Origin of the sequence: Sphingomonas sp., assembly GCF_031372575.1 — a bacterium.
Taxonomy (GTDB): domain Bacteria; phylum Pseudomonadota; class Alphaproteobacteria; order Sphingomonadales; family Sphingomonadaceae; genus Sphingomicrobium.
Window position 1 is genome coordinate 1 of the sequence record NZ_JANMLM010000037.1, and the last position, 56,286, is coordinate 56,286.

At 62.8% G+C, this 56,286-nt stretch carries 56 protein-coding genes and 1 riboswitch (1 of these 57 only partly in view); of the genes, 25 read left to right on the forward strand and 31 right to left on the reverse strand.

Annotated elements, in window-relative coordinates:
- From RMN73_RS02635 to RMN73_RS02645, 3 genes are all read right to left on the reverse strand, one after another.
- Window positions 1-3,308, reverse strand: a 3,308-nt coding sequence (locus tag RMN73_RS02635) for a calcium-binding protein (protein ID WP_309601765.1), incomplete at its 3' end; no start/stop codon positions are given.
- Window positions 3,309-3,506: 198 nt separating this feature from the next.
- The gene (gene parE / locus RMN73_RS02640; RefSeq protein WP_309601766.1) at window positions 3,507-5,492 is read right to left on the reverse strand and encodes a DNA topoisomerase IV subunit B; all 1,986 of its coding nucleotides are present in this window, start codon (window positions 5,490-5,492) and stop codon (window positions 3,507-3,509) included.
- Window positions 5,493-5,590: 98 nt separating this feature from the next.
- Window positions 5,591-6,298: a GcrA family cell cycle regulator gene (locus tag RMN73_RS02645; RefSeq protein ID WP_309601767.1), complete on the reverse strand. Its 708-nt coding sequence runs from the start codon at window positions 6,296-6,298 to the stop codon at window positions 5,591-5,593.
- Between the two features lie 76 nt (window positions 6,299-6,374).
- Between RMN73_RS02645 and RMN73_RS02650 the strand changes: the two genes are divergently transcribed.
- From RMN73_RS02650 to queE, 8 genes are all read left to right on the forward strand, one after another.
- The gene (locus RMN73_RS02650; protein ID WP_309601768.1) at window positions 6,375-7,202 is read left to right on the forward strand and encodes an ABC transporter permease; all 828 of its coding nucleotides are present in this window, start codon (window positions 6,375-6,377) and stop codon (window positions 7,200-7,202) included.
- Between the two features lie 219 nt (window positions 7,203-7,421).
- Complete coding sequence (locus tag RMN73_RS02655; protein WP_309601769.1) at window positions 7,422-7,958, forward strand: hypothetical protein; 537 nt, start codon at window positions 7,422-7,424, stop codon at window positions 7,956-7,958.
- A gap of 155 nt (window positions 7,959-8,113) precedes the next feature.
- Complete coding sequence (locus RMN73_RS02660; protein WP_309601770.1) at window positions 8,114-9,301, forward strand: aspartate aminotransferase family protein; 1,188 nt, start codon at window positions 8,114-8,116, stop codon at window positions 9,299-9,301.
- The gene (gene argF / locus RMN73_RS02665; RefSeq protein ID WP_309601771.1) at window positions 9,298-10,227 is read left to right on the forward strand and encodes an ornithine carbamoyltransferase; all 930 of its coding nucleotides are present in this window, start codon (window positions 9,298-9,300) and stop codon (window positions 10,225-10,227) included. Before RMN73_RS02660 ends, argF begins: the two co-directional genes overlap by 4 nt.
- Before the next feature lie 31 nt (window positions 10,228-10,258).
- Window positions 10,259-11,176, forward strand: coding sequence for an Hsp33 family molecular chaperone HslO (locus RMN73_RS02670; protein ID WP_309601772.1), 918 nt, complete (start codon window positions 10,259-10,261; stop codon window positions 11,174-11,176).
- 33 nt (window positions 11,177-11,209) lie between these two features.
- Entirely contained in the window at window positions 11,210-11,602 is a 393-nt protein-coding gene (locus RMN73_RS02675) for a hypothetical protein (protein WP_309601773.1), read from the forward strand.
- A 142-nt stretch (window positions 11,603-11,744) separates the two neighbouring features.
- Window positions 11,745-12,425 carry a 7-cyano-7-deazaguanine synthase QueC gene (gene queC, locus RMN73_RS02680; protein ID WP_309601774.1) on the forward strand — a complete coding sequence of 227 codons (681 nt, stop codon included), beginning with the start codon at window positions 11,745-11,747 and terminating at the stop codon, window positions 12,423-12,425.
- A complete protein-coding gene (gene queE / locus RMN73_RS02685) occupies window positions 12,422-13,054 on the forward strand; it encodes a 7-carboxy-7-deazaguanine synthase (protein WP_309601775.1) in 633 nt (210 codons plus the stop codon). The genes queC and queE overlap by 4 nt, the downstream gene beginning before the upstream one ends.
- 86 nt (window positions 13,055-13,140) lie before the next feature.
- On the opposite strand, the gene RMN73_RS02690 is transcribed toward queE, so the two are convergent.
- Both RMN73_RS02690 and lipB read right to left on the reverse strand, forming a co-directional pair.
- Window positions 13,141-13,383 carry a hypothetical protein gene (locus RMN73_RS02690; RefSeq protein WP_309601776.1) on the reverse strand — a complete coding sequence of 81 codons (243 nt, stop codon included), beginning with the start codon at window positions 13,381-13,383 and terminating at the stop codon, window positions 13,141-13,143.
- An 88-nt stretch (window positions 13,384-13,471) separates the two neighbouring features.
- Window positions 13,472-14,128, reverse strand: a complete 657-nt coding sequence (gene lipB, locus RMN73_RS02695) for a lipoyl(octanoyl) transferase LipB (RefSeq protein ID WP_309601851.1) — start codon at window positions 14,126-14,128, stop codon at window positions 13,472-13,474.
- Window positions 14,129-14,223: 95 nt separating this feature from the next.
- Between lipB and RMN73_RS02700 the strand changes: the two genes are divergently transcribed.
- Complete coding sequence (locus RMN73_RS02700; protein ID WP_309601777.1) at window positions 14,224-15,021, forward strand: hypothetical protein; 798 nt, start codon at window positions 14,224-14,226, stop codon at window positions 15,019-15,021.
- On the opposite strand, the gene hemF is transcribed toward RMN73_RS02700, so the two are convergent.
- The gene (gene hemF / locus RMN73_RS02705) at window positions 15,018-15,860 is read right to left on the reverse strand and encodes an oxygen-dependent coproporphyrinogen oxidase (protein ID WP_309601778.1); all 843 of its coding nucleotides are present in this window, start codon (window positions 15,858-15,860) and stop codon (window positions 15,018-15,020) included. The two genes, RMN73_RS02700 and hemF, sit on opposite strands and share 4 nt — an antisense overlap.
- Window positions 15,857-16,306: a TrmH family RNA methyltransferase gene (locus tag RMN73_RS02710; RefSeq protein WP_309601779.1), complete on the reverse strand. Its 450-nt coding sequence runs from the start codon at window positions 16,304-16,306 to the stop codon at window positions 15,857-15,859. Before RMN73_RS02710 ends, hemF begins: the two co-directional genes overlap by 4 nt.
- Window positions 16,307-16,482: 176 nt before the next feature.
- Here RMN73_RS02710 and petA point away from each other — a divergent pair, with 176 nt between their 5' ends.
- Genes petA through RMN73_RS02730 form a run of 4 tightly spaced genes read left to right on the forward strand, consistent with a single transcriptional unit; the run spans window position 16,483 to window position 19,848 of the window.
- Window positions 16,483-17,046, forward strand: coding sequence for a ubiquinol-cytochrome c reductase iron-sulfur subunit (gene petA / locus RMN73_RS02715; RefSeq protein WP_309601780.1), 564 nt, complete (start codon window positions 16,483-16,485; stop codon window positions 17,044-17,046).
- A 12-nt stretch (window positions 17,047-17,058) separates the two neighbouring features.
- Window positions 17,059-18,351 carry a cytochrome b/b6 gene (locus RMN73_RS02720; RefSeq protein WP_309601781.1) on the forward strand — a complete coding sequence of 431 codons (1,293 nt, stop codon included), beginning with the start codon at window positions 17,059-17,061 and terminating at the stop codon, window positions 18,349-18,351.
- Between the two features lie 14 nt (window positions 18,352-18,365).
- Window positions 18,366-19,301, forward strand: coding sequence for a cytochrome c1 (locus RMN73_RS02725; protein WP_309601782.1), 936 nt, complete (start codon window positions 18,366-18,368; stop codon window positions 19,299-19,301).
- 10 nt (window positions 19,302-19,311) lie between these two features.
- A complete protein-coding gene (locus tag RMN73_RS02730) occupies window positions 19,312-19,848 on the forward strand; it encodes an adenine phosphoribosyltransferase (RefSeq protein WP_309601783.1) in 537 nt (178 codons plus the stop codon).
- Here RMN73_RS02730 and RMN73_RS02735 read toward each other — a convergent pair.
- The 6 genes from RMN73_RS02735 to ychF form a co-directional block, all read right to left on the reverse strand.
- Window positions 19,845-20,297, reverse strand: coding sequence for a MaoC family dehydratase (locus RMN73_RS02735; protein ID WP_309601784.1), 453 nt, complete (start codon window positions 20,295-20,297; stop codon window positions 19,845-19,847). The genes RMN73_RS02730 and RMN73_RS02735 overlap by 4 nt on opposite strands.
- Window positions 20,297-21,718, reverse strand: a complete 1,422-nt coding sequence (locus tag RMN73_RS02740; RefSeq protein ID WP_309601785.1) for a sulfotransferase — start codon at window positions 21,716-21,718, stop codon at window positions 20,297-20,299. Before RMN73_RS02740 ends, RMN73_RS02735 begins: the two co-directional genes overlap by 1 nt.
- Window positions 21,715-23,511, reverse strand: coding sequence for a sulfotransferase (locus RMN73_RS02745; RefSeq protein WP_309601786.1), 1,797 nt, complete (start codon window positions 23,509-23,511; stop codon window positions 21,715-21,717). Before RMN73_RS02745 ends, RMN73_RS02740 begins: the two co-directional genes overlap by 4 nt.
- A gap of 65 nt (window positions 23,512-23,576) precedes the next feature.
- On the reverse strand, window positions 23,577-25,994 hold the full coding sequence (locus RMN73_RS02750) for a TonB-dependent receptor domain-containing protein (RefSeq protein ID WP_309601787.1): 2,418 nt from the start codon (window positions 25,992-25,994) through the stop codon (window positions 23,577-23,579).
- Between the two features lie 89 nt (window positions 25,995-26,083).
- Complete coding sequence (locus RMN73_RS02755) at window positions 26,084-27,706, reverse strand: sulfotransferase (protein WP_309601788.1); 1,623 nt, start codon at window positions 27,704-27,706, stop codon at window positions 26,084-26,086.
- Between the two features lie 7 nt (window positions 27,707-27,713).
- Window positions 27,714-28,814 carry a redox-regulated ATPase YchF gene (gene ychF / locus RMN73_RS02760; protein WP_309601789.1) on the reverse strand — a complete coding sequence of 367 codons (1,101 nt, stop codon included), beginning with the start codon at window positions 28,812-28,814 and terminating at the stop codon, window positions 27,714-27,716.
- Window positions 28,815-29,108: 294 nt separating this feature from the next.
- On the opposite strand from ychF, the gene RMN73_RS02765 reads away from it, so the two are divergent.
- Window positions 29,109-30,857, forward strand: coding sequence for a diguanylate cyclase (locus RMN73_RS02765; RefSeq protein WP_309601790.1), 1,749 nt, complete (start codon window positions 29,109-29,111; stop codon window positions 30,855-30,857).
- Between the two features lie 3 nt (window positions 30,858-30,860).
- Here the strand turns inward: RMN73_RS02765 and RMN73_RS02770 are convergent, their stop codons facing one another.
- From RMN73_RS02770 to RMN73_RS02805, 8 genes are all read right to left on the reverse strand, one after another.
- Entirely contained in the window at window positions 30,861-31,460 is a 600-nt protein-coding gene (locus RMN73_RS02770) for a TIGR02466 family protein (RefSeq protein ID WP_309601791.1), read from the reverse strand.
- On the reverse strand, window positions 31,457-31,969 hold the full coding sequence (locus RMN73_RS02775) for an AAA family ATPase (protein ID WP_309601792.1): 513 nt from the start codon (window positions 31,967-31,969) through the stop codon (window positions 31,457-31,459). The genes RMN73_RS02770 and RMN73_RS02775 overlap by 4 nt, the downstream gene beginning before the upstream one ends.
- Window positions 31,970-31,973: 4 nt before the next feature.
- The gene (gene pth / locus RMN73_RS02780; RefSeq protein WP_309601793.1) at window positions 31,974-32,546 is read right to left on the reverse strand and encodes an aminoacyl-tRNA hydrolase; all 573 of its coding nucleotides are present in this window, start codon (window positions 32,544-32,546) and stop codon (window positions 31,974-31,976) included.
- Between the two features lie 78 nt (window positions 32,547-32,624).
- A complete protein-coding gene (locus RMN73_RS02785; RefSeq protein WP_309601794.1) occupies window positions 32,625-33,302 on the reverse strand; it encodes a 50S ribosomal protein L25/general stress protein Ctc in 678 nt (225 codons plus the stop codon).
- Between the two features lie 106 nt (window positions 33,303-33,408).
- Window positions 33,409-34,170, reverse strand: a complete 762-nt coding sequence (locus RMN73_RS02790; RefSeq protein WP_309601795.1) for a TraB/GumN family protein — start codon at window positions 34,168-34,170, stop codon at window positions 33,409-33,411.
- A gap of 208 nt (window positions 34,171-34,378) precedes the next feature.
- A complete protein-coding gene (locus RMN73_RS02795) occupies window positions 34,379-35,269 on the reverse strand; it encodes a TraB/GumN family protein (protein ID WP_309601796.1) in 891 nt (296 codons plus the stop codon).
- Between the two features lie 24 nt (window positions 35,270-35,293).
- Window positions 35,294-35,962, reverse strand: a complete 669-nt coding sequence (locus tag RMN73_RS02800; RefSeq protein WP_309601797.1) for a hypothetical protein — start codon at window positions 35,960-35,962, stop codon at window positions 35,294-35,296.
- Window positions 35,962-36,159, reverse strand: coding sequence for a helix-turn-helix transcriptional regulator (locus RMN73_RS02805; protein ID WP_309601798.1), 198 nt, complete (start codon window positions 36,157-36,159; stop codon window positions 35,962-35,964). Before RMN73_RS02805 ends, RMN73_RS02800 begins: the two co-directional genes overlap by 1 nt.
- 127 nt (window positions 36,160-36,286) lie before the next feature.
- Here RMN73_RS02805 and RMN73_RS02810 point away from each other — a divergent pair, with 127 nt between their 5' ends.
- Both RMN73_RS02810 and glyS read left to right on the forward strand, forming a co-directional pair.
- On the forward strand, window positions 36,287-37,153 hold the full coding sequence (locus tag RMN73_RS02810; RefSeq protein ID WP_309601799.1) for a glycine--tRNA ligase subunit alpha: 867 nt from the start codon (window positions 36,287-36,289) through the stop codon (window positions 37,151-37,153).
- Complete coding sequence (gene glyS, locus RMN73_RS02815; RefSeq protein ID WP_309601800.1) at window positions 37,150-39,240, forward strand: glycine--tRNA ligase subunit beta; 2,091 nt, start codon at window positions 37,150-37,152, stop codon at window positions 39,238-39,240. The genes RMN73_RS02810 and glyS overlap by 4 nt, the downstream gene beginning before the upstream one ends.
- Here glyS and RMN73_RS02820 read toward each other — a convergent pair whose 3' ends face one another.
- From RMN73_RS02820 to RMN73_RS02855, 8 genes are all read right to left on the reverse strand, one after another.
- The gene (locus tag RMN73_RS02820) at window positions 39,241-39,711 is read right to left on the reverse strand and encodes a hypothetical protein (protein ID WP_309601801.1); all 471 of its coding nucleotides are present in this window, start codon (window positions 39,709-39,711) and stop codon (window positions 39,241-39,243) included.
- 125 nt (window positions 39,712-39,836) lie between these two features.
- Window positions 39,837-40,823 (reverse strand): type II secretion system F family protein, encoded by a 987-nt coding sequence (locus RMN73_RS02825; protein ID WP_309601802.1) that lies wholly within the window; start codon window positions 40,821-40,823, stop codon window positions 39,837-39,839.
- Window positions 40,824-40,833: 10 nt separating this feature from the next.
- On the reverse strand, window positions 40,834-41,802 hold the full coding sequence (locus RMN73_RS02830; protein ID WP_309601803.1) for a type II secretion system F family protein: 969 nt from the start codon (window positions 41,800-41,802) through the stop codon (window positions 40,834-40,836).
- Window positions 41,803-41,865: 63 nt separating this feature from the next.
- Window positions 41,866-43,122, reverse strand: a complete 1,257-nt coding sequence (locus RMN73_RS02835; RefSeq protein WP_309601804.1) for a pilus assembly protein CpaE — start codon at window positions 43,120-43,122, stop codon at window positions 41,866-41,868.
- Window positions 43,122-43,760: a CpaD family pilus assembly lipoprotein gene (locus tag RMN73_RS02840; protein ID WP_309601805.1), complete on the reverse strand. Its 639-nt coding sequence runs from the start codon at window positions 43,758-43,760 to the stop codon at window positions 43,122-43,124. Before RMN73_RS02840 ends, RMN73_RS02835 begins: the two co-directional genes overlap by 1 nt.
- A gap of 22 nt (window positions 43,761-43,782) precedes the next feature.
- Window positions 43,783-45,213 carry a type II and III secretion system protein family protein gene (locus tag RMN73_RS02845; protein WP_309601806.1) on the reverse strand — a complete coding sequence of 477 codons (1,431 nt, stop codon included), beginning with the start codon at window positions 45,211-45,213 and terminating at the stop codon, window positions 43,783-43,785.
- Window position 45,214: 1 nt separating this feature from the next.
- On the reverse strand, window positions 45,215-46,243 hold the full coding sequence (gene cpaB / locus RMN73_RS02850; protein WP_309601807.1) for a Flp pilus assembly protein CpaB: 1,029 nt from the start codon (window positions 46,241-46,243) through the stop codon (window positions 45,215-45,217).
- A gap of 45 nt (window positions 46,244-46,288) precedes the next feature.
- Window positions 46,289-46,789, reverse strand: a complete 501-nt coding sequence (locus tag RMN73_RS02855; RefSeq protein ID WP_309601808.1) for a prepilin peptidase — start codon at window positions 46,787-46,789, stop codon at window positions 46,289-46,291.
- Window positions 46,790-46,808: 19 nt separating this feature from the next.
- On the opposite strand from RMN73_RS02855, the gene RMN73_RS02860 reads away from it, so the two are divergent.
- Entirely contained in the window at window positions 46,809-47,942 is a 1,134-nt protein-coding gene (locus RMN73_RS02860; protein WP_309601809.1) for an FAD-binding oxidoreductase, read from the forward strand.
- Here the strand turns inward: RMN73_RS02860 and rnhA are convergent.
- Both rnhA and ispH read right to left on the reverse strand, forming a co-directional pair.
- Window positions 47,939-48,394: a ribonuclease HI gene (gene rnhA, locus RMN73_RS02865; RefSeq protein WP_309601810.1), complete on the reverse strand. Its 456-nt coding sequence runs from the start codon at window positions 48,392-48,394 to the stop codon at window positions 47,939-47,941. The genes RMN73_RS02860 and rnhA overlap by 4 nt on opposite strands.
- The gene (ispH, locus tag RMN73_RS02870) at window positions 48,394-49,341 is read right to left on the reverse strand and encodes a 4-hydroxy-3-methylbut-2-enyl diphosphate reductase (RefSeq protein ID WP_309601811.1); all 948 of its coding nucleotides are present in this window, start codon (window positions 49,339-49,341) and stop codon (window positions 48,394-48,396) included. The genes rnhA and ispH overlap by 1 nt, the downstream gene beginning before the upstream one ends.
- A gap of 85 nt (window positions 49,342-49,426) precedes the next feature.
- Here ispH and RMN73_RS02875 point away from each other — a divergent pair, with 85 nt between their 5' ends.
- The 8 genes from RMN73_RS02875 to RMN73_RS02910 all read left to right on the forward strand — a co-directional run.
- Window positions 49,427-50,059, forward strand: a complete 633-nt coding sequence (locus RMN73_RS02875) for a hypothetical protein (protein WP_309601812.1) — start codon at window positions 49,427-49,429, stop codon at window positions 50,057-50,059.
- Window positions 50,060-50,133: 74 nt separating this feature from the next.
- A riboswitch (glycine riboswitch) is annotated at window positions 50,134-50,221 on the forward strand.
- 166 nt (window positions 50,222-50,387) lie between these two features.
- On the forward strand, window positions 50,388-51,509 hold the full coding sequence (gene gcvT, locus RMN73_RS02880; protein WP_309601813.1) for a glycine cleavage system aminomethyltransferase GcvT: 1,122 nt from the start codon (window positions 50,388-50,390) through the stop codon (window positions 51,507-51,509).
- A 4-nt stretch (window positions 51,510-51,513) separates the two neighbouring features.
- On the forward strand, window positions 51,514-51,885 hold the full coding sequence (gene gcvH, locus RMN73_RS02885) for a glycine cleavage system protein GcvH (protein WP_309601814.1): 372 nt from the start codon (window positions 51,514-51,516) through the stop codon (window positions 51,883-51,885).
- Window positions 51,867-52,631, forward strand: coding sequence for a class I SAM-dependent methyltransferase (locus RMN73_RS02890; protein WP_309601815.1), 765 nt, complete (start codon window positions 51,867-51,869; stop codon window positions 52,629-52,631). Before gcvH ends, RMN73_RS02890 begins: the two co-directional genes overlap by 19 nt.
- The gene (gcvPA, locus tag RMN73_RS02895; RefSeq protein WP_309601816.1) at window positions 52,631-53,989 is read left to right on the forward strand and encodes an aminomethyl-transferring glycine dehydrogenase subunit GcvPA; all 1,359 of its coding nucleotides are present in this window, start codon (window positions 52,631-52,633) and stop codon (window positions 53,987-53,989) included. Before RMN73_RS02890 ends, gcvPA begins: the two co-directional genes overlap by 1 nt.
- A complete protein-coding gene (gene gcvPB / locus RMN73_RS02900; protein WP_309601817.1) occupies window positions 53,986-55,578 on the forward strand; it encodes an aminomethyl-transferring glycine dehydrogenase subunit GcvPB in 1,593 nt (530 codons plus the stop codon). The genes gcvPA and gcvPB overlap by 4 nt, the downstream gene beginning before the upstream one ends.
- Before the next feature lie 4 nt (window positions 55,579-55,582).
- Window positions 55,583-56,050, forward strand: coding sequence for an ABA4-like family protein (locus RMN73_RS02905; protein WP_309601818.1), 468 nt, complete (start codon window positions 55,583-55,585; stop codon window positions 56,048-56,050).
- Window positions 56,043-56,286 carry the start of a DUF938 domain-containing protein gene (locus RMN73_RS02910; RefSeq protein WP_309601819.1) on the forward strand. It continues 383 nt past the right edge of the window, so only the first 244 of its 627 coding nucleotides appear in the window; the start codon lies at window positions 56,043-56,045; its stop codon lies beyond the right edge, outside the window. The genes RMN73_RS02905 and RMN73_RS02910 overlap by 8 nt, the downstream gene beginning before the upstream one ends.

The following is a 56,286-nucleotide window of genomic DNA, read 5'->3' on the forward strand; positions in this document are numbered from 1 at the left end:
GCCAAGGTGGCATCGGTCAGCACGATCCGGTCGGCGCTGGTGAAATCGGTGATCGTGTCGCCGTTGAGGCCGGAGACAGTGTCGGAGAATGCGTCCGCGCCGGTTCCGCCGGTTAGCGTGTCGGCACCAAGGCGACCGGTCAGCGTGTCATTGCCCCCCGCACCCGAAAGCGCGTTAGCGGCATAATTGCCGGTGATCACATTATCGAGATCATTGCCCGATCCGGCGACTGCGGCACCACCGGTGAGAACCAGATTCTGTTCGCTGCCCGCGAGCGCATAGGTGGAAGCGCTGTCGACAATGATCGGACGTGGCGAGCCGATGAGGAAATTGGCCGCCGTGACCGTCGTCCCGATGGCCAGCGTTGCAAACACGATTGCGAGCCCAGCGCCGCTGCCGTCGGCATCGTAGGACAATTGGCGGGTCGTGCTGTTGTAGAGAATGCGGTGCGCCGTTGTGGTGGCTGCCGTTCCGATCCTGAACGCCGTGGTGCTGAGCGCGCCCGCCGGGAGAACCGAGAAAATCGCGCTGTCGAGATAGATGATATCGGTCGAACCAAGGTCGGCGATGGTGTCGATATCGCTGCCGATGGCGGTACCGAGGTAAAAGGTGTCGGCATCCGCGCCGCCGGTCAGCGTGTCACTGCCCAGTCCGCCAGCGATCCAATCGACCCCCGCGCCGCCGAACATAGTGTCGTTGCCCTCGTCACCACGGAGATAATCGTCGCCTGTTCCTCCGTCGATATAATCGTTGCCAAGCCCACCGTAGAGCGAATCATTGCCGCCGAAGCCGAGCAGGAAGTTGGAGCCGACATTGCCGCGAATGATATTGGCCTGATCATTGCCGTTGCCGGCCGAATCGTAAGTGCCGACCAATGTCAGTTCCTCGACATTGGCGCCGATCGTGAAATCGAATGCGGTGATGACCTGGTCAAAGCCCCCACCGGCCGCCTCGATAACCCGGTCATTGCCGTCGTCGACGAAGTAGAGATCGTCGCCGCCGCCGCCCTGCATCGTATCAGCACCGCCAGCGCCGTCGATGATGTTGGACGCCGAATTACCGATGATCAGATTGTCGAACGCGCCGCCGGTGCCATTGAGCGCAGCGGTACCCGTCAACGTCAGATTCTCGGTAAATACGCTCAGCGTGAAGTCGACCGAACTATAGACGGTATCGATCCCGGTCTGCCCGTTCTCGTCGACGACATCGCCGATATTGTCGACGTAATAGGTGTCATTGCCATTGCCGCCAGCCATCACGTCCGCGCCGCCTGCACCATCAAGGACGTTATTGCCGCCATTGCCGCCGAGACGGTTGGCGAGATCATTGCCGGTCACGTTGACCGATGCCTCGCCATACAAGGACAGGTTTTCGACGTTGGCGGGAAGGACGTAGCCGATCGCACTGTAAATGAAGTCAATCCCTTCGCCCGCCAATTCGACCACCACGTCACCGGCATCATCGACGTCATACCAATCGTCGCCAGTACCGCCGATCATCGTGTCGGCACCCGCCTGGCCAATGATGAAGTCACCGCCGCCGCCGCCGGTCAGTATGTCATTGCCGGCGCCGCCGAGCAGGCGGTCGGAAAGGGCTGTGCCGATGATCGAATCGCTGCCCGTGCCGCCTTGAACCTCGTAGAAACTGGTGGTCCCGAGCGTAACGTTGTTGCCGGCATCGCTCAGGTAAAGATAAGAGCCGCTGATTAGTTGCCCGGTGAGGTCGAGCGACCCCCCGTTGGCGATGTGCAACTGGTTGAGGCTGATCGACTGGAAATTGTCGATCTGCCCAATGGTTAAGCGAACGCGCCCGCCCTGGAGGCTTTCAAGGTCAGAGTCGATCACGGCCAGCGACAAGTCAGTCAGCACGCTCGCGTAGGGATCGAACGCGACCACCAGCCGGTCGTCACCAGTACCGCCGGTGAACCGATCGCCGGCCGATACAGCCTCACCGATGGCGACGCTGAGCGTGTCATCGCCGCTGCCGCCATTGAGCCAGTCGGCGCCCGCACCGCCGGACAGTGTATCACTGCCGCCGCTGCCATTGATGATGTCGTCGCCCCCGCCCCCGGCGAGGTCATCATAGTATAGCGAGCCGGTGATATTGTCATTGCCGGCACCGCCGATCACCCGGGTGCCATTCATGTTGGCGGACAGGTCAAGGCCGTTGCCAAGGCCGCTCAGCACGAAGTCATTCACCCTGATCGCCGATCCGACGGTCAGGTTGCCGGCGGTCGATAATTGGAGCGTGCCGAGTTCAAGCAGGTCGAACTGAGTCGCCTCGGCAACAGTCATGATGAAGCGCGCATTGCCACCGCTGAGCCGTTCGATGCCGCTGATCTGGGCCAGCGTGAGCCAGTCGGTTATAGCACCCGACGATGCGATGTAGAGGGTGTCATAGCCCGTTCCGCCAATGATTTGGTCAGCAGACGAAAAGCCAGCTTGCGGATCGACGAAGAAGGTGTCGTTCCCGGTGCCGCCGTCCAATATGTCATCGCCGAAACTGTCAGTAAGAGTGTCGTCGCCGTCACCACCGAGCAAAATATCGTTGCCGGCACCGCCGGACAGCGAATCGCCGCCGCCGCGACCTTCCAACCGGTCATTGCCATCGCCGCCATCCAGAGAATTGGCGGAATCGTTCGCAATGATCTGATCATCGCCGCCGCCGCCGTATAGATTGACGTAACCGGTCGAAGTGCCGGTGCCCATGCTAACGATGTCGTTACCCGAGCCGAGATAGAGCGCGCCACTGGCAAAGCGATTGTTGCTGAGATCGATCGTGCCGCTGCCGACGACCCGGATTATACCCTGCAAGGTGGAGAATTGGGCCAGTTGGGCAATGGTCAGGAACACCGGCAGATCGGCGATCAATATCTCGATCCCGCTGACCGAGCTTCCCGTGAGGTCGAAGCCGACGAAACCATAGGTAAAATCGCCGTTGAAGACGATGGTGTCAGACCCGGTGCCGCCGATGAATTGGTCGCCGCTCGACAGATCGGAGCCGGCAAATTGGTCGTTGCGGACGGTTAGCGTATCGTTTCCGGCACCGCCATCGACGATGTCGTTGCCAACACCCCCGCTCAGGATGTCGTTGCCGTCATCGCCATTGACGATGTCGTCCCCTTCGGCAGCGATCACATAATCATCGCCGCCGCCGCCGCTAATCGTGTCGTTGCCGGTGCTCGCAAAGATAGTGTCGTTGCCGTCCAGCGCATTGACGATGTCGTCCCCGGCAAGCGCGCCGATGACGTCATCGCCAGCGGTGCCGGTGAGCGTGTCGTTTCCAGTCGTTCCGTTGATTGTCGGCATGATACGCAACCTCAAACTATAGCGGGCAGGGCGAGGCGAAGGCCGAAACGCTTCCCCCATAGTCATTCAATCGCGCGCGAACAGGTCCGCAAGCCGGTTGAGAATAAAGGCTAAACACCGCCGCGCAAGTCGAAAACGAGCGCCACCGTCCCTCAACGGGAGGGGCGATCATTGCCTAATTAAGGTCGGGGTGGCCGCTCAGGCATCAATCTCGTCTTCGCTCAGGTTTGCGGCGTTGGCCTGGATGAAATTGAAGCGATGCTCGGGGTTCTTGCCCATCAGGCGGTCGACCAAATCCTTTACCGGCTGGCGGTCCTGATATTCGGAGGGCAAGGTGATGCGGATCAGCGAGCGCGACGCCGGGTCCATCGTGGTTTCCTTCAGCTGGCCCGGGTTCATCTCGCCGAGGCCCTTGAAGCGGCCGACATCGACCTTCTTGCCCTTGAATTCCTTGGCTTCGATCTCGGCGCGGTGGGCGTCGTCGCGGGCGTAGAGTGACTTGGCGCCGCTGGTCAGCCGATAGAGCGGCGGCTGGGCGAGGAATAGATGGCCGCGGCGGACGAGCTCGGGCATTTCCTGGAAGAAGAAGGTCATCAACAGGGTCGCGATATGCGCGCCGTCGACGTCGGCGTCGGTCATGATGATGATGCGTTCGTAGCGCAAAGCGCCTTCGTCGAACTTGTCGCGGATGCCGCAACCGAGCGCGAGCTGGAGATCGGCGATTTCGGCATTGGCGCGGATCTTGTCGGCGGTGGCACTGGCGACGTTGAGAATCTTGCCGCGGATCGGCAGGATCGCCTGGTTCTTGCGGTTGCGCGCCTGCTTGGCCGAGCCGCCGGCGGAGTCGCCTTCGACGATGAACAATTCGGTCCCCGACGGGTCGTTGGCCGAGCAATCGGTGAGCTTGCCGGGGAGGCGAAGCTTGCGCGCGCTGGTGGCGGTCTTGCGCTTGACCTCACGTTCGGCGCGGCGCTTGAGGCGTTCGTCCATCCGTTCGATAATGGCGCCGAGAAGCGCGCGACCGCGATCCATATTGTCGGCCAGATAATGGTCGAAATGATCGCGCACTGCGGCTTCGACGAAGCGCGCTGCCTCGAGGCTGGTGAGCCGGTCCTTGGTCTGGCTCTGGACATGCGGGTTGCGGATGAACACCGACAGCATCAGCTCGATGCCATTAAAGGCGTCATCGGCGGTGATTTCTTTGGCGCGCTTGTTGCCGATCAGGTCGCCGAAGGCGCGGACGCCCTTGGTCAGCGCGGCGCGCAAGCCCGCTTCGTGGGTGCCGCCGTCGGGGGTCGGGATGGTGTTGCAATAATAGGATTCGTTACTGCCCTCGCTCCACAACGGCCAGGCAACCGCCCACTCGGCCGAGCCTTGCGCATCGGGGAAATCCTGCCGCCCGGCGAAGGCGGGGGTGGTAACGCAATCGCGGTCGGCGAGCTGTTCGGCGAGGTGATCGGCGAGGCCGCCGGGGAATTGGAAGGTCGCGGTTTCGGGGACGGCTTCGGAGGCGAGGGCGGGGTCGCAGCGCCAGCGGATCTCGACCCCGGCGAAGAGGTAAGCCTTGGACCGGGCGAGCTTATACAGCCGCGCCGGATCGAACCGCATGTCGCTGCCGAAAATGTCGGTATCGGGGGTGAAGGTGAGCGTGGTGCCGCGACGGTTGGGCGCGGCGCCGACTTCCTCCAGCTTCGAGGTGGCGAGACCGCGCGCGAAGGACTGGCGATACAATTTCTTGTCGCGCGCCACCTCGACGATGGTTTCGGTCGACAGCGCGTTGACCACCGAGACCCCGACGCCGTGGAGGCCGCCGCTGGTGGAGTAAGCCTTGCCCTCGAACTTGCCGCCCGAATGGAGCGTGGTCATGATCACTTCGAGCGCCGACTGGCCGGGATATTTGGGATGCGGATCGACCGGGATGCCGCGACCATTGTCGCTGACAGTCAGGCGATTGCCGGGTTCGAGGGTGACTTCGATGCGGCTGGCATGGCCGGCGACCGCTTCGTCCATGCTATTGTCGATGACCTCGGCGGCGAGGTGATGCAGCGCGCGCTCGTCGGTCCCGCCGATATACATTCCCGGCCGCCGCCGGACCGGCTCGAGCCCTTCAAGGACCTCGATCGCGGAAGCGTCGTAACTGTCGGGCGAAGCGGCGGTGGAACCGGAGGCGAAAAGATCGGACATATTGCGAACGCTATAGGGGGGTGCGGGGCGGGGTGCCAAGCGGCACCGAGGTCACAGCGGACAAGAAAAAGCCCCGGCGGTGAGGCCGGGGCTCATGCTTACCTGACCCGCGGGCCGCCGAATGGCAGCGGCGGGGGTGGGCGGCGGTCGCGGCGGGGGAGTTGGGCTTGATACGCGACTCCGCAATGCTGGACGCAGTACGGGAAGCCGGGGTTCGAGGCTTGACCGCAGAAGTGGAAGTCGGGCTCGCCCGGATGACCCATCGGCCAGCGGCAGATGCGGTCGTTCAATTCGAGCAGGCTGGTCTTGTCGGCAACCTCGGGGCTCGGCTTGGCGGGGACCAGGCGGCGCGGCGGGGCAGGCGGGATCGGCGCCTGCGTATCGCCCGGACCCTGGCGGATGAAGCCGCCGGGACCGACCGAGCGATATTGCATCTGGGTTTCACCGGGCGTCGGGACGCGCTGCGGGGCGGGCGGAAATTTGGGACCCGATCCGCGCGGCGCATCGCCGGGGGCGACATCGGCGGCGGCTGCAGCCGCAGCGGGCGCTTCGGCCTTGGGCGCTGTTGGCGCAGGCTTGGCAGTGGCTGCGGCGGCGGCCGACTTGGGCGCGACAGCCTTCTTGACCTTGTTTTTCTCTTCACCCGCCTTGACCGGCGAGGGACGCGATTCGAGCCCGAGGCGATGCGCCTTGCCGATCACCGCATTGCGGCTGACCCCGCCGAGGTCTTCGGCGATCTGGCTTGCGGTCGACCCATTGGTCCACATCGATTTGAGGCGCTCGATGCGCTCGTCGGTCCAGCTCATGAAAATTCTAACTCCGTCGCATGTTGCGTGCCGCCCCGCTTGTGCAGGCACGCTGGTGCCGATAGGCGATTGAATCGTGAACGACCAGACTCAACCACGGGTTCTTAGCGAACCGGGCAAGCCAATCCTCGAAGGGGTCAATTGGGGCGGCCTCAAGACTCTCTATATCAAGGAGGTCAGGCGGTTCTTCAAGGTCCACATGCAAACCGTGTGGGCGCCGGCGATCACCACCTTGCTGTATCTGGTGATTTTCACGGTCGCGCTGGGGCGTAGCGGCAAGACCGTGATGGGGGTGCCGTTCGCCGATTTCATCGCACCGGGGCTGATTATGATGGGGATGCTGCAGAACAGCTTCGCCAACGCGTCCTTCAGCCTGATGGTCGGCAAGATGCAGGGGACGATCGTCGATTATCTGATGCCGCCGCTGTCGACTGGCGAATTGATCGCGGCGCTTGTGTCGGCCGCGGTGACCCGCGCGTTCCTGGTTGGCGGGGCGGTTTGGCTGGTGATGTCCTTATGGCCCGGGGTGCATGTCAGCATGGCCCATCCGCTGACCGCTTTATGGTTCGGCCTGATGGGCTCGCTGATGCTCGCTTTCCTCGGCGTGATCACCTCGATCTGGGCCGACAAGTTCGATCAGGCGGCGATGGTCACCAATTTCGTCGTGACACCCCTGTCGTTGCTGTCGGGCACGTTCTACGCGGTCGACCAATTGTCGCCCGCCTTCCGCGCGGTGAGCCACGCCAACCCGTTTTTCTATGTCATCTCGGGCTTTCGCTACGGCTTCCTTGGCGTGACCGATTCGCCGGTGCTGTTTGGTGCGATCCTTCTGTTGGCGATCAACGCCGTGCTGTTCGTGATCTGCTATGCGCTGTTGCGCAGCGGTTGGAAGATCAAGAATTAGCGATTTGCGACTCGGCGTTATGTGCGCCGGCAGATCCTGAACGTCCGGCCGCAATCCAGCCTCGGTTCGTCGCCGCGCAGATTAACCTCACATAACGCCCAGAACAAATCTCTCCGCGCGCCGTTGGGCTAGCTGAATGGCGAATAACGCCCCCGTTCAGCGTCGCCTCAACCACGGTGGCCTAAACCAGCTTCATCAACCGCTCGAAGGAGAGCCAAAATGCGTAAGGTACTAATTTCTGCAATTCTCGCCGCCAGCACGTTGGCAATCGCGGCCCCGGCCGCTGCTGCTCAGCTGACCGTTTCCGTCGGCACCCAATATGGGAGCCCGTATGGCAATTATTATGGCAGCCAGTATGGCAACCAATATGGCAATGCCTATGGCTACGACAATCGTGGCCAGGTGCGCAGCCTGATGGTGCGGATCAACCAGATCGAGCGTCAGATCGAACAGCTCGATCGCCGCAACATCCTGTCGAACCGCGAGGCGCGTCAGCTTGGCTACCAGGCCAACATGCTTGAGCGCCAGCTGCGTCAGGCGTCGTACAATGGCCTGAACGGCTATGAGCGTCGCAACTTCGAAGTGCAGATTGCGCGCCTCGAGCAAAACATTCGCTATCAGGCGAATGACGGCAACCGCTGGGGCAGCAACCGCGACGATCGCGGCAGCTGGAACGATCAGCGCAACTGGCAGGATCGCGATCGCGACGGACGCAATGACCGTTACGAAGATGATCGCGGTTACGACCACGACTAAGCTTTCGGGCTTGTAGCCCCGGTAAGCGTAGAGGAGGGGCGGGATCCGAAAGGGTTCCGCCCCTTTCTTTTTGCCTTGTGGGGGCCGCAGTCCTATAGCCGAACATGTGGCGGCCGGGGGGTCGCCATTTGCCGTTCAAAAGGATCACAGCTCAAATGGCCATTACGCCGCTCATGCCCGTCTATCCGCGTTGCGATGTCCGCCCGGTGCGCGGCGAGGGGGTGTATCTGTACGGTGAAGGCGGCGAGCAGTATCTCGATTTCGCCAGCGGGATCGCGGTCAATCTGCTCGGCCACGGCCACCCGCATCTGACCAAGGCCATCCAGAAGCAGGCCGAGACCCTGGTCCACGTCTCAAACCTCTACGGATCGCCGCAGGGCGAGAAACTGGCGCAAAGGCTGGTCGATTTGACCTTCGCTGACACGGTGTTCTTCACCAATTCGGGCGCCGAAGCGGTCGAATGCGCGATCAAGACCGCGCGGCGCTACCATTTCGCCAAAGGCAATCCGCACAAGCATGTGCTAATAACTTTCTCCAACGCGTTCCACGGACGGACATTGGGCACGATCAGCGCGACCGACCAGCCCAAGATGCGCGAAGGCTTCGAGCCATTGCTGCCGGGCTTTGTAGTGGTGCCATTCGACGATCTGGATGCGGCGCTCGCTGCGGTGAACGAGAATACGGCGGGTTTCCTGCTCGAGCCCGTGCAGGGCGAGGGCGGCATTCGCCCGGCGTCGAAGGAATTCCTGACCGGGCTGCGCAAGGCGTGCGACGAGCATGATCTGATGCTGGTGTTGGACGAGGTGCAGTGCGGCATGGCGCGGACCGGCAAGCTGTATGCGCATGAGCATTATGGCATCACTCCCGACATTATGGCCTCGGCCAAGGGCATTGGCGGGGGTTTTCCATTGGGGGCGTGCCTGGCGACCGAGAAGGCCGCAGCGGGAATGGTGATCGGCACCCACGGGTCGACCTATGGCGGCAACCCGTTGGCGATGGCGGCTGGCGAAGCAGTGCTTGATGTTGTCGCCAATGATGAATTCCTGGCGCAGGTGACTGAAACCGGCGAGCGGCTTCGCGCGGCGCTGACGCAGATGATCCCCAACCACGATAATCTGTTCGAGGGCGTTCGCGGGCTTGGGCTGATGCTTGGCATCAAGATGAAGACCGACAGCCGCGCGTTCGTTGCCTATCTGCGGACCAAGGGAATTTTGACCGTTGCGGCCGCGGACAATGTCGTGCGCGTGCTGCCGCCGCTGACGATCGAGGAACGCCACATCCGCGAATTCGTTGACGGATTGTCGGCCGCGGCGGGTGATTATCAGGTGCCGGCGGCGGCGTGAGCCCTCGCCACTTCATCGATCTGAAGGATGCCGGGGGCGACGCGATCGCCGCGATCCTGGGCGATGCGATGGACCGCAAGGGCGCGCGCGCCGGCTGGCCCAAAGGTCAGGTCGATGGCCATTCGCCGCTGGCCGGGCATGTACTGGCGATGATCTTCGAGAAGAATTCGACGCGGACGCGGGTCAGCTTCGACATGGCGATGCGGCAATTGGGCGGATCGGCCTTGGTGCTTGACGGGGCGTCATCGCAGATCGGTCGCGGGGAGAGCATCGCAGATACCGCGCGGGTGCTGTCGCGCTATGTCGATGCGATCATGATCCGCACCGACGATCATGCCAAAGTCGTCGAGATGGCCAACCATGCGACCGTGCCGGTGATTAACGGGCTGACCGATGCGTCGCACCCGTGCCAGATTCTGGCCGACATGCTGACCTTGCTCGAGCGCAAGTCGAAGCTGGCGGGGAGCAAGTGGGTGTGGCTCGGCGATGGCAATAATGTCTGCAATTCGCTGATCGAGGCCGCAGGGCTGATGCACTTCGACGTGACCGTGGCGTGCCCCGAGGGGTTCGAGCCCGATGCGGGCGTACTGGCGGAGGCGGCGGCGCGTGGGCGAACGATCCCGATCGTTCGCGATGCGGCGACGGCAGCGAAGGGTGCCGATGTCGTCGCCACCGATACCTGGACATCGATGGGCCACAGCGACAGCGATAATCGCGGGCAGGCACTGGCACCGTTTGCAGTCGATGATGCGCTGATGGCTGGGGCGGGGGCGCAGGCGATGTTCATGCACTGCCTGCCGGCCCATCGCGGCGAGGAAGTGACCGATGCTGTGATCGATGGGCCGCAGTCGGCGGTGTGGGACGAGGCCGAAAACCGGCTGCACGCGCAAAAGTCGCTATTGCTATGGTGCCTGGGCAAGCTTTGAATCGCCGCGTTGCGTCCCTATCTCGGCTCAGATGACCGACGTTCCCCTCAATCTCGACGTCTCGCTTGGCGTGACCATCCCGGCGCGGGCGGCGCGGGGGCGGGCGGTCAGGCTGGGCGAGTCGATCGATGCGATCCTGGCCAATCATTCGTACCCGCCGGTGATCGAGACCATGCTCGCCGAAGCGCTGGTGCTGACCGCATTGTTGGGATCTTTGCTCAAGGATGCCAGCGGGCAGATGACGCTGCAGGCGCAGACCGAGAATGGCATCGTCGAACTTCTAGTGTGCGATTATAAGGGCGGAGAGTTGCGCGGCTATGTTCGCCATGACGCCGAGCGATTGGTCGAGGCGGGGCCGAACCCGAGCCTGTTCGCCTTGTTTGGCAAGGGCTATCTGGCGATCACCTTCGACCAGGCGGCGACCAAGGAACGCTATCAGGGGATTGTCCCGCTGGAGGGCGACAGCCTGGGCAAGGCGGCCGAAAGTTATTTCACCCAGTCCGAGCAAATCCCCTCGATCGTCCGGCTCACCGCCGCAAAGGGCGAGGCGGGTTGGACTGCGGGCGGGATCCTGTTCCAGCATCTGCCCGAGGGCGAGGAAGGGCGCGAGCGGCTGCACACGCGTCTCGATCATCCTGATTGGCCGCACGTCGCGGTGCTGGCCGGATCGGTCAAGGACGAGGAATTGCTCGACCGGGCGCTGCCGCTCGACGAATTGGTGTGGCGGCTGTTCCATGAGGAAGAAGAAGTGCGCGTCCTCCCGCCGGTGGCGCTGGCCAAAGGCTGCCGCTGCGATCCCGATTATGTGCGGTCGGTGATTGCGCGATTCCCCGTGGAGGAGCGCGCGGCGATGGTCGGAGAGGATGGGTTTATCCGCGTCGATTGCGCTTTCTGCGCGACCGATTTTCCGATCTCGCTCGACGAGGTTGAAAGTCTCACTTCACCCTAGATTTCATTTACTAATGTCTGTTATTTTAAGGTCATGGATTCGCTTCCCCGCCTGTCACGCTTTGGAGCTTGCATTGCGATCGCTTTGGCGGTCGGCGCGGCGGGTTTGCCATTGCCGATGGTCGCGCCGGGCGAGTGGCAAGTCAGCGCCTCCGTCGGCGGCAAAGCCGAGCGAATTTGCCTCAGCGACCCGGGTTTGCTGATGCAGTGGGAACATCGCACCAAGAAGTGTGAGCGGGTGATCCTGTCGTCAACCGCCGATCGCGCCGAAGTGAGTTACACCTGCGCCAGCGGCGGCTTTGGAACGTCGAAGGTCGAAGTTCTCACCCCTCGCTCGATCAAGGTTGATTCGCAGGGGATTTCGGATGGCTACCCATATGCGCGGACGGTGTTTGCAAATCGCGTCGGCGCCTGCCCATCTCGTTAAGCATTTGTTTAACCAACTTCGTTTAGGACGTTGATGGTGTCCTCGATGAGGGTGCGCTTTCCTCCTTACGAGCTTGATCGCTCGAACTGGGGCCGCTTCGGCGGCCCTTCTTTTTTGCGGACACGCGCCCTAGATCGCGTCGATGAAAGACGGATATTCCAAAACGGCCGTGGTGCTATTGTCGGGCGGGCTCGATTCGATGGTCTGCGCAGGCTTGGCGCGCGAGGCGGGTTACCAGGTGATTGCGCTGACGATCGACTATCAGCAGCGCCACCGGGTCGAGCTTGAGGCGGCCAGGACGATCGCGGCGATGCTGGCTGACCGGCACATTGTCCTGCCGATCGACCTGACGGCGTTCGGGGGATCATCGCTGACCAGCGCAGCGCCGGTGCCGAAGGGCGGCGTGGAAGAGGGGATTCCCTCGACCTACGTCCCCGCGCGCAACACGGTGTTCCTCAGCCTGGCACTGGCGTGTGCGGAGGCGAGCGGGTCGAGCGACTTGTTCGTCGGGGTCAATGCGCTCGATTATTCGGGCTATCCCGATTGCCGCCCCGATTTCATCGCCGCGTTCGAAGCGCTTGCCAATCTGGGCACCAAGGCCGGGGTCGAGGGCGTGCCATTCACCATTCACGCCCCGCTGCAGCACATGACCAAAGCGGATATTGCGCGGGAGGCGGTGCGGCTCGGGCTCGACGCGGGGATTAGCCATAGCTGCTACGACCCGGCACCGGACGGCGGCGCGTGCGGATTGTGCGATGCCTGCCGCTTGCGCGCCAAGGGCTTTGCCGATGCCGGCCTGCTCGACCCGACGCGGTATCAATGACCTACGCGGTCAAGGAAGCGTTCCTGACGCTGCAGGGCGAAGGGGTGCAGACTGGCAGCCGGGCGGTGTTCCTGCGCTTTGCCGGGTGCAATCTGTGGTCCGGGCGCGAGGCGGATCGGGCGGCAGCAGTGTGCAACTTCTGCGATACCGATTTTGTCGGGACCGACGGGATAGGCGGGGGCAAGTTTGCCGATGCTGATCAGCTTGCGGGCCATGTCGCGGCGCTGTGGGGCGAGGGAGGCGATCAACGGCTGGTGGTGATCACCGGCGGAGAGCCGATGCTCCAGCTCGATTCGCCGCTGGTCGATGCGCTCCACGCGCAATATTTCCGGATTGCGGTCGAAAGCAACGGGACGATTGCAGCTGTGCCGGGGATCGACTGGCTGTGCATCAGCCCCAAGGCGGGCAGCGAAGTGGTGCAGCGGTCGGGCAACGAGTTGAAGCTGGTTTGGCCACAGGCTGGGATCGATCCGGCGGCGCTGGAGCAGTGGGCGTTCGACCATTGGCTGGTCCAGCCAATGGACTGTGTTGATGGCGAGGCAGCGCGGGCGGCGGCGATTGCGCTGGCGATGGAGCGTCCGCGGTGGCGGCTATCGCTGCAGGCGCACAAGATCGTCGGCTTGGCCTGAGCGCAACCAAAAGGGGCTGGCGGATCGCTCCGCCAGCCCCGATTTCGGTATAAATGACAACGCCCCCGAATGGGGGCGCCAGTCAATTACATCGCGTTGTTGGTCATCATGTTGTTCGACATGTTCATGTCGCCATTCATGGTCATGTTGGCGTCAGTCGCCATGTTCGCGTCGGCGTTCATCGTTCCATCGACAGCAGTCGTGTCGTTGGTGACAACGTTCTCGGCGTTCATGGTCTCATCGACGTTCATGGTATTCTCGGCAGCATCATTCTTGCTGCAAGCAGCAACCGCCAGGGCCGCACCAGCGACCAGGATAAGAGCACGCATTCAAAACTCCCTTGATTTTTTTACGACCTGGAGCAGGTTTGCCCCACTTTCCAAATCGTGGCGACAATAGTCGCTGGAGGCCAAAGCCTCAAGGGTCATTCGTGATTCGACTTAAATTTCCCAGAAAATCGGGAAAAGCGGAGTGGATTGAGGCGTCCAGATCGGCCATGTCCGCGCCTTTACCAAGGGCGTTCAGGCTGGTGACGCCATAGTCCGCGATGCCGCACGGGACGATGCCCGAGAAATGCGTGAGGTCAGGCGCAACGTTGATCGAGAAGCCGTGGAGCGTGACCCAGCGTTTGACGCGCACGCCGATCGCGCCGATCTTGGCCTCTTCCGTGCCACGCCCGGTCCAGATGCCGATGCGGCCGGGCTCGCGCCGTGCCTCGACCCCGAGTCTTGCGAGCGCGTCAATCATCAGCCCTTCGAGCGAGTGGACGAAGCGGCGAAGATCGCGTCCGCGCTTGTCCAGATCGAGCATGATGTAACCAACCCGCTGGCCGGGGCCGTGATAGGTGTAGCGACCGCCACGACCCGCTTCGAATACGTCGAACCCAAGCGGATTGAACAATTCGGCGGGGTCGGCGCTGGTCCCGGCGGTAAAGAGCGGGGGATGCTCGACCAGCCAGACGAGTTCGCTCGCCGTCCCGGCGCGGATCGCGGCGGCGCGCTCCTCCATCGTGGCAAGCGCTGCCCGATATTCGGTCAGGCCGGGACTGACCCTCCATTCGACGCCGTCGATCATCGCGTCGGCATGGCGGCGGAGAGGGGCGAACACAAGGCCGTTTGCACATCGCAAAGTGGCGGCTAGGGTGGCGAAAATCAGGGGGGAATTTCACTGTGGCAAGGGTTTCAGTAAGCAAGGCGTGGGACGAGACCAAAGACTTCATTGTCCGCGAGCGACGGCTGGTGAGTCCGGTGGCGCTGGCGCTGGTGTTCCTGCCGACCCTGTTGTTCCGGGTATTCGCACCGCAGCCTTCGATGGCCGAGATGATGGCCGGCAATTATCCGGCGTGGCTGCCGTGGCTGTCCTATGGCTTGCTGTTCGTCCAGCTGATCGGCGGGGCGGCGCTGATCCTGATGGCTTTGGGATCGAGGGATCCGGTCGGGGCGACGATCGTCAGCGGATTCAAGCGGGCGATCGTCGTCGTGCTGGCAGCTTTGTTAGCGGCCCTGCTGGCGACGCCGGTGATGATCGTGATGCTGATTATCGCCGGATTGGCCGGGACCATGCCGACCAACCCCAATTCGATTCCGCCGGGGTTCATGGCGATGGTCGGACTGATGTCGATCCTGTTGGGCCTGGTGGTGCTGCGCATGATCTTGTTCATCCCGGCGGCAGCGGCCGAGCCGATCGGGCCGTGGGCGGCGCTCAAGCGCGGCTGGGGCCTGGGGCGCGGCAATGGCGGGCGCCTGATCGTGACGATGGTGCTGCTGTTCATCGGTGCAATGGCGGTCAATTATGCCGCGACCGCAGTCGTCGGATCGCTCGCGCAATTGGTGACGGGTAGTAGCCAGGGCGCGACACTGGGCGGGATCCTGGTCGCATTGGTCGTGGCGGCGCTCGGGGCGGCGGTGTTCCTGGTACAATATGTCCTGCTGGCAAACCTTTACCGGCAGGCGATTGCCGACGCCTAGGCCCACCGTGCCAGCGGCGGCAGGCTCATCAGGATGGCGTCGATATTGCCGCCGGTTTTCAGCCCGAACAATGTCCCGCGATCGTAGAGCAAGTTGAACTCGACGTAACGGCCGCGGAATTCGAGCAATTTGGCCATATCCTCGTCGGTGAACGGCTGGTCCATGCGCTTGCGGACAAGTGCCGGGAAGGCATCGAGAAACGCCTCGCCGACGTCGCGGGTGAAGGCGAAATGCGCGTCGAAATGATCTTCCAGCCGATCGAAAAAGATGCCGCCGACACCGCGCGCGACATTGCGGTGCGGGAGCCAGAAATATTCCTCGGCCCATTTGGAAAAGCGTGGATAGAAAGTCGGGTCGTGCGCGGCGCAGGCGGCGCGAAGGCGAGCGTGGAACGCGTCGGTATCGTCAACATAGGCGATCGCCGGATTGAGATCGGCCCCGCCGCCGAACCAGCGCCGCGTGGTGTTGAGGAAGCGGCAGTTCATGTGGACGGCGGGGACATGCGGATTGGCCATGTGCGCGACCAAGCTGATCCCCGTGGCAAAAAAGCTCGGGTCGACATCGGCGCCGGGGATCGAGGCGGCGAATTCTGGGCTGAACTTGCCGTGGACGGTCGAGACGTTGACCCCGACCTTGTCGAAAATCTTGCCGTTCATTTGCGATCGAACGCCGCCACCACCGTGCGAGCCATCGGTTTCGGTGCGGTCCCACGGGATATATTCGAAGGCGGCGTCGCTGCCCGCCTCGCGCTCGATGGTCTCGAACGCCGTGCAAATCCGGGTTCGAAGCAATTCGAACCAATCGCGCGCGGCGTGTTGTTGATCGTCGAGCGGGGTCATCGCGGTAATTCTCCGGTCTGGCGAAGCGCTTCTCCGAGCGCGAGCGCGGCGGCGGTGGCGAGGTTGAGCGAGCGCACTTCGGCGCGGATCGGGATTCGGACGATCTGGTCGCAGGCGGCGGCGACCTCGGGCGGAACACCGGCGCTTTCCTTGCCCAGCAGCAGAGTATCTGTGGGCCCAAAGGCGAAATCATACGGCGATTGAGCGCCTTTGGTCGAGAGCAGGATCAACCGGCCGGGCGCGGCGGCGTGAAAGCTATCGAAATCGACATGTCGGGCGATGTCCACCGCATCGATATAGTCCATCGCGGTTCGGCGGACTCGTCGGTCATCCCATTCGAAACCCATTGGTTCAACCAGGTCGACCGCGACCCCGAAGCAGGCGCCGAGACGAAGCACGGCACCGACATTCTGGGCAATTTCCGGCTGGTATAAAGCGATCCGCATCGGGCGATCGATAGTCGGCGAGCCCCCTGCCGCACAAGGGTGCCGCAAATGTTGACAATTTGGCCATTTGCAACCGTCGGTCGAGGCGCTATCAGGCCGCCAATCGCTCGGGGACAGCCCGGCGGTCCCATTTCTTGTGCCAGTCGGCACGAAGTCAATTTCGACCAAGGGTGAGCATGGCCACGGTGAATCAACCAGACAGCGGTCCCATCGAGGGAGACGGCGTTCGCCGCCGCGATTTCATCAATATTGCTGCTGTCAGCTTTGCCGGAGTCGGTGCGGCGGCGGTGGTGCTCCCGCTGGTTTACCAGATGAATCCGTCGGCCGACGTGCTCGCGCTGGCGTCGAGCGAGGTCGATATTTCGAAGATCGCCGCTGGCCAGGCGATCAAGACGGTGTGGCGCAAGCAGCCGGTGTTCGTCCGCAATCTGACTCCGGCAGAGATCAAGCTGGCCAATGCGGTCGACATCAAATCGTTGCGCGATCCGCAGACGCTGGCTGAGCGGACCAAGCCGGGCAAGGAAAACTGGCTAATCACCCTGGGCGTCTGCACCCATCTCGGCTGCATTCCGCTGGGTACGGCCGATGGCGAGAATAAGGGGCCGTTCGGCGGCTATTTCTGCCCGTGCCACGGCTCGGCCTATGACACGGCGGCGCGAATCCGGCAGGGGCCGGCGCCGCTCAACCTCCAGGTGCCGGAGTATGTTTTCACATCCGACACACTCGTGACCATCGGTTAAGGGACGCCATAGATGAGCTTTTCCTGGGCCAAGCCCTATCAACCCATGTCCGCCCTCGGTCAGTGGTTCGACGACCGCCTGCCGCTCCCGCGCCTCGTATATGGTGCGATTGGCGGTGGCTATCCGGTGCCGCGCAATCTCAATTATTTCTGGAACTTCGGCGTTCTCGCCGGGCTGTTCCTGGTGGTGCAGATCGTCACCGGCATCGTGCTGGCGATGCATTATTATTCGAGCGTCGACGGCGCATTCAATTCGGTCGAGCATATCATGCGCGACGTCAACGCTGGCTGGATGCTTCGATACGCCCACGCCAACGGCGCCAGCTTCTTCTTCATCGTGGTCTATATCCACATCTTCCGCGGCCTGTATTTCGGGTCTTATAAGGCGCCTCGCGAGCTGCTGTGGATGCTCGGGCTGGTGATTTACCTGCTGATGATGGCGACCGCGTTCATGGGCTACGTCCTGCCGTGGGGCCAGATGTCCTATTGGGGGGCGCAGGTCATTACCGGCTTCTTCTCGGCCTTCCCGATCGTCGGCGATCCGATTCGCATCTGGTTGCTCGGTGGCTATGCCCCCGACCAGGCGACGATCACGCGCTTCTTCTCGCTCCACTATCTGCTGCCGTTCGTGATTGCGGGGGTGACCATCCTCCACATCTGGGCGCTGCACATCCCGGGCTCGAACAACCCGACCGGGGTCGATGTGAAGTCGGAAAAGGACACCTTGCCGTTCCACCCGTTCTACACCGCGAAGGACGGTTGGTTCGCCGGGCTGGTACTGACGCTTTATTGCGCAATGCTGTTCTTCGCGCCCAACGCACTTGGCCATCCGGACAATTACATCCCGGCCAACCCGCTCGCGACCCCCGCGCACATCGTTCCCGAATGGTATTTTTGGCCGTTCTACGCAATCCTGAAGTCGTTCACCGTCGACTTCATCCTTGGTGCGAAATTGTGGGGCGTGCTGGCGATGTTCGGCTCGATCCTGCTGTTGTTCCTGATGCCGTGGCTCGACAATTCGCCGGTCCGCTCGGGCAATTATCGCCCGGTGTTCAAGCGCTTCTTCCTGATCCTGGTGCTCGACATCGTGATCCTCGCTTATGTCGGTGGTGGCGAACCGAGCCCGATCAACGTCGCGCTCGGCCAGTTTGCGACCGCTTATTATTTTGCGCACTTCCTGATCATCCTGCCGCTGATCTCCAAACATGAGGCAACGCTTCCGCTGCCGTCATCGATTTCGAGTTCGGCATTGCATGGCGAGGCCCAGGAATCCGCGCCGCTCGGCCAGACTGCGCCGGCGAACTAGAAGGACAGACGAAAATGATCCGTTTGATTGCCCGAATTGTCGGCATCGGCTTCGTTGGAGTCCTGTTGCTCTCGCTCTACGGCACGGTCAGCGACTATGTCGCCGCGCCGCCCGAACCGACCGCCGAGCATGAGTTTCACCGCGAAGCCAAGGAGCTCGACCTCGAATCGAACGGGCCGCTGGGCAAGTTCGACCGGGCGCAATTGCAGCGTGGGTTGCAGGTTTACACCGAGGTTTGCGCGGGCTGTCACAGTCTGAACCGCGTCGCCTTTGCCGACCTGGCCGGGATTGGATATAAGGAAGGCCAGATCAAGGCTTATGCCGGATCAGGCAATTTCTGGAAGATCGAGGTTCCGTCGATCAATCCCGATACCGGCGAGGCCTCGACCCGCAAGGCGATCCCGTCGGACCGCTTCCCGTCGCCTTATGCGAACGATACAGCCGCGCGTGCGGCCAATAATAATGCCATCCCGCCCGATTTGTCGCTGATGACCAAAGCGCGTGAGAACGGCGCAGCCTATGTCTATTCATTGCTCACCGGATATGAGGCGCAACCGGCCGAACTGCTCAAGGAATTTCCGACCGCCAAGACCCCGACCGGGCTGTATTATAATCCGTATTTCGCCAATTTGAACATCGCGATGCCGGCGCCGCTGACCAGCGAAGGCCAGGTCAGCTATGGTGAGGGCGCGCCCAAGGCGACCGTCGACCAGATGGCGAAGGACGTGACCGCTTTCCTCGTGTGGACCGCTGAGCCGAAGCTGGAAAACCGCCATCGTTCGGGGCTGGTGGTGGTGATCTTCCTGATGATCGCGACCTTGCTCGGTTATCTCAGCTATCAGAACATCTGGGCCGAGGCGAAGCGCAAGGTGGCACCCAAGGGGCCGCTCGATCCCGACAATAAGGCCAAGCGTAACCGCGCCAAGGCCAAGGCGGGGATCGCCGGTTAAGGACGGGCACGTGGCCAGCGCCGAGCAACTCAAGGCGCTGGTTCGCACCATCCCCGACTTTCCCAAGCCAGGGATCGAGTTCCGCGACATTACGACTTTATTGCTCGACCGCGTCGGCCTGGCCGGGGCGATCGATGCACTTGCGGCAAGCGTCATTGGGCCAATCGACTTGGTGGCGGCGGTCGAGGCGCGGGGCTTTGCCATCGGCGGCGCACTGGCGGTCAAGCTTGGCGCGGGGCTATTGCTGATCCGCAAGGACGGCAAATTGCCTGGCAAAACGATCGCCGAAGATTACGCACTGGAATATGGCACCGACCGGCTGGCGATGCACATCGATGCCGTAGCGCCTGGCGCGCGGGTGCTGGTGGTCGACGATTTGATCGCGACCGGCGGGACGGCGCTGGCAGCGGTGCGGCTCGTGCGGCGGGCAGGGGGCCTGGTGGTCGGGGCGCGGTTCATCATCGACCTGCCGGACCTGGGCGGGACTGCGGCGCTTGTCGCGGACGGGGTAAACGCGGTCAGTTTGATGGAATTTGAGGGCGATTAGGCTGAGGCGGGCTGCCGCTGCATCAGAACGATCGAGGTGTAGCGCATGACGTCGACGCCGTCCTGGTTGGTGACGATCGTTTCGGTTCGAATGGTGCCGAGCGACGGCTTGGAGCGCGACGGGGTCTTGTCGACGATCATCCCGTGCACAGTGAGGCGGTCGCCGGGATAAACGGGTTTGAGCCAGCGCAATTCGTCGATTCCGGGCGAGCCGAGCCCTGCCTGCGGTTCCTTGCCAAGCGCATCGACGATTACCCGCATGCTCATCGACCCGGTGTGCCAACCCGAGGCCGCGATCTTGCCGAAATGTGTTTTCGCTGCGGCGTCGTCGCTCAGGTGGAACGGCTGCGGGTCAAATTTGTTCGCGAACTCGAGCACCTCTTCGCGGGTTACGTCATAATGGCCGAATTCGCGGCTGCTGCCGACCACCATGTCTTCCCAATAGAGCATCAGTGGTCCTCTTCGCGATATTGGCCGGGGGGCAGGTCCCACCCGGCGAGTGCTGGTCCCAATGCTTGCTTCAATGGCGCAAGCATTGGCTCGACCGCGCGCCACTGATCGACCCCGTCGCGATTGATCGGGCGGCGGACTTGTTCAGCGCTGGGGGTGGCGACGGCGCGGCGATTATTGTGGAAATCGAGGCAGGCGGGATCGAACTCGACGCCGACGTAGGCGAGGAGGGCGCGGACTTGCGGCTCAAAATTGTCGATCAATTGTTCGTTGACGATTCGGTGGATCGCACCGGGATCAACCAGTTCGAAGTGGGTGATCAGCCGGAGATAATCGCGATAGTATCGGCCGATGGTCGCGAGATCGTAAGAGAAGGCTGCCCCGGACCCATAATTCTGCTTGAAGTTGGAAAAGCCGGTGGCGAGCGGATGGCGGCGCGCATCGATGATTCTGGCATTGGGCAGGATGAGGCGGATAAGCCCGATATTGGTCCAGTTGCCGGGCAATTTGTCGATGAAGAATGGTCGGTCGGTGCGGCGATAGGGCGCGGCGCGATGAATATAGGAGTCACCCAAAGCGCGAAGCTGCGCCGGCGAAAGTAGCGCGATCCGATCATACAGGTCGCTGGCGGGCAAGGCCGGATCGACGGCGATCTCGCGGTTGAGATGGGGGATGAGTGGCAGCTCCGAAATGCCCTCGATCAACGGATGACTGGCGAGAATTTGCTCGATCAGGGTCGAGCCCGAACGCTGCAGGCCGACAATGAATATCGGCGCGTTCGAGGACGAGCCCTGGCCCTTGCGCGCCGCCATGAAGTCGGCGGAGAAAGTTGCGATCGAGCGATCGACTTTGGGGGTGAGGATTCCTGCATGCGGCGGGAGTGTCGCCGCGCGAAGGCGGTTGCCGTGCGCATAATGGTCGAATCCAAGGACAATCTGGCCGCGATCCTCAAGCGCCTTGGCGAGCGCAAAATGCAGGGGAATGCGGTCCTGGTCAGCACCGCTGGCGATCGATTCCGTCATCGTCGCGATATCGGCGTCATTGAAGCTGAAGCTCTTCAAGTCGGACAACAGCCACCACGGCTTGCCATAGCCGGGCTGCTTCGTGATCGCCTGACGAAGTGTGGCCACCGCTTGATCGGTACGCCCGAGAATCTTTTGCGCATTGGCCATGCTGACCCACAGGCTGGTCACGTCCGGGTGACTGTCCATCAGCGCCGCGAGCAGCGAAATCTCGCCTTCGTGGTCGCCCAGCCTGCCGAGCAGGTCGGCCTTGTGCGCCATCCATTGAAAATCGCCGTGCGATGCGGCGGGGAATGACTCGAGCCGAGCGAGTGCCTCGCTGAACCGATCCTGCTGGTAGAGCGTCTGTACCGCCAGCCAGCGCGCACCATCGCTATTGTCGGCCGTGGGCTGGGTCACGTCCGCCAATTTTCGAGCGTGTCGCCGAGCGCGGGCTTGAGCGGATCGAGCCATTGTTCAAACATCTGCCACTGGCCGATGCCGTCGCGGTTAATCGGCTTGCGGACCTGGCCCGCGCTGATCGTGCGCACCGCGCGGGCATTGGAGTGGAACGACAGGCATGCGGGGTCGAACGGCACGTCGAGATGGGCGAGCAAGCGGCGCACTTCGCCTTCGACATCATCGACCAGATCATCGTAGATGACGCGGTGGACCAGGCCCGGGGTCACGGCATCGAAATGGCGCATCAGCCGTACGTAATCGGCGTAATAGCGGCCCATCGTCTCCAGCGTGTTCGAATGGTCGAGGCCGCGCGCATAGAGCTGCTTCCAGTTGGAAAAGCAGCATGACATCGGGTCGCGGCGGACATCGATGATCCTGGCGTTGGGCAGGATGGTGTGGATCAACCCGATTTGCATCCAGTTGTTGGGCATCTTGTCGGTGAACAAGGCGCGGTCGGTCGTCCGGCTGATGCGGCTGGTGTCGAGATAGGTTTCGCCGAGGCGGCAGAGCTGATCGGCGTCGAGCGCGGGGAAATAATCCTCGAACCTTTGGTTGGCGCGCGCTGCAGTTTCGCCAAGCTGGCGTACCAGATTGGGGATGTCGTTCAATTCGGCAGTGCCCTCAATCGCCGGATGGCTGGCCAATATCTGTTCGACCAATGTCGAACCCGACCGTTGCATGCCAATGATGAAAATCGGATCGCGCGCCGGTGCGCCGTGGCCAGCGCGGGCGGCGAAGAATGGCGCGGTGAACAAGGCAATATTCCTATCCGTCCATTCGCCGATCATCAGCGGATCATAGGTGGCAATGGTGGTGCGAAGGCGGTTGCCCTCGGCATAATAAGCGAACGACTGTTGCGCTTCGCGGCGATCCTCATAGGCCTTGCCGAGCGCGAAATTGAGCCGGATCAAATTCTGCACCGGCATAGCGGGAACAGCGAGGCCCGCCTCCATCGTCGCAATGTCGGCGTCATCGAACGCGAAGGTCTTGAGGTTGGCGAGGCTCCACCATGAGGTGCCCTCGGCGGGATGCTGGCTGGTGATCGCGCGATACATGGCAATCGCTTCTTCCTCACGCCCGAGCGCACGCAGCACATGGCCGATGCGCAGGCCATAGCGGATCACATGAGGCGCGTTGATAGCAGCAAGTCGCTCGAGGATCGCAAGCTCCTCCTCCAGCCGGCCAAGACCGCTCAGCGCCTCAGCGCGAAGCGACTGGACCGGCTCGGTTCCGGCGATCTCGGGGTCGAGCGAGTCGAGTTCGGCGAGCGCCAGCGCCGGCCGCTTCGACTGGTTGAACAATTCGGCAAGCGCGGTGCGGCTGGCGACCTCATCCGGCGCTTCGGCTACCGCGCGGCGAAGCAAGGGCTCGGCGATTTCAAATTCGCGCAGATTGGCTGCCTGGAGCCCGAGCATCGTCAAAGCCAATACGTCGCTATCGTCGTCGGCAAGCAGGCCGCGGAGCAACGCATGGGCGCGCGCCGCATCGCCCGATTGAAGCGCCTGGGCAGCGGCGCGATGGCCGGGATTGCGGGTCGACGCTTCAAGCGCGCGATGCTCCGCCACGCGGGCGTCGGCCAGCTTGCCAAGCCGCCGCAGCGCGCCGCCAAGCACACGCAGCGTTGCGGGATGATCGGGATTTGCCGCCAGCAGGTTGCGCGCCTGCGCCTCGGCCGCCGCCGGATCGGAGGCGAGTAGCTGCCGCGCCTGCGCAAGCGCGGCCTTGGGGTTGGCAATGATCCTTCGTTGCAAGGGTCGCGTTCCGGTAGGGCTAGGCACTCATGACCGAGCGCCTAGCATGGCCGGACGAAGCGACGCTAGAATTTGCGGCCAATCCGCAGCCCGATGGTGCGCGGGCGAGTCACCGTCGTGTAAATTTTCGGCCCGATGGAAGTTATGCCGTCGGGGTCGCCGCACACGGTTTCGGCACATTGAATGCTCTTCGAGATTTGGCCGCGCGAATCGAACGCATTCTTCATGTACAGGTCGACCGACCACGATCCCTTGTCCAGGCCAGCCGAAAAATCGACTTCGGCATAGGCCTTCATATTGCCGTAGATCTCATTTTCAATCACGCGCAGATCGCGCCGGCGTTTGCCTTCGTAGCTAGCGACGGCCTGAACGTGCGCTTTGAGATCGCTCGACGCATTCCATTCGTAGCGGACCCGGCTGTTGCCCTTGAATTTTGCGGTCAGCGGCAGTTGCGTCCCGCCGGGGGCCAAGAGCTCATTGCCGCCCGGCGCGGAGCAGTCGCTCGGGCCGGTTGCGATGCGGCAGAAATTGTCGAGAATCTTGGCATCGTTATACGAGGCACCGGTGCTCCACGTCAGGCCGGGCGCCAGCTTGAGGAACAAATCGGCTTCGAGACCGCGGATCCGGGCGTCGCCGGCGTTGCGAATCTCGGTCAGGCCATTGGCGCCAAGGAACGACAGTTGGACCGCCTTCCAATCCTCTTGATAAACCGCGAAATTGAAGTGCGACCCGCGACCAAAGCTGATCTTTGCGCCGGCTTCGTAATTGTTGAGGAAATCGGGCTGATAGGGCGGCAAGCTGCCCCGGCGGTTGATCCCGCCAGGACGGAAGCCGCGCGACCATGTGGCATAGAATAGCAAATCGTCATTGGGCTTGTAGGTCAGGTTGAGGCGATGGACGAACCCGTCACCCTTGGTGCGCTTGTCAACATTGTTGCAGGGGCCACCGACGGTCGGTGGACCGAAGAATGAGCAGTTGTAGATCGGGTTCGAGCTATAGCCCGGGCTCCTGAAACCAAAGAAGCCAACCAACGTGTTGTCGAACTTGTACAACCGCCCGCCGCCGGTGATCGTCAGCTTCGGGGTGATGTCGAATGCGACTTCCCCGAACACCGCATAATCGCGATCGACGCGAAACTGGTTGGTCAGCCAAATGTTGCTTTCGGTGGTTGGAACAGTGATCGAATCAGCGATGTTATCGATGATGTAATTTTGTACGATGTGATGAGTTTGACGCTGGTAGAACAGCCCCCCGACGACCCGTAGGCGCTTGTCCGACGGCGAGGTGAAGCGCAATTCATGCGATTGCTTGGTGAACTTGTCGTCGGACTGGATATACTGGTTGGGGTTCACCAGATTGCCGCCATTGTCGTAGAAATAATTGCCGTATCCAGCGAGCGCGTCGTAAAAATAGGCGTAATCGACATAGTCCGACTCGCCTGTCACCTTGCGCTCCATATAGGCACCGGCATAGGTCACGTCGAAATTGCCGATCTTGCCTTGGACGGTCAGCGATCCCTGGGCCCATTTGTCGTCAAACCGCTCGGGATTGAATTGCATCGTCTGCAGATGCTTGAGACCCGATTCCTCGGCAAACGAGCCGTTGGAAACCTGTCGCTGGGCCATGATCTGCGGCGTGATCGTCCAATTATCGTCGAGGTCGATGCGCAGTGCGGCGCGCGCACCATAGGTGTCGACGTCGTTATAATCCTTCTCGACGAACCGCGCGTTGTTGAACACGATCCCCGAGCTCGGGAAGGTCAGGCTGCCGGCAATATTGTCGATGTAGCCCGCGTCATGACGATTCCAGGCGACAATGCGGGCGGCGACGTTGGTGGCGATCGGAATGTTGATGAAGCCTTCGCCGGTGTAGCCGATCCCGCCGTGCGATACGCTGTTCACTTCCAGGTTCACCGCACCATAAAGGCCGCTGAAATCGGGCTTGTTGGTAATGATGCGAACAGTGCCCGCCTGGCTCGACGCGCCGTACAACGTGCCTTGTGGCCCCGCCAGCGCCTCCACCCGGGCAATATCGAACACGTGGATGTCGAGCGCGCCCTGGATCGTGGTGATGGGCTGTTCATCAAGATAGGTGCCGACCGACGGCAGTGACGACGAGTGATTGCCATTCTCGCCCGATGCGACGCCGCGGAAATAGACGTTGCTCGATCCCGGACCGGACGATTTGTAGGACAGCGACGGCACGAGGCGCGCATAGTCATCGAACGAATTCACTTGCAGATCGTCGAGCGTCTTGGTGGTCAACGCCGTGATCGCGATCGGCACGTCCTGCAGATTCTCGCTGCGCTTGGTGGCGGTGATGACGATCGCGTCTTCATCGACGGCAGGCGCAGTCGCCGTGGCGGGCGGGGTCGTTGGCGCGGCGGCTGGTGCATCCTGCGCCATTGCCGGCGCAACCAGCATCGTGGTTGCAAGCAACGCCATCGCGGTGTGGCGGTAATTCGGACTGATTGTGCTGCGCATGTGTCGACCCCTGTTGCCCACCGTGAAGAATGTTGCGGGTTCGTTACAGGGTCAACTCAATTCAGGCTCACAGCATGTCCGGCTGGTCATTAATCGCGCCACTGTTCCCCGAAAGCACCAAGTGCGTGGTTCAGCGGGTCAAGCCAGGCGTCGAACGCGCGATATTGTTCAAGCCCGTCGCGGCTGATCGGGCGGCGCACCTGCTGCGAACTGGGGGTTCGAACCGCGCGCTTATTCTCGTGAAAGGCGAGGCACGCGGGGTCGAACGGAAGGTCGAGAAAATCGAGCATGCGGCGGACCTCATGGTCGGGATCGTCGACCAGATCCTCGTGAATCACGCGGTGGACAAGGCCGGGCTGGACGGCGTCGACGTGGCGCATCAAGCGAACATAGTCGCCATAATAATGGCCGATGTCGGCAAGGTCGTAAGCGAAATTCTGGCCGCGGGCGTAATGCTGTTTGAAGTTGGAAAAACCGCACGCGAGCGGATGTCGACGGGCATCGATGATCTTTGCATTGGGCAGGATCAGCCGGATCAGCCCGACATGCGCCCAATTGTTGGGCAATTTGTCGATGAACTGCGGGCGATCGGTGATCCGCTGAACCTGCGCGCAGTCGAGATATTCCTCGCCCAACGCGCGCGGCTCGGCCGGGTCAAGGTCGGCGAGGCAATCAGGATATTCGCGCGACTTGCCGCCCAGCCGCCGCGCCATAAGCGGGATGTCGGGCAATTCGCCGGTTCCCTCGATCGCCGGGTGGCTGGCGAGGATCTGCTCGATCAGGGTCGACCCCACACGCGGCATGCCGAGGATGAAGATTGGCGCAGAGGAGGGGCTGCCCTGGTCGGCGCGCGCGGCGAAGAAACCGGGTGTGAACAAGGCGATTGAGCGGTCGACATGATCGCGGATCGTCGCCGGATCATAGCCAATCTCGGCGCGGCGAAGCGCATTGCCGGTAGCGTAATGCGCGAAGCTGGCGTCGAATCTCTTGCGATCTTCGAGCGCCTTGCCGAGCGCGAAGTTAAGGTGGAAGCGGTCGTCGATATCGAGGTCAGGCAAAGCGAGCGCGCCCTCCATCGCGGCAATATCGCCGTCGTCAAAGCGGATCGTCTTCAAATTGGCGAGGCTCCACCACACTTCGCCGAGGCTTGGCTGGATGGCGATCGCGCGGCGGTAGGCGGCGACGCTGTCGTCGAGCTGGCCAACGGTCTTGAGAATGTGGCCGTAGCTCATCCACAATTTGGGCTCGTCGGGGCGCTGGTCGAGGATCGTTCGGTAGAGCGCCAATGCTTCATCATGCCCGCCGATCCGGCCCAGGGCGGCGGCCTTGAGGCTGGTGTGGCCGAGATGCGCCGCGCCCTCACGCTCGATCGTTTCAAGCTCGGCAATCGCCTCGGCCGCGCGATTCTGTTTGTAGAGGACATTGGCGAGATTGGCGCGCGCGGCGGAGAACGCCGGGGCTAGCTCCAGCGCGCGGCGGAGAAGGTTTTCGGAATCGACCAGCCGTCCAATTCGCGCCGCAAGCTCGGCCATCATGCGGATCGCGGCGACATTGGTCGGGTCGCGCTTGAGGTAGGGGCGCAGCAGGCTTTCGGCGACCGGCAAATCATTGGTCGCAAGCGCCGTGCCGGCACGAAGCAATTCGGGATCGCGCGACGCAGCCGCAAGCACCTTCGCGAAATTGACCTGATCGCTCGTCGGGCGGGCGGTCATACGCGGGTCAAACGTTGAACTTGAAGTGGAGCACGTCGCCGTCCTTGACGACATATTCCTTGCCTTCCTGGCGCAACTTGCCCGCATCGCGCGCGCCGCTTTCACCATTCAGCGCGACATAATCGTCGTATGCGATGGTCTCGCCGCGGATGAAGCCGCGTTCGAAATCGCTGTGGATCGCGCCCGCCGCCTGCGGGGCTTTCGAGCCTTTTTCGACCGTCCACGCGCGGGCTTCCTTGGGACCGACGGTGAAGAAAGTGATCAGATGGAGGAGATCGTAACCCGAGCGGATGACGCGGGCGAGGCCAGTTTCGTGTAAGCCCATTTCCTCGAGGAAGGCGAGGCGCTCGCCCATGTCCATTTCGACGAGATCGCTCTCGATCGCGGCCGAGACGACAACGGCATTGGCTCCCTCGGCTTTGGCCTTGGCGAACACCGCTTCGGATAACGCATTGCCGCCCGCTGCGTCATCCTCGTTGACGTTGCAGACGTAGAGCACCGGCTTGGCGGTGATCAGCTGGGCCTGCGCGAACAGCCGTTCCTCCTCCTCGTCTTTGGGGACCGTGAGCCGCGCGGGCTTGCCCTCACGCAGCAGGTCGAGTGCCTGGCCAAGGACCGAAGCGGCGATCTTCGCTTCCTTGTCGCCCTGCGTGCCTTTCTTGGCGAGCGCTGGGACGCGCTTCTCGAGGCTTTCGAGGTCGCTGAGCAGTAATTCGGTCTCGACCACTTCGGCGTCTGCGATCGGATCGACCTTGTTGGCGACGTGCTGGATGTCGTCATTCTCGAAACAGCGCAGGACGTGGACGATCGCGTCAACTTCGCGGATGTTGCCGAGGAACTGGTTGCCCAGCCCTTCGCCCTGCGACGCGCCCTTCACCAGCCCGGCAATGTCCACAAATGCCAGCTGGGTCGGGATGATCTTGGCCGATCCGGCGATTTTGGCGAGCGTGTCGAGCCGGGCATCGGGAACCGACACCTGGCCAACGTTGGGTTCGATCGTGCAGAACGGATAATTGGCCGCCTGCGCCGCCTGCGTTTCGGTCAGCGCGTTGAACAGGGTCGACTTGCCGACATTTGGCAGGCCGACGATACCGCATTTGAAGCCCATGACGTGATGTTTCCGCGAAGGGGAGGGAGTTGCCAGCGCGATAGTGTCGTGCGCGCCTTCTGGCCAGCCCTGATGGGAGTGATCACATGCGGATCGTGGCACTGGTGGCGGGATTGATGGTCGTCGAGGGCACGCTCAAGTTCGACCGGGCTATTACGGCGATGCTGTCGAAGCCGCTGCCCGATTATTGAAATCGATGCCTTGGCCTGGGATGTCCACCGCCCGATTAATCCAATCCGAAACGGACTTTGTCGCAAGCTCGCCCTAACGGTCGGCGGGTGAATGTTGCTCGCGATGACAATCTCGCGTTTCCTTCCGCCAGCATTGCTCGGCTGCTGCTATTTTGTAGCTGCGGTTGCTGCTGTCCTGTTGACCCGGTTCGATGGCGGCGTGGCCTATCTGTGGTTGGCGACATCTATCCTAACCGCCGACTTGATGATGCGACCCCGGCGCGCATGGCTGTGGTCGATCATTCCCTGCGTCATCGCCAGCATGATCGTGACGGGATGTTTCGGGCTTGGTTGGGTGATGGCGCTCCCGTTTGCGGCGGCTAACGTGATCGAGGCGGTCCTTGCGGCCTGGCTGTTTCGAAAATTTGCCGATCCGCGACGTCCGCTCGGGTCCTTGTCCTGGCTAATGCACTTCGTAGCATCGGTCGGGATTGCGGGGCCGTTCGTGGCGGGCTTGCTGGCGGCGGTCGCGGCGTCGTCGATCGGGCTGCCGATCGGGCGGACGTTCATGACCTTCGTACTCGGGCATGCGCTTGGCGGCGTGACCTTTACGCCGATTGCCTTGCTGCTCACGCGGACCAATCGCAAGGCGATGCTTGACGAGCTTCGCCGGCGCAACATTGCGGAAACCGTTGCCTTGCTGATGCTTGCCATCGTCGTCAGCACCTATGTTTTTGGCCAGCAAAGTTACCCGCTGCTCTTCATTCCGATTCTGCCGATAATCCTGATCGCCTTTCGTGTCGGACGCGCCGGCGTGGCGATTTCGATCGCGATGCTGGCGATGGTCGGCGGCCTGTCGACCGCGAGTGGGCAGGGGCCGATGCAGTTGATCAACGCCTCCTTCGGCCAGCAGATGCAATTCTTCCAATTCTATCTCGCCGCAACCGTGTTGACCCTGCTGCCGGTCACCGCCGACCTTGAGAATCGCGCCCGACTGCATGCCAAATTGCGCAAAAGCGAAAGCGGCTATCGGATGATCGCCGAGCATTGCTCCGACATCATCTTCAATCTCAAGATCGATGGCACCATTCGCTATGCATCCCCGTCCTGTCGCCAGATTGGCTATGAGTCCGCTCAACTTGTCGGTGGCAATTGTTCAATGCTGATTGCGCCCGAGCATCTGGCCGATGCCACAGCATCGCATCTCCGGTCGCTCGAGATGGGCGGCGAAACCAATCGATTTGAATATCTTGCGGTTACTGCCTCGGGCGAGCAGCGGTGGCATGAAACCCACGCCCGGCTGATCATCGACGATAATGGTCGGCCCGAAGGTATTTTAAGCATCGTGCGCGACATTCACGCGCAAAAGGCAGTCCAGCGGCGGCTGAGCGACGCGGCCCTGGTGGACTCGTTAACCGGGCTGAACAATCGCCTCGCTTATCGCGAGGTGGTCGAGCGACGGCTTAAGGCGGGTGAAACCGGCGCGTGCGTCGCGATGCTCGACATCGATCATTTCAAGCAGGTGAATGATCGTTTCGGTCATTCGGCGGGTGACATCGTCCTGCGTGGCTTTGCCGATGTGGCGCGGCAGATCATTCGCGACGGCGACATGGTGGCGCGGATCGGGGGCGAGGAATTCGCCTTTTTCTTCCCCAACACCGCGCTTCCTCAGGCACTGGCGATTTGCGACCGGTTACGTAATGAATTGAGCGCAACGATTTTCCGTGCCGGAACCTCGTCTATCAACGTCACCGTCAGCGGCGGCGTAGCCGAACTGGGCACTGACGGAATCGACCAGGCATTGAAGATCGCCGACATGGCATTGTATCGCGCCAAGCAGGCCGGACGGAACCAGCTCGCGCTTGCCGCCTGACCCTCAGGCGAAATTGAAGCTGATGCTCAGTCGTTCGCCCTTGGATTTGCCGGGCAACACTTCGTGGCGGATGAAGCTTTCCCACAGCAACAGCATGCCGGGTTCGGGGTCGACCGTGACAAAGGCGCGCAGCGGTTCGGGTGCGTCGGGCAGGCGCTGGGGAGCGGCCATCATCATGGCGAGGCGGGGATCCTCGAACCGGATCGCGCCGGAGTTGGCGGGCGCCTCGACGTAAAAGGTGCCCGAGATGATGCTATGGGGGTGGATGTGCGCCGAATGATGGCCGCCGCCCTTGAGCAAATTGACCCACAAGCTGTCGAGTTTGGGTTTGCGACCAAGATCGAAGGCGCAGTCGGCCGCGAAGGCGGCGGCGTGTTTGCCGAGCAGTTTCGCCAGATCGCCGATCACCGGATCGCGGCGTGGGAGATCGTCGAGCGAGGCGTAGCTGGTGTAGCCGGGATAATGATGGTCGCGGCTCCACCCGACGCCCGCGCGGTCATCGATGCTCAAGGTGCGAATCGAATGAGCAAGTTCGTCGAGCAATGTCGGATCGGCGATCTCGGCCTGGTAAAGTTGCGTGACGAAGAGATTGCGAGAGGTCATGATCTGCTCGATTCCACTCTCTTGAGCCATGCGGCAAGCGCTTTCGGATTGGGGAGTCGGATGATCTTATGCTCGTGGCCCTTGAGCTTGGCCTCTGTGCGCGGGCGCGGGCCAAGGTTCCAAGTCAGCAAATAGACGAAGAATGACACGTCGAACCGCTCGGGGCAGCCGTCGGGCATGTCGGGGCGCGACCGACCGCGGTGGGTAGCGATCCGCCGCCCCAGTCGCCACAGGCAAAGCCATATCGGGAAGTCGAGATAGACGATGGTGTCGGCGCGCGGCAGGCGCTCGTCGAGCGTGCCGCCGTAATTGCCGTCGATCAGCCAGCGGTCGGTGACGGCGATGGCGCGCAATTTTTCGCGCAGCTCATCCTTCGTGCTCTCGACCCAGCCCGACTTCCAATTGAGCTGGTCGATATGAAACAGCGGCAGGCCAAGCCGCCGTGCGAGCATCGTCGCCAAGGTCGATTTGCCGGAGCCGCACGGCCCGATGACCAGTACGCGCCGCATGGTTTCAGTCGTGCTGCTGCCGCAATGCGACATCGCTCATGAATCGGGCGTCATCGCCGGCCGCGAGCCACTCGGCCTCGGCGGCGATGGCACCGAGCAAATCGGACAGCGCGTCCATTTCGCTCTTGGCGTAATTGCCGAGCACGTAATTGGTGACCTTGGCCTTGTCGCCGGGATGGCCAATCCCGATCCGGACGCGGCGAAATTCGGGGCCGAAGGTGGCGTCGATCGAGCGCAGGCCATTGTGCCCGGCAAGCCCGCCGCCGGTGCGGACCTTGACCTTCATTGGTGCCAGATCGAGTTCGTCGTGGAAAACCGTCAGCGAGCTTATGTCCTGCTTGAAGAAATTGAGCGCCTGCTGAATCGCGTCGCCGCTGTCGTTCATGAAGGTTTGCGGCTTCATCAGCAGCACCCGCTCACGGCCGATCCGGCCCTCGGCGATCAGGCTGCGGAATTTCTTCGACCAGGGCGCGAAACCGTAAACTTCGGCGATGATATCGGTCGCCATGAAGCCGACATTGTGGCGGTGGAGCGCATATTGCGTCCCCGGATTGCCCAGACCTGCCCAGATTTGCATGACGCGTCCTTCAAACAAAAACGCCCACCCCGCAAGCAGGATGGGCGCTGATGTTTTGTGCGAAGTGGGAGCGAAGGCTTAGCCTTCGTTGCCACCCTCGGCAGCGTCGCCGCCTTCGGCTTCGCCCTCTTCGCCGACAGTCGGGACGTCGCCGGCGTCGGTCGCGGTGTCGCCCTCTTCGGACTTCATCGCCGACGGGGCGACCAAAGTTGCGATCGTGAAATCGCGATCGTCGATCGCCGCCTTGGCGCCCTTGGGCAAAGTGACGTTGCTGATGTGGATCGAATCGCCAATGTCGAGCCCGGTCAGGTCGATATGCAGCTCATCGGGAATCTCGGCCGCGTCGCAGACCAGCTCGATCTCATGCTGGACAACGTTGAGCACGCCGCCACGCTTGAGGCCCGGCGAAGCTTCTTCATTGTCGAAGCGAACCGGAATAGCGACGGTGACCGTGCTATGCTCGCCGATGCGCAGGAAATCGACGTGGATCGGACGGCTCGATACCGGGTGAAACTGAACGTCCTTCGGCAGCGTGCGGTGGCTTTTGCCACCGGCGTCGATCATCACGATCGTGTTCATGAAGTGGCCGGTCGAGAGCATCTTTGCGAGGCTCTTTTCATCGACGTGGACCGAAAGTGGGGTGTTCTTGTCGCCGTAGATTACGGCGGGCACCCGTCCAGTGCGACGCAGTTCACGGGAGGCTCCCTTGCCATTCCGTTCGCGTTGCTCGGCGGGCAGCGTCAGCTGTTCGCTCATTGTAGCATTCCTTTGGTAATTGCTCCGCCACGCCTCCAGGGATGACCATGGGTGAGCAAGCGCGCGCCTATAGGCAAAGCGGCCGCGACTGGCAAGTTTTGGGCGGCTAGTTGATGCGCGTGGCGCGATAGCCGCGAAGGCTGAGCTGCTGCTGGACACTGTCGCGGCCAATCAAATGGCCGGTCCCGACCGCGACGAACACCGTTCCCGGCTGCTGCATCCGCCGCGCGATCCAGCTGGCCCATTGATTGTTGCGGTCGACGAACAGGCGTTGGTAGGCGGCGGGGGACTGGGCTTCGAGCGTGGTCAGCATGGTGGCGAAGGTGGTGGCATCGCCCGCGCGCCACGCGGTTCGCAGTGCGAGCAGCATATGGCGCGGGTCAGGCTGGGGGCCAGCGAGTCGCTCGGCTGCGGGCAGGCCGGTCAGCATCGTCAGTTGAAAATCAAAGCTTTCCAGCCCGCCGACCGGCTTGCCTCCGGCGCTCGCATACTGGCGCAGCATCATATCGGCGCCGCGCTCGACGGTCATTCCGGCGGTGCGACCGGCCGCTATGATCCGGGCCGGCGCAGCGGCGCCGCTGACTACCGGCTGGCCGACCACCATTGGCGCAATCAGCGAATGGCGCGCGAGTGCGTTGGTGAGCTCGATCGGGTCGGTCGGGACCAATGTCTCGAGCATCAACTGATCCGAGCCTTCGAATGCGGCACGGACATCGCGCCCGAACCAGTCGGTGCGATCGTCGAGCGCGTGGAAAGTGCCGAACAGATAGATGGTCGTGTCACGGTCGCTGAGCACCCACAAGGCGGGCTGGACCGCGCGCTGCGCGGCGGGTTTGACGGCAAGCGAGGGGCGGGCGGCGAGCGGCACTGCAACGACCATCGCACACAGCAGCAGCGCCGCAATCGAGAGGCCAGTCGTGGATCGGACGCCGGGCGCCCTTGGCGAACAAAGTCGTTTCGGCACGTTGACCCCCCCGGGTTAGTGCATCGACAATCTGTTCACACAAGGTCGCCCAGTCAACTTGAGAAACGGTTAAGTTGTGACCACAAATCAACAGTTTCGTTGATTATTTCACTTATTGGACGCGCTTTACCTTGTAGCCGCTCCGTTCGAGCATGCTGATGACCGAATCGCTGCCCGCCAAATGTCCGGCGCCAACCGCCACGAACACCGTGCCAGGTTGCAGCATCCGGCGCTGGACCCAGCCATTCCAATTGGCGTTGCGCTTGCGCAGCAGATTTTCGCGAAGCTCGGGCGAATCCTTCAGCTCGCGGTTGAAGCTGTCGCCCATCGCCTTGACGTCGCCGCGGGTCCAGACACTGAGCATCTCGGTGAACATGGCGCGGCCTTTGGCGGGATCGTCGGTCACACTTTCGAGGAACTTGCGCTGCGCCGCCTCGGGCAGGGTATCGAAGAAGCCGAATTGCTCAGCATTGGTTTCAAGCTGGTCGATCGACTTGGCGGCAGTCTTAAATTCGCTGCGCAGCGCGGTTTCGACGCCCGAGCTGGGTTCCAGCCCGAGATCCTTGAAGGTCACGCCAAGCAGGATCATCCCGCCAGCCCAGGTCTCGAGCTTGTCGAGCACCCCGGCGGGCATCCCCGAGCGCGCGATCATCGCTGCCAGCGCGGGCCGCTTGTCGGGCGTCACGCGGTCGAGGATCGGGGGCAGATTGGGGCTGACCGCAAGCTTCATCATCGCCCCGATCGCAGCTGCCGGATTGGCTTCGTCGATGATTGTTTCAACCACCAGGGTGGAGGAGCTTGCCGCCGCCTGATTGAACTTGGCGGTGCGCCATTCGGTGCCCTTGGGCAACAAATGGATGGTGCCGAACAGATAGATGGTGGTGTCCTTGTCGGCCACCTTCCACAGCGCCGGCTTGGCGGCCGGTGCCTTGGCGGCGAGCGGGGTCAAGGCGGCCGAAGCGGCGGCAAAGACGGCGACGGTGCGGGTGAGGATTTTACGCATTAGACACTCCTAGGGTGGGAAAGATCAACGGAACTTGAACAAGGCCCAGACGATCGCCTGGATGATGCAGGAAAACAGGATGAGCAGTAGCGCGATGCCAATGGTCAGCGCGGGGATCAGGCCGCCGCGCTGAAGTAGCCAGTGCAGCGGAAAGACGAGGGCCAGGAAGTAAAATGCGACGGTCGAGCCCCACAGATAGGCCCGCTCCTCATGGTCATCGATGGTGCGGTGATAAATAATCGCCGAAATGACCAGCAGGATGCCGAGTAGCAGCGACGCGACAATCGCGGTCAACGGGGCGATCGGCGAGTTGCTCAGCACCAGCGAAAATCCGTCGCCCTGGTCGCTCAGCCCGAGCATCGCCAGCCCGATTCCGACCGGCATGCCGAGCGCGGCAACCACTGCCCACATCTTCCAGTAACGGCGATCGAAACCGCTCATCGTCTGGGGCTTGAGCGAGCGAATGAGCGTGGCCAGGACCCAGCCGACGACCGCGACCAGACCGATCATGGCGGCGAAGATGATGTAGGCGATTGGCTTGGTCGGCAGCCGGCCATCTTCGACGACCGCATAGCTGAAACCCGCAATCATCCCGAGCGCGAACAGGCCAAAGATCGAGGCCAGCACGATTAATGTGACACGGGTTGTCGATCCCAGGCGATCGGCCCAGCCGTCATTGGCGCGCACGTTCATCACTCCACTCCATCCAGAAAAATCTGCTCGATCGACTGTTCGAATAATCGTGCGACCTTGAAGGCGAGCGGCAGCGACGGATCATATTTGCCGGTTTCGATCGCGTTGACCGCCTGGCGCGACACGTCGAGATGCCCGGCCAGCTCCGCCTGGCTCCAACCGCGTTCGGCGCGCAATATTCTCAGGCGATTTTCCAACTGTCAGCCAAGCCTTACCAAATGTCAGTCAAACCTTACATAGCGAGTGGCGGGGCGATGTCAACAAGACCTTACATCGATCCGCGTGGCTTGACCCCTTCGAGCGCCGCACTCTAGGGCGTTAGGCGTGGCAGACGCGCTTTCCTTCCAGGATTTGATCCTTACCCTCCACCGCTATTGGGGGGATCGCGATTGCGTTATCCTGCAGCCGTATGATCTGGAGATGGGGGCGGGGACGTTTCATCCGGCGACGGTGCTGCGTGCGCTCGGGCCCGATCCGTGGAACTGTGCCTATGTCCAGCCGTGCCGCCGCCCGACCGATGGCCGCTATGGCGAGAACCCCAATCGCCTCGGCGCTTATTATCAATATCAGGTGATGCTGAAGCCGAGCCCGCCCGACCTCCAGCAGCTGTATCTCGGGAGCCTCGACGCGATCGGGATCGATCCGCTCAAGCATGACATTCGCTTTGTCGAGGATGATTGGGAAAGCCCAACCCTGGGCGCGTGGGGCCTGGGGTGGGAAGTGTGGTGCGACGGGATGGAAGTGACCCAATTCACTTACTTCCAGCAAGTTGGAGGCTATGATTGCAAGCCGGTCGCGGGGGAATTGACCTACGGGCTCGAGCGGCTGGCGATGTACATCCAGGGCGTCGACAATGTGTTCGACCTGAAGTTCAACAATGCCGGCGTGAGCTATGGCGACGTGTTCCTCGACAATGAGCAGCAGATGTCGAAATGGCATTTCGAAGTGGCCGATACGGCGGCGTTGTTCGAGGCGTTCAAGATGGCTGCGGCGGAGGCGGAGAATAGCCTGAAGGCCGGGGTCCCGATCGCGGCCTATGAGCAGGCGATCAAGGCCAGCCACATCTTCAACACGCTGCAGGCGCGGGGAGTGATCTCGGTCGCCGAGCGGCAGGCGTATATCGGCCGGGTGCGCGACCTGGCGAAGGGCGCCTGCGCCGCGTGGATGGATCATAAGGGGTATGCGGCGTGAGCGCTCCCACCGACTTCTTGCTCGAGCTTCTCTCCGAAGAAATTCCGGCGCGGATGCAGGCCAAGGCGCGCAATGATCTGGCGCGGATGATGGCCGAGTCGCTCGCAGCAGCGGGGCTCAAGCATAACGGGATCACGACTTACTCCACCCCGCGTCGGCTGGCGCTGATCGCGCGCGATCTGCCCGCCGCGACCGAGCCGGTGAGCGAGGAAGTGAAGGGGCCGAAGACCGCCGCGCCACCGCAAGCGCTCGAGGGGTTTTTGCGCAAGACCGGGCTGACGCAGGATCAATTGCAGGATCGCGATGGGGTTTGGTTCGCGGTGATCGACAAGCCGGGGCGCGCCACGGCGGAGGTGCTGGCCGAGACGGTCGCGGCCATCGTCCGCGATTTCGCGTGGCCCAAGTCGATGCGCTGGGGCGCGGCGTCGGCGAGCAGCGCGACGATGCGCTGGGTGCGGCCGTTGCACTCGATCGTGGCGTTGCTTGGCGAGACGATCGTGCCGGTGGCGATCGAGGGCGTGCCATGCGGCGCTTCCACCCTCGGCCACCGTTTCCATCACCCCGGCCCGATCACGATCGGCGGGGCGCATGATTATGTTGCGAAACTGCGCGCCTGCCATGTGCTGGTAGATCACGCCGAGCGCGAGGACATCGTCCGCAAGGGCGCATTGGCGGCGGCGGAAGGCGCGGGGTTCAACCTGGTCGAGGATGAGGGGCTGGTGGTCGAGAATGCCGGGCTGACCGAATGGCCGGTGCCATTGCGCGGCGGGTTCGACGCCGATTATCTCGACGTTCCGCCCGAAGTCATCCAGCTGACAGCGCGCACCAACCAGAAATATTTCGTGATGCGAGATGGGGAGGGGAGGCTCGCGCCGAGCTTCGTCTGCGTGGCGAATATCGATGCGAATGACGGCGGCGCGGCGATCATCGCGGGCAATGAGCGGGTACTTGCCGCGCGGCTGAGCGATGCGCGCTTTTTCTGGAAGAACGACCTCGACGTGAAGCTCGACGTGCAAGCGGAGAGGCTCAAAGACATCGTGTTTCACGAGAAGCTCGGGACGGTTGCAGACAAGGTCGAACGAGTGGCGAAACTGGCCGAGTGGCTGGTTACCGAAGGCATCGTCAAGGGTGCGTCAACAGCCGATGCGCGCCGCGCGGCTGAGTTGTGCAAGGCTGATCTCGTCACCGGGATGGTCGGCGAATTCCCCGAATTGCAGGGCGTGATCGGCGGCTACCTCGCCCGCGCCCAAGGCGAAAATGACGCCGTCGCCGACGCGGTCTGCGATCATTACAAGCCGGTCGGGCAGGGCGATGAAGTCCCGACCGCGCCGGTTACGGTGGCAGTGAGTCTGGCGGATAAGTTGGATACGCTTCTCTCGTTTTTCGACATCAAGCTTTATCCGACAGGTTCAAAAGATCCTTTCGCCCTCCGGCGGGCCGCGATCGGCGCCATTTCCTTGATTCTTGATAACGAGTTGGTCGTGCAAACCGATTTCCCGATCGAGTTTTGGCTTGGCCAATCCGACCCGTCCCAAATCCTCGACGACCGAGCAAGAGATCGGAGGAACTTGCTTACAGTCGTCAGCGAATTTTTGTTGGACAGATTGACGGTTCAACAAAAAGAAATGGGCATTCGTCACGACTTCATCTCCGCTTCCAGGGAGTGGAATTCACGCGGTGACGTGCGCCTTGACCGGGTTGCTAGCCGTGCTGCCGCGCTTCAGGCATTCGTCGAGACCGTCGAAGGCAAAAACCTACTCGCCGGGTACAAGAGGACGACGAATATCTTGAAGAAGGAGCAGTGGGATTCTGCCGCTGCTTCGACCACCAATGTGCTGCCATACGAGGCCGCGCTTGCCGCTGCGCTCGACAATGCCGAGCCGACCGCGACCGCTGCCATCGCCGCTGAAGACTTCACCGCCGCAATGTCCGCATTGGCTTCGCTCCGCGCGCCGATTGATGCATTCTTTGCGTCGGTGATCGTCAATGATCCCGACCCCGCAATCCGCGCGCGGCGGCTGTCTCTGCTCGCGCGGTTCCGCGACGCCGTTCACGCCGTCGCGGATTTCTCGAAGATCGAGGGCTAGTTAGACTTCTTTGCGGTCGTCGACGCCGTCGCCATCGCGGTCGACGTGGTCGTCTTCGCTGTCGTTGATGCCGTCACCATCCTTGTCGCGACCAAGCATCCGGTCGAGGACGCCCGATGGCTTCTTGGTCGCCAGCAAGGGTTCATTGCTGCGATCGCTGGTCACTTCACGGTCAATCACCGGCACGGCGGCTGCCGCTGCAACGGGGGCGGCGACTGGCGCGACGGGGGCCGGGACGGGGGCGACCACGGGGCGATCCCGAAGGGCGGCGGCGTGGAGGCTTTCCTGCTCGCGCCAATCCTTTTCGGCTGCGACATGGCGTGCCTCGAGTTCCTTGCGGCGATCGACTTCGGCGGTGTAGCGGGCCTTCCACTTGCGGCCGCCGCCGGTGAACAGGAACCCGCCGACCAACAGGCCGAGGACGAAGACCAGCGCGTAGATTACCACCTGGTTGGGGTCGAAGTTGAGCATTTGAGCCTCCCTGAACTCTCGTTTCGCACGAACAACCATTGGGTGCGCCATCGCGTTCCCAAACGCAAACCGCCGCCGCTCCGGTTGGAGCGACGGCGGCTTGTTCCCCCCAAGCGCGGTGGCGCTTAAGTCGTGAGGAAGTTGTCGCTGATCGAACAGGCCGCCGGCCCAAGGATCACGACGAACAGGGTCGGAAGGATGAACAGGATCAACGGCACGGTCATGATCGCCGGCAGGCGGGCCGCCTTTTCTTCGGCGCGCATCATCCGCTCGTTGCGGAATTCCGCCGACAGGACGCGCAGTGCCGATGCCAATGGCGTACCGTATTTTTCGGTCTGGATCATGGTCGTGACGACGCCGCGAACCGCATCGAGATCGACCCGGGTGGCGAAGTTTTCAAACGCATGGCGACGCTCGTTCAAGAAGCCGAGCTCGATCGCGGTGAGCCCGAATTCATCGCCCAGCTCGGGATAAGCCTTGCCCAATTCCTTGGCGACGCGGCCAAAGGCGGCGTCGACGGTGAGACCGGCCTCGGCGCAGATAACGAGCAAATCAAGCGCGTCGGGCAATCCCTTGCGGATCGCATGGCTGCGCTTTTTGACCTTGTTGCCGAGCCACAGATCTGGCGCCTTGTACGAACCGATCAGCGCGACTGCCGTCGCCGCATAGCGCTTGAACGCACCCCAATCGGGCTCGACGTCAAACACGTAGAGCGCGAGGATCACGCCGCCGCCAATCACGAGTGGCATAACGAACTTGGCGAGAATGATGAAATAGGCCAGATCCTTGGCCCGGATGCCGGCCTGGAGCAGGCGCATCTGGGTCTTCTTGATCTGATCGTCCTGAAGCATCTTGAAGCTGGACAGGACCCCGCGCACCTTGTCGGCCGCTTGGTTCTTGTTGGTCAGCTTCTTGCGCTTGTTGGTCGAGGCAACGATGCCCGCCTTCAATTGCTCGCGACGTTCGTTGAGTGCCTTCACGCGGCGCGCCATCGGATCCTTGACCGTGGTCGCTGCGTAAATCGCGGTCAGCACAGCCATCGCGGCGACCGCACTAAGCATGGTCGCAACCCAGATGACGTCAACGCCGAGAATGGTGGGGCCTGCTTGCATCGTCTGATCCCTAAATCTCGAAGTTGACCATCTTGGCCATGATGAAGACGCCAAGTCCCATCCACAGCAGCCCGCCGATCCCGGCAACGATCAGTCGCTGATCGATGAAGAAGTTGGCCATGTAGGTCGGGTTGATCATGTACACGAGCGTGAACACGATGAACGGCAGCGAGCCGACGATGATCGCCGAAGCCTTGGATTCGGAACTCATCGCACGGATCTTGAGCCGCATCTGGGTGCGCTTGCGAAGCACGTCGGCGAGGTTCGACAGCGTCTCGGCCAAATTACCGCCGGTCTCGCGCTGGATTGCCAGCGTGATGACGAAGAATTGGAATTCGGCAGTGCCCAGCCGGTCGGCGGTCTCCTGCAGCGCGGCGTCCATCGTCCGGCCGATCTTCATGCGGTCGGCGACGGCGCGGAATTCATCCCCCACCGGGCCCGGGACTTCGGACGACACGATGCCAAGCGTTTCAGTGATCGGAAGCCCCGAACGAAGCCCGCGGACCATCAGCTCGATCGCGTCGGGGAAGTTGGCGTTGAACTTCTTGAGCCGCTTGAGGATCATCTTGCCGACCACGAAATGCGGCAGGCCCAGGCCGACGAACAGCCCGAACATGAGCGCGAACAGGAACGGCATGCCTTTCATCATCATCAGCGCCATCACGCCGATCGTGATGCCCAGCGAGATCGTCGCATATTTACCAATCGTGACCTTGCGGCCGGTCTGATCGAGCCGCTTGCGGAGCAAGGCCGGTTTGGGGACCAGGGTCGCCATGATGCCGTCGATCTTGGTATTGCGCGCGGCCAGCAACTTGCGGATCTGGGCCTGCGCATTGGCCGCCATGGTATCGCCATGGCGTTCCTTGAGCATTTCCAGGCGGCGCTTGACCGCTTTCGAAGCCGACGGGCCGCTAAGCGCCATATAGCCGAGTGCCAGGAAGCCGAGCACACCCACTGCAATGATGATCGTGACAAGCATCGTCGGTCCGTCCAATATTTGACCGGAGGAGGGCCGTTCAGGCCCGCCCGCCGGGTTGGTTCGTTACGCCGCCTTGGGCTTCGACAGCATCGACTTCAGGCTGTTGACCAGGTTTTTGGGAGCCATCGCTCCCCCCTCGGTCGCACCTTCTTCGCTGGCGTGGCTGAGCACCATGTTCGACAAGGTTGCGAACGGCGCCGCCATCTTGCCCGACGCGACTTCGGCCATCGGCTTGCCCAGCTTGGCGGCCTGTGCCGCGATCTTGCCATCGTCGGGAAAGACGATGTCGATGGGCCGTTCGATTGACTGTTCGAAATCCTTCTTGCTGATTTCCAGCGCGCCGCCCGAGGGTATGCGGTTGGTCACCACGATCACCTTGGTCTGGGGCGCATTGGCCTTGAGCCAGGCGAGGATTCGGATCGTGTCGCGGGTCGCGGCCAGCGTCAGTTCACTGACCACCACCGCAACATGCGCGTCATGCACCAGATGCGGATATTGGATCAGCATGTGGCGCGGCAGATCAAGCACCGTCGATTCGAAGGCGTTGCGCATTTCTTCCTGCAATTGGAAGAAGGCGCTGCCGTCGGTCAGCAGCGGCGTGTTGATCGGCGCTTCGGCCGACAGCACGCTCAGTTTGTCATTGGCGCGAACCATCGCGCGTTCGATGAATAGACCGTCGATCCGGCTTGGGTTCTCGATCGCGTCGGTCAGGCCGCGGCCCGGCTCGAGGTCGAGCGCGAGGGCGCCGGTCCCGAAATGGACGTCGAGGTCGAGCAAGGCGGTCGAGCGTTCGGCCTTGGCACCGAGCAACCAGGCGAGGCTGGTCGCGAGCGTCGAGGCACCGACCCCGCCGCGCACGCCGATCACGGCGGTCATGACGTGCGGCTTGTCGGCTTGGGCCTCGCCGCGCGGGCCGGACAGGATCGACTGGGCATGCGCAAAGGTGTCGCGCAGCTGATCGACCGTGAACGGCTTGAGCAGATAATCGTGGATCCCGCTGGCGACGAGGTCGCGATACAGTCGGACATCGTTGACCTGGCCGGCGGCGATGACGATCGTCCCCGGCTCGCATACTTCGGCCAGCGCGTTGATGTCATTGAGCGGATCGGCGCTTTCGGACAAGTCGACGAACAGGATGTTCGGGCTGGCCGAGACCGACAGCGACTGGACTGCATTGCGCAATCCACCCTTGTTGACCTTTTCGGGCGACCAGCCGTGCTCGACGGCGACCGGGCGAAGCATGTCCGCAGTGGCATCGTCGCAGACGAAGGCCGTGAACGGATCGCGAAGACCGGCGCGTGCCTGGAAGGGAGCATTCATCACTTACTATCCTTCTTGGTATTGATTTCGAGCAGGCCGTTTTCACCGGTCGGCTTGGCGTTGCGATAGGAGCGGATGGCGCGGCTCGACGTTTCGGCATCGCCGATCCCCGTGCCTTCGCGGCCCCACACAAAGTCGTTCGGATCGGCGATCATCGCGGCCATGTTGCTGTTCACGCCGCAGCCGTAATTCGACATGCTGTGGTTGGCGAAATTGGGCTGCGATTTTTCCCGCCAATTGGGGCAGTTGGGAACGCTCGCGCGGGTCCGGCTGACGACGACGCGAACCCCGCCGGGGGAAACCACGCCAGCGCTGACCGGGGCACCGCTGCTGACCAGCAGGCCATAGCGACCGGCAAGCCGGGCAACGTCCGACCGGGCGGCGTCGGCATACGCGCCTTCGACGTAGATCCGGTCGCCATAGCCAAGGTTGAGCCCGGCAAACCACGCATCGAGGCGATATTGCTCGGCCGGCGGAAGCGATCCATCGGGGGCGGCGGCGTCGAACGCATAGTCCGACCTGGTCACCACCGGCACATTGACCGATTCAAGCCCGCGCGAGGGATTGTCTTTGCCGCCGGCCAATGCGGGACCCGACAGGGCCGTCGCCAGCAGCGCGATCATCAATTTGGTGCGCATCATACGATCCTTTTCCTGGCGATTACATCTTGAACCCGGGCGCGGCCGGGGCAGCGCCAGGGGCAGCTGCGACCGGACGGGCCGAAGTCCCGCTGTAGGTCTTGTTGAGGAACACGCGTTCACCGTCGGTCGGGGCGCGATAGCCATCGACCGGGGTGGCCAGCTGACCCGACACCGGGCGCACCAGATAAGGCGTGACGATGATCACCAATTCGGTCTCCGAGCGACGATATTTGGTCGACCGGAACAAGGCACCGAGGATCGGGATGTCCCCGAGGAACGGCGCCTTGCTGACGTCATTGGTGTTGGCGTTGCGGAGCAAACCGGCGATCATGAACGACTGGCCCGAACCCAGCTCGACGGTGGTCTCGGCGCGGCGCGTGGTGAGCGCCGGGACGTTGAAACCGTTGAGGCGGATGGTGCCTTCGTTCGACAATTCGCTGACTTCGGGGCGAACGCGCATCGAAATGCGGCCGTCGGCGAGGACGAACGGGGTGAAGGCCAGGCCGACACCATATTGCTTATATTCGATGGTGATCGAACCGAGGCTCTGCGAGATCGGCACCGGGAATTCGCCACCGGCGAGGAAGCTTGCGGTTTCACCTGACAAAGCGGTCAGCGTCGGCTCAGCGAGCGTGGTGACCAAACCATCGGTTTCCGCCAGGTCGAGGGTCGACAAGATGTCGAGACCAAGCAGCTTCCCGGCGAAACCGAGCGTCGTGCCGGTGGCCGCGATGTTGAACGACTTGGGCACCGCTGCCGACGTGCCACTGGCAGCCGATCCGAACGTTCCGGCCGAACCCTGGCCGATCCCGAACTGATTGCCACTGGTGCCATCACGGCTCAGCAAATTGACGCCGATCTGCTTGACCAAACTGCGGTTTACTTCCGCAATACGGACCCGCAGCGAAACCTGCAGCGGGGTGGCCGAGCGCAAGCGGCTGACGACCTGCGTGCCGGTCCCGACATAGGCCTGGACGAGGCGCTGGGCCTCCTCCACGTCATTGGGGTTGCCGACCGTGCCGGTAAGCAACACGAGGTTGTTCATCGGGGTCACCTGGATGGCCGCGTCGGGCATCGCCAGGCGCATCATTTCGTCGAGCGATCCGGTGTTGCTGCCGACCCGGACATTGGCGGCATAAGCCACCTTGCCGCCTGCGGTCGTGGCGTAGATGGTGGTTTCACCACTGCGCTTGCCGAACACGTAGAGCTGGGTCGAAGAGCGAACCTGGACATCGGCGATCTGGTCGTTGGCAACGAACACATCGGTCATCGGCGACGACAGCCGGACGAGCGTCCCGGTGCCCTGGCTCAGGTTGAGCGTTTCCGACGGCCTTGCGGCGACCGGGCCGGCGTTGGCCGGGGCAGCGGCGGTGACACTGCCGAGGCCAAGGGCCAGGGCGGCGAGCGCCGTTCCGAGCCGAGCTCGGTTGCGGATGTTGATGCTGGTCATCTTAAAGAGCTCCCACCGGAACAACGGTCACAGTATTGCCGCGCGACACCCGGACCGACGGCCCGACCCGCTCGCCGCCAACACCACCACGAATGGCGCCGGCAAGGTTGTTGACTGCACGCACGCGCTCGTCGTTGCTCGACGGACGGGCAGGGACGGTCCGGCGCTGGAAGCGCGAGACATCACCGCCGGTGGTATACGTCGTGTTGCTATCGATCGGCCGGCTGGCGACCGCGAGTAGCAGCTGACGCTCCTGGCCCGGGGCAGTGCCGACCGGCACCTTGACCTCACCGCTCGCGACAGCCCGCTCGAGTTCGGCGGTATTATCGGCGATCGAACGAAGCGACAGTGACAGCATGCCGAGCGATTGCGCGACGGCAATCTTTTCGGCGAGGCGCGGGGTGGCCTCGATCGTCACGGTCGACGAGATTTTGGGTTCGGTCTTGCCTTCTTCATCCTTGCCGTCGATCCGCTGATCGGTGGCGAGCACGCGCAAGTTGCGAACGATGGTTTCGGAAACGCGAAGCGGTGGGCCATCGCCGCCGCCACGAACTTCCTGGGTAAGGACCATGTCGACCCGGTCACCCGGGAAGACGAAGCCGGCAACGCCGCTGGTGACCGAAACAGGCACTGTAACAGCGCGCATTCCCGGCCCGAGCGCTGCGGCAAGGAAGCCACGATCGTTCGGCCCGACAAGGGCACCACGTGTGACCGGCTGGCCAGCGGTGATCGGGTTGCGGACCACGGTACCGAGCAATTTGCTGATGTCCGAATCGGCCGCGCCCTCGACGTAATAGGCGTTCTGCATCATCTCCTTGGGCCACGCCTGATAGGTCAGCGCTTCCTGATCGATGATCGTGCCGACCGGCAGCGCCTTGCGCGCCACCAGGATCTTGGGCCCAACCGGAACCGCCGGAGCGGCTTCCGCCTGAGCTGCACCAGCCCCGACGAACATGTTCTTGGCCATCACGGCGGTGATCACCGCGATAACCAATGCTCCAACGAGCAATGCAACTTTCTTCACGTCCATGGCGATTACGCCTCCCCTAAAGGGTCCCCTTGATGTTCACAGACATCAGGCAAAATGGTTAAGAAACCGTTGGGCGAGTATCCACAGCGCGCCGAATGCAATCGCGACGCCATAGGGAATCTCTGCTTTTCCAGTGGTTTCGCCGTCCGAATTCCTGATTCGGCCGGGCCGTAACTTGTGCGCGATCAACACGATTGCGGTCAGGACTCCGCCCGCGATCGACATGATGACGAGGAATTTGAGGGTCGAGGCGGGCGAAAACCATAAGGCCAGCGCGGCCGCCAGCTTGACGTCGCCGCCGCCCATCATGCCGATGTAGAATGTGCCTGCCAGCACTGCGAAAACCGCCGCCGCAATGCCGATCTGCATCGCGATATCGGGCCACAAAGGCAGTGATTCGGACCACCAATAGAGCGGGGCGAGCAAGGCGATGGTCGCATTGAGCCGGTTCGAAATGGTGAAGGTGCGGACATCGATTACAGCCGCGACGACCAGGATGATCGCCAGCAGGCCAAGCAAAATGTCGGTGAATCCAAAGTTTGTCATGGCCTGACACCTAGACGCTATGGCTTTCCAAACCGTAACCAGCGGCGTGATGAAGCAGACGGATATACTGATTGTTGGCGGCGGGATCGCGGGGGCGAGCCTTGGCGCTCGGCTGGCGGCGGAACACCGGGTGGCGCTGGTCGAGTCGGAACAGCAGTGCGGCCGCCATTCAACCGGACGATCGGTCGCGTTCTGGCAAGCCAGTCTGGGCGGCGACACCCCCGAGCGGCGCTTGAGCATCGCCTCCAAGCCGATGTTCGATTCGCACTGGCCGGGGGCGGATACGCCGTTGCTGCGCCGTCGCGGCGCGCTCCACCTGACCAGCGCGGGCCACGATTTGCTCGACGGCGGCGATAATCTTGGCGGTGACGACGCCCTGGTTCTGCTCGATCGCGATTCGCTCGACCGAATGGTGCCGGGGCTTCGCGAGCAATGGTCCGGCGCGTGGTTCGAGCCGAGCTGCGCCGACATCGAGGTGGCGAGCTTCCACGCCGCCTGCCTCGCCGCGATTCGGCGAAGCGGCGGTCAGGTACGGACCGATTCGGCCTTCCGGTCGGCCAAGCGATCGAGCGAGGGATGGATCGCGACCACTGATGATGGCGACATCGCCGCCACGCTGATCGTCAATGCCGCCGGGGCCTGGGCGGATGATGTCGCGATCCGCGCCGGCCTGCCGGGGATTGCGCTCGAACCCCGGCGCCGCACCGTGGTCCAGCTTCGAGTCGGGCGCAGCGGGCTCCGCGACCTGCCGCTGGTGACCGATCTTCACGCCAGTTTCTATTTCAAGGGCGAAGGCGACAACACCGTTTGGGTCAGCCCGCTCGACGAGACTCTGACCGACCCGTGCGACGCCGCAGCAGAGGAAGGCGACGTCGCCATCGCCATCGATCGCTTTCAACATGCGGTCGACTGGCCGGTCGAGGCGGTCGAGCGCAAATGGGCCGGCTTAAGAAGCTTCGCGCCCACGCGCGCGATGCAGTTCGGCTATGATCCGCTGGAGCCGGGGTTTTTCTGGTGCGCGGGGCAGGGCGGCATGGGCATCCAGACCGCCCCAGCGGCGTCATTGCTGTGCCAGAGCCTGATCGAAGGTACGGTGCTGCCACCAGAGCTGGCCGGGATCGACCCAGCCCACTTCGCCCCGCGCAGGCGCTAGCGGCGCTTCTCCGCCTCGGCTGACGCCAGCGCGTCGACACGCTCATTCTCGGCGTGGCCGTTATGCGCTTTGACCCAATGCCATTCGACGCGGTGGGGCTCGGCGGCGTCGAGCAATGCCTGCCACAGCTCGACATTCTTGACCGGCTTCTTGTCCGCCGTCCGCCAGCCATTCTTGCGCCAGCCGTGGATCCACTTGGTAATCCCGTCGCGCAGATAGACGCTGTCGGTCGTCAGGCTGACCCGGCACGGCTTCTTGAGCGCATTCAACCCTTCGATCGCCGCCATCAATTCCATGCGGTTGTTGGTCGATGGCGATTCGCCGCCCGACAATTCGCGGGTCCGCCCATCGGCACGGAGCAAGGCACCCCAGCCGCCCGGGCCGGGGTTGCCCTTGCACGCGCCATCGGTAAAAATTTCGACTTTGGGCAGCTCGCCCGGCAATCCGCTCATCAGTCGACGAGTTCGCGCGGCAGCTTGAAGATCATGCCTTCCTCGACATGCGCGGCTTCCTCCTCGGTCACCGCAAAACGCTGCGCCAACGCATCGACCACTTCGCGGACCAATACCTCGGGCGCTGACGCGCCGGCCGTCAGCCCGATCACATTGGGGCTTCCGAACCATGCCCAGTCGATGTCGGCAGCGCGCGCGATCAGCCGCGACGGCACATTCATCCGCTCGGCGACCTCGGCCAGGCGGAGCGAATTGCTGCTGTTGGTCGCGCCGATCACCAGCATTTTCTCGACCTTGGGCGCGATCACCTTAACTGCCCCTTGGCGGTTGGAGGTGGCGTAGCAAATATCCTCGCCGCGCGGCGCGCGAATGTCGGGGAAGCGCCGCTGCAGGATCGCCACGATCTCCGCCGTATCGTCGACCGACAAGGTGGTCTGGGTCAGGAAGCTGAGATTGCCCGGATTGTCGACTTCGATCGCCTCGGCCTGATCGACCGTCTCGACCAGGGTCATCGCGCCCTCGGGCACCTGGCCGAAGGTGCCGATCACTTCGGGATGTCCCTGATGACCGATGAACAGGATGTGCCGTCCGGCCTCGATCAGGCGCTGAGCCTGGCGGTGAACCTTGCTGACCAACGGGCAGGTCGCGTCGAGATAGTCGAGCCCGCGGGCTTCGGCGGCGGCAGGCACGACCTTGGGCACACCATGCGCGCTGAACACCACCGGGCGACCGTCCGGGACTTCGTCGAGCTCGTCGACGAACACCGCGCCCATGCCCCTGAGCCGATCAACGACGAACTTGTTGTGGACGATCTCGTGCCGGACATAGACCGGTGGGCCGTGCAGCTGGATCGCTTTTTCGACGATCGTGATCGCGCGATCGACGCCGGCGCAAAAGCCGCGCGGCGCAGCGATGAGGATGTGAAGCGGTGGAAGCATGGTGTTCATCACCTTGGCATGTAAGCGATTGCTTGCAGGCAGCCAAGGCGCTTCCTATGACAGCGCCAAATCAAATCGTAAGGATGTCCGCCCTGTGAAAATCCGCTTGCTGCCCATCATCTGCCTCGCTTTGGCTTCGGCCTGCTCGAAGAGCGGCACCGTAGAAGGTAACGGAATATATATTACCCGATCGACCTGCCCGCAGCTCGGCATCCCGGCCGGTACGGGCGATGTCACGACCTTTGACCCCGCCGGAAGCACCGACGCGCGGGCGATTGACGTGGTCGCGACGATCACCAATTTGCGCAGCACGTGCGATGAAACCGGCGCGCAGATCATCTCGACCGCAAGTTTCGATGTTGTCGCCACCCGCCGCGACGCGGCCCAGGCGCGGCAGGTCGTGCTGCCATTCTATAATGTCGTGATGCAGGGCGGAAACCGGATCGTCGCCAAGAATGTTGGCGCGGTGGCGCTCGATTTTGCCGCCGGCAGCCTGCGCGCGCAAACATCGTCGCGGGTCGTTGCCCAGGTCGACCGCGCCTCGACCGGCCTGCCGGAGGATGTTCGCAAGGAATTGACTCGCAAGCGCAAGACCGGCGACGCCGATGCCGCGATCGATCCCTTGTCCGACCCCAAGATCCGCGACGCTGTCGCCCGCGCCACGTTCGAGCACCTCGTCGGCTTCCAGCTCAGCCAGGATCAGTTGCGCTACAACGCGACGCGCTAGTTTTTCACGCCACTGGCCGATTGACTCGGCTTCTCGCCGCCGTCATTGCCGGAGCGTGTCCTGGGCTTTTGCCCAAGGGTCGCGCGGGAGAGCTCCTTTGATGGAGCGCCGAAGGAGCAACCGCCCCCGGAATCTCTCAGGCAAATGGACCGCGCGGGCCCGGACAGTCTGGAAAGTGTTCGCGCCTGGCGTGGGCCGCCGAAGGGGTAACCTGTTGTCGCCGTAAAGCGAGGACGGGGAAAGCTCTCAGGTCTCAGTGACAGAAGGGGGCTCGGATAAGGAACGCTCGTGGGAGCGCTCGTCCGGGCCGACTCTGGGAGCGAGACCGATGGACGACACCGAAACCGACATCCAGGCACTGGCGCTCGACGCTTGGCACCGCGCCCACGGCGCACGGATGGTGCCGTTTGCGGGTTATTCGATGCCGGTTCAATATGACGGCGTCATCGCAGAGCATCTGTGGACGCGGACCAGCGCGGGCCTGTTCGACGTCAGCCACATGGGCCAGCTGATTTTCCACGGTGCGGGTGCCGATCGCGCGCTCGAGACCCTGCTTCCCGGCGAGCTGCAGATGCTCAAGGATGGCCGCCTGCGCTATTCGATGCTGCTCGACGACAATGGCGGGATCATCGACGATCTGATGGCCACCCGGCGCGGCGATCATTTTTACCTCGTCGTCAACGGCGCGACCAAGATCGGCGATATCGAGGAGTTCGAGCGCCGCCTGCCGCGCGGCACCGTGCTCGATCATATGAAGGAGCAGGCGTTGCTCGCGCTGCAAGGACCGAAAGCGGTCGACGTGCTTGATGCGCTTGCCCCCGGAGTCGCTGATTTGTCCTTCATGCAAGGCGCGATGTTCACCATCGCCGGCACACCCGCGTGGATCAGCCGTTCGGGCTATACTGGCGAGGACGGCTTCGAAATCTCGATCGCTGCCGCCGCTGCCGAGACCGTCGCCGATGCGCTGACCGCCGATGAACGGGTCAAGCCGATCGGGCTTGGCGCGCGCGATTCGCTGCGGCTCGAGGCGGGGTTGCCGCTCTACGGGCACGACCTCGACCGTCAGACCACCCCGGTGATGGCAGACATTCAGTTCGCGATTGGCAAGCGTCGCCGCGCCGAGGGTGGCTTTCCCGGCGCTGCGCGGATCGTCGGCGAGATCGACCAAGGCCCGGCGCAGAAGCGCGTTGGTCTCCATGTCGACGGACGCCAGCCGGTCCGTGAAGGGGCATTGATCCTCGATGGCGAGGGCAATGAGATTGGCCGGATCACCAGCGGTACCTTCTCGCCTTCGCTCCAGCGCCCGATTGCGATGGGCTATGTCGCGCTCGACGCTGCGGCGCCCGGCACTGCGCTCAAGCTCGAACAGCGCGGCAAGATTTTCGACGCGACCGTCACCGATATGCCGTTCGTCCCGCACCACTATCACCGCAAGCCAGCAGGAGCCTGACCCGATGACCACATACTTCACCGGCGAGCATGAATGGATCAAGGTCGAAGGCGACACCGCCACGATCGGCATTTCGAACCATGCACAAAATGCGCTTGGCGATATCGTCTTCGCCGAAGTCCCCGAACAGGGCAAGACGCTCAACAAGGGCGACGAAGCGGCAGTGGTTGAATCGGTCAAGGCCGCGAGCGACGTATATGCCCCGGTCGCGGGCGAAGTGATCATCGGCAATGAAGCGCTGGCCGACGACCCCGCACTGATCAACCGTGATCCCGAAGGCGACGGATGGTTCTTCAAGATGACGCTCGCCGATCCGTCCGAGCTCGACGGCTTGATGGACGAGCCCGCTTATCGCGCATGGGTCAAGACGCTCTGACCATCCTTGTCGCCTCGACCTCGCAATGGGATGCGGCGGACTATGCCCGCAACGGCGGATTCGTGGCTGCGTTGGGGGAGGCGGCGCTTGACCTGCTCGATCCGCAGCCGGGCGAACATATCCTCGATGTCGGTTGCGGCGATGGCACGCTCACGCTCAAGATCAAGGAACGCGGTGCCGATGTAGTCGGGATCGACAATAGCCTGTCGATGATTGCCGCGGCCAAGGCCAAGGGGCTCGACGCGCGGCTGATCGACGCCGCTGACATCCGTTTCGCCGAAGCGTTTGATGCGGCGTTCTCTAACGCCACGCTCCATTGGGTGCTCGACAAGGAACGCGCCGCACGCGCGATCTGGTTCGCGCTGAAGTTTAAGGGCCGGTTCGCGGGCGAGATGGGCGGGGCGGGCAACCTCGCCAGTTTGCGCCAGGCACTCGACGACGAACTGGTCGAGCGTGGCTTCGGTCCGCCGACCTACGCCGCCAATTGGTATCCGAGCGCCGATGAATTCATCGCATTGTATGAGGAAGCTGGCTTCACCGAGATTGAGGCGCGGCTGATCGAGCGCCCGACCGCGCTCGACCATGGGGTCGCCGCCTGGGTCACCACCTTCCGCGCCGGCTGGCTTGATCGCGCCGGTGTTCCCCACGAACAGCGCGCCGAGATTGCCGCTGCCGTCGCCACCCGCGTCGGCACCACCAATGCCGACTATGTCCGCCTCCGCTTCATGATGAGAAAGCCGAAATAATGCGTTATTTGCCGCTGAGCGAGTCCGATCGCTCCGCCATGCTCGCCACCATCGGCGCTGCGTCGGTCGACGATTTGTTCTGCGATGTCCCCGCCGAAGCGCGGCTCGATGGCCCGGTGCATGGCCTGCCGCTCCACGCCAGCGAACTATCGGTCGAACGCCAGCTTGGCGCGATGGCGAAGCGCAACATGGTCGCTGGCAATGTCCCCTTCTTTCTCGGCTGCGGCGCGTATCGCCACCATGTCCCGGCGTCGGTCGATCACATCATCCAGCGCGGCGAATTCCTCACCGCCTACACGCCTTACCAGCCCGAAATCGCACAGGGCACGCTGCAAGTGCTGTTCGAATTCCAGACCCAGGTCGCGCGGCTGCTCGGGTGTGAGGTCGCCAACGCGTCGATGTACGACGGCTCGACCGCCTGCTGGGAAGCGATCGGCATGGCGCGGCGGATCACGCGGCGCGGCAAGGCGATCCTGTCCGACGGGCTCCACCCGCATTATGTCTCGGTGGCGAAGACGATGGCGCGCTTTACCGGCGATATGCTCGACTGCGCTTTGCCGAGCCTGGACGGGGCCACCGATGTCGAGCGCCTGATCGCCAGCATCGACAAGGAAACCAGCTGTGTGGTCGTCCAATATCCCGACATCCTCGGGCGAATCGCTGATCTCACCCCAATCGCGGACGCCGCGCACGCCGCGGGCGCATTGTTGATCGTGGTGGTGACCGAGCCGGTCGCGCTCGGATTGATCAAGGCACCGGGCGAAATGGGCGCGGATATCGTCGTCGGTGAAGGTCAGTCGATTGGAGTCGGGCTGCAATTTGGCGGGCCCTATGTCGGGCTGTTCGCGACGCGCGAGAAATATGTTCGCCAGATGCCTGGGCGATTGGCGGGGGAGACCGTCGACGCCGAGGGCAAGCGCGGTTTCGTTCTGACGCTCTCGACCCGCGAGCAACACATCCGGCGCGAGAAAGCGACCAGCAACATCTGCACCAACAGCGGCCTGTGTGCGCTGGCATTCAGTGTTCACATGACCCTGCTGGGCGAGAAGGGGCTTCGGACATTGGCCGGGATCAACCACGCCCGCGCGGTCGAAGTTGCGGCGCGATTGTCGGCGATCCCCGGGGTCGATTTGGTCAACGATGCTTTCTTCAACGAATTCACCCTTCGGCTGCCGGTCGAGGCGCGGCCAACGGTTCACGCAATGGTCGATCAGAACGTGCTTGGGGGCGTGTCGCTCGGGCGGCTCTATCCGGGGGAGGCGGCGCTCGCCAACGGCCTCGTGGTCGCTGTCACGGAGACCGTCACCGATGAGGATATCGACGCCTTGGAAGCCGCACTGAAGGAGGCCATCCGATGAGCACGAACCCGAGCGGCTGGACGCCCACTGCACCTACCCCCAGCGCTGATATGGTGGCGACCATCACCGGCAACCGCGCGCTGATGCTTGAGGAAGCGCTGATCTTCGAGATTGGCGACAATGAGTCGACCGGGGTGGATTTCGACACCAGCGGCGTTCCGGAGAGCAAACTCGCCAACCTCGTCCGTTCGTCCCCGATCAACCTCCCCGGCCTGTCCGAGCCGCAAACCGTCCGCCATTACACCCGTCTTTCGCGGCAGAATTACGCCATCGACCTCGGGCTGTTCCCGCTCGGCAGCTGCACGATGAAGCACAACCCGCGGCTCAACGAGAAAATGGCGCGCTTGCCCGGCTTTGCCGACATCCACCCGCTCCAGCCACAGGAAACGGTGCAGGGCGCCTATCAGTTGATCGACACGCTGGCGCACTGGCTGATCAAGCTCACCGGGATGCACAGCGTGGCGATGAGCCCCAAGGCCGGGGCACATGGCGAATTGTGCGGCATCCTTGCGATCCGCGCGGCGTTGGAAGCGCGCGGCGACGCCCGCTCGGTCGTGCTGGTCCCCGAAAGCGCGCACGGCACCAACCCCGCCACCGCCGCCTTCGCCGGCTACAAGGTCGAGGATATTCCCGCGACCGCCGAGGGCCGGGTCGATCTCGCGGCGTTGAAGGCGCGCCTCGGTCCGGATGTCGCTGCAGTGATGATTACCAACCCCAACACCTGCGGCCTGTTCGAGCCCGAGATGAAGGCGATCAGCGACGCGGTTCATGCCGCGGGCGGTTTGGTCTATTGCGACGGTGCCAACTTCAACGCCATCGTCGGCCGGGTACGCCCCGGCGATCTCGGCATCGACGCGATGCACATCAACCTCCACAAGACCTTTTCCACCCCGCACGGTGGCGGCGGGCCGGGGTCGGGCCCGGTGGTGATGTCGCAAGCGCTCTCGCCTTATGCGCCGCTGCCTTATGTCGAGCGCGATGGCGAAGGCTATCGCCTGGTCGAGGAAGAGACGGCCCACGATCAGGGCAGCGACAGCTTCGGCCGAATGGTCGCCTTCCACGGCCAGATGGGGATGTTCACCCGCGCGCTGAGCTACATCCTCAGCCACGGCGCCGACGGTCTTCGCCAGGTCGCCGAGGATAGCGTGCTCAACGCCAATTATGTGCTGCGCAGCCTCGAGGACGTGCTCGACGCGCCGTTCGCGTTCAGCGGGCCGTGCATGCACGAGGCGATCTTCAGCGATAAGGGCTTCGCCGATGGTTTCTCGACCATCGACCTGGCAAAGGCGCTGATCGACGAGGGTTTCCACCCGATGACGATGTACTTCCCCTTGGTGGTCCACGGCGCGATGCTGATCGAGCCGACCGAAACCGCGTCCAAGGCCAGCCTCGACCAGTTCATCATCGCCTTGCGCTCGATCGCCGAGCGCGCGCGGGCCGGGGACCAGGCGCTCCACGACGCGCCCATTTACGCCCCGCGTCGCCGGCTCGATGAAACGCTGGCCGCACGCAAGCCCGTGCTTGCCTATAAGACTCGTGCGCCCGACGGTGCTGACAGCGGCGCGGGCGTTGGAGTCGGGGGAGGGTGAGGCGATGAATTGGGATACATTGTTCAGTCTGACCAATGCGGTGGCGATGCTCGGCTGGCTGGCGCTCGCCGTCTTGCCGCGCAGGCCGCTAACCTTGTCGGCGGTGCTGTATCTCGGGGTTGGTTTGCTGTGTCTGGCCTACGCCACCTTGTTCATCCTCTCGATCGGCCAGTTGATCGATCCGGTGCGGATCGCGGGAACCGGCGAGCCTGATTTGCTCGATTATTCGATCGCGGGGCTTCGGCCGTTGTTCATGAGCGACGGAGGTATTGTCATCGGCTGGACCCATTACCTCGCGTTCGACCTGTTCGTCGGGCTGTGGATCGCGCGCGATGCCGATTCCAAAGGGGTCGGGCGGGTGGTCCAATTGCCGTTCCTGTTCGTCACCCTGATGGCCGGTCCGATCGGCCTGCTGTCGTGGCTGTTGTTTCGCGAAACCCGGTCGCGGCGCTCGTCGCCGGTCGATGGCTGAATCGTTCATCCCGCCCTACAATGTTGCCGATCTTGGCGGTGACGTCCGGCGGGAAGCGCCAGCGGCAGCGCGCAATGTTGCGGCAATTGGCGATGTGCTGGCTGACTGGTTGCCAAAGCGCGGCTTGGTTCTTGAAATCGCCAGCGGGACCGGCGAGCATGCGCTGGCCTTCGCCCGTCGCTTCCCCGATCTCGACTGGCAGCCCAGCGACCCCGATCCGCTGGCGCTAGCCTCGA

Bases quoted from the DNA above. Each gene is read 5' to 3' on its own strand.
- RMN73_RS02670 (WP_309601772.1), top strand. From the start codon at position 10,259: ATGACCGACGTTCCCCTCAATCTCGACGTCTCGCTTGGCGTGACCATC.
- RMN73_RS02785 (WP_309601794.1), bottom strand. From the start codon at position 33,302: ATGAGCGAACAGCTGACGCTGCCCGCCGAGCAACGCGAACGGAATGGC.
- RMN73_RS02710 (WP_309601779.1), bottom strand. From the start codon at position 16,306: ATGCGGATCGCTTTATACCAGCCGGAAATTGCCCAGAATGTCGGTGCC.
- queC (WP_309601774.1), top strand. From the start codon at position 11,745: ATGAAAGACGGATATTCCAAAACGGCCGTGGTGCTATTGTCGGGCGGG.
- RMN73_RS02835 (WP_309601804.1), bottom strand. From the start codon at position 43,122: ATGAATGCTCCCTTCCAGGCACGCGCCGGTCTTCGCGATCCGTTCACG.
- gcvH (WP_309601814.1), top strand. From the start codon at position 51,514: ATGACCACATACTTCACCGGCGAGCATGAATGGATCAAGGTCGAAGGC.
- RMN73_RS02720 (WP_309601781.1), top strand. From the start codon at position 17,059: ATGAGCTTTTCCTGGGCCAAGCCCTATCAACCCATGTCCGCCCTCGGT.
- RMN73_RS02825 (WP_309601802.1), bottom strand. From the start codon at position 40,823: ATGCAAGCAGGCCCCACCATTCTCGGCGTTGACGTCATCTGGGTTGCG.
- RMN73_RS02660 (WP_309601770.1), top strand. From the start codon at position 8,114: ATGGCCATTACGCCGCTCATGCCCGTCTATCCGCGTTGCGATGTCCGC.
- gcvPA (WP_309601816.1), top strand. From the start codon at position 52,631: ATGCGTTATTTGCCGCTGAGCGAGTCCGATCGCTCCGCCATGCTCGCC.
- RMN73_RS02860 (WP_309601809.1), top strand. From the start codon at position 46,809: ATGGCTTTCCAAACCGTAACCAGCGGCGTGATGAAGCAGACGGATATA.
- cpaB (WP_309601807.1), bottom strand. From the start codon at position 46,243: ATGGACGTGAAGAAAGTTGCATTGCTCGTTGGAGCATTGGTTATCGCG.
- RMN73_RS02735 (WP_309601784.1), bottom strand. From the start codon at position 20,297: ATGCTCTATTGGGAAGACATGGTGGTCGGCAGCAGCCGCGAATTCGGC.
- RMN73_RS02755 (WP_309601788.1), bottom strand. From the start codon at position 27,706: ATGACCGCCCGCCCGACGAGCGATCAGGTCAATTTCGCGAAGGTGCTT.
- RMN73_RS02645 (WP_309601767.1), bottom strand. From the start codon at position 6,298: ATGAGCTGGACCGACGAGCGCATCGAGCGCCTCAAATCGATGTGGACC.
- RMN73_RS02820 (WP_309601801.1), bottom strand. From the start codon at position 39,711: ATGCTCAACTTCGACCCCAACCAGGTGGTAATCTACGCGCTGGTCTTC.
- gcvPB (WP_309601817.1), top strand. From the start codon at position 53,986: ATGAGCACGAACCCGAGCGGCTGGACGCCCACTGCACCTACCCCCAGC.
- RMN73_RS02750 (WP_309601787.1), bottom strand. From the start codon at position 25,994: ATGCGCAGCACAATCAGTCCGAATTACCGCCACACCGCGATGGCGTTG.
- petA (WP_309601780.1), top strand. From the start codon at position 16,483: ATGGCCACGGTGAATCAACCAGACAGCGGTCCCATCGAGGGAGACGGC.
- rnhA (WP_309601810.1), bottom strand. From the start codon at position 48,394: ATGAGCGGATTGCCGGGCGAGCTGCCCAAAGTCGAAATTTTTACCGAT.
- RMN73_RS02725 (WP_309601782.1), top strand. From the start codon at position 18,366: ATGATCCGTTTGATTGCCCGAATTGTCGGCATCGGCTTCGTTGGAGTC.
- RMN73_RS02845 (WP_309601806.1), bottom strand. From the start codon at position 45,213: ATGACCAGCATCAACATCCGCAACCGAGCTCGGCTCGGAACGGCGCTC.
- RMN73_RS02690 (WP_309601776.1), bottom strand. From the start codon at position 13,383: ATGCGTGCTCTTATCCTGGTCGCTGGTGCGGCCCTGGCGGTTGCTGCT.
- hemF (WP_309601778.1), bottom strand. From the start codon at position 15,860: ATGACCCCGCTCGACGATCAACAACACGCCGCGCGCGATTGGTTCGAA.
- RMN73_RS02765 (WP_309601790.1), top strand. From the start codon at position 29,109: ATGACAATCTCGCGTTTCCTTCCGCCAGCATTGCTCGGCTGCTGCTAT.
- ychF (WP_309601789.1), bottom strand. From the start codon at position 28,814: ATGGGCTTCAAATGCGGTATCGTCGGCCTGCCAAATGTCGGCAAGTCG.
- RMN73_RS02890 (WP_309601815.1), top strand. From the start codon at position 51,867: ATGGGTCAAGACGCTCTGACCATCCTTGTCGCCTCGACCTCGCAATGG.
- RMN73_RS02775 (WP_309601792.1), bottom strand. From the start codon at position 31,969: ATGCGGCGCGTACTGGTCATCGGGCCGTGCGGCTCCGGCAAATCGACC.
- parE (WP_309601766.1), bottom strand. From the start codon at position 5,492: ATGTCCGATCTTTTCGCCTCCGGTTCCACCGCCGCTTCGCCCGACAGT.
- RMN73_RS02905 (WP_309601818.1), top strand. From the start codon at position 55,583: ATGAATTGGGATACATTGTTCAGTCTGACCAATGCGGTGGCGATGCTC.
- RMN73_RS02770 (WP_309601791.1), bottom strand. From the start codon at position 31,460: ATGACCTCTCGCAATCTCTTCGTCACGCAACTTTACCAGGCCGAGATC.
- RMN73_RS02840 (WP_309601805.1), bottom strand. From the start codon at position 43,760: ATGCGCACCAAATTGATGATCGCGCTGCTGGCGACGGCCCTGTCGGGT.
- RMN73_RS02655 (WP_309601769.1), top strand. From the start codon at position 7,422: ATGCGTAAGGTACTAATTTCTGCAATTCTCGCCGCCAGCACGTTGGCA.
- RMN73_RS02795 (WP_309601796.1), bottom strand. From the start codon at position 35,269: ATGCGTAAAATCCTCACCCGCACCGTCGCCGTCTTTGCCGCCGCTTCG.
- RMN73_RS02800 (WP_309601797.1), bottom strand. From the start codon at position 35,962: ATGAACGTGCGCGCCAATGACGGCTGGGCCGATCGCCTGGGATCGACA.
- lipB (WP_309601851.1), bottom strand. From the start codon at position 14,128: ATGATCGACGGCGTCGAATGGAGGGTCAGTCCCGGCCTGACCGAATAT.
- RMN73_RS02855 (WP_309601808.1), bottom strand. From the start codon at position 46,789: ATGACAAACTTTGGATTCACCGACATTTTGCTTGGCCTGCTGGCGATC.
- ispH (WP_309601811.1), bottom strand. From the start codon at position 49,341: ATGAACACCATGCTTCCACCGCTTCACATCCTCATCGCTGCGCCGCGC.
- pth (WP_309601793.1), bottom strand. From the start codon at position 32,546: ATGCAAATCTGGGCAGGTCTGGGCAATCCGGGGACGCAATATGCGCTC.
- RMN73_RS02830 (WP_309601803.1), bottom strand. From the start codon at position 41,802: ATGCTTGTCACGATCATCATTGCAGTGGGTGTGCTCGGCTTCCTGGCA.
- gcvT (WP_309601813.1), top strand. From the start codon at position 50,388: ATGGACGACACCGAAACCGACATCCAGGCACTGGCGCTCGACGCTTGG.
- RMN73_RS02675 (WP_309601773.1), top strand. From the start codon at position 11,210: ATGGATTCGCTTCCCCGCCTGTCACGCTTTGGAGCTTGCATTGCGATC.
- queE (WP_309601775.1), top strand. From the start codon at position 12,422: ATGACCTACGCGGTCAAGGAAGCGTTCCTGACGCTGCAGGGCGAAGGG.